The 57,671-nt window shown below is 45.0% G+C and carries 54 protein-coding genes (1 of these 54 only partly in view); 9 read left to right on the top strand and 45 right to left on the bottom strand.

All coding sequences use genetic code 11. The annotated features are described in order from the left end of the window. Both IGK14_RS01665 and IGK14_RS01660 read left to right on the top strand, forming a co-directional pair. Positions 1 to 8: the 3' portion of a helix-turn-helix domain-containing protein gene (locus tag IGK14_RS01665; RefSeq protein WP_005227194.1), read on the top strand. It extends 1,498 nt beyond the left edge of the window; 8 of the gene's 1,506 nt are visible here — the last part of the coding sequence; the start codon falls outside the window, past its left edge; its stop codon occupies positions 6 to 8. Between the two features lie 360 nt (positions 9 to 368). After that, positions 369 to 728, top strand: a complete 360-nt coding sequence (locus tag IGK14_RS01660) for an iron chaperone (RefSeq protein ID WP_010748669.1) — start codon at positions 369 to 371, stop codon at positions 726 to 728. Positions 729 to 791: 63 nt separating this feature from the next. Here the strand turns inward: IGK14_RS01660 and IGK14_RS01655 are convergent, their stop codons facing one another. The 34 genes from IGK14_RS01655 to IGK14_RS01490 form a co-directional block, all read right to left on the bottom strand. Continuing rightward, positions 792 to 1,145 (bottom strand): hypothetical protein, encoded by a 354-nt coding sequence (locus IGK14_RS01655; RefSeq protein ID WP_005227192.1) that lies wholly within the window; start codon positions 1,143 to 1,145, stop codon positions 792 to 794. A gap of 108 nt (positions 1,146 to 1,253) precedes the next feature. Next, positions 1,254 to 1,712 (bottom strand): low molecular weight protein-tyrosine-phosphatase, encoded by a 459-nt coding sequence (locus tag IGK14_RS01650; RefSeq protein WP_010748668.1) that lies wholly within the window; start codon positions 1,710 to 1,712, stop codon positions 1,254 to 1,256. Positions 1,713 to 1,715: 3 nt separating this feature from the next. Next, the gene (locus tag IGK14_RS01645) at positions 1,716 to 2,285 is read right to left on the bottom strand and encodes a TetR/AcrR family transcriptional regulator (RefSeq protein WP_005227190.1); all 570 of its coding nucleotides are present in this window, start codon (positions 2,283 to 2,285) and stop codon (positions 1,716 to 1,718) included. A gap of 208 nt (positions 2,286 to 2,493) precedes the next feature. After that, a complete protein-coding gene (locus tag IGK14_RS01640) occupies positions 2,494 to 3,954 on the bottom strand; it encodes a helix-turn-helix domain-containing protein (protein ID WP_010748665.1) in 1,461 nt (486 codons plus the stop codon). Next, positions 3,932 to 4,423: a hypothetical protein gene (locus IGK14_RS01635; protein ID WP_010748664.1), complete on the bottom strand. Its 492-nt coding sequence runs from the start codon at positions 4,421 to 4,423 to the stop codon at positions 3,932 to 3,934. The genes IGK14_RS01640 and IGK14_RS01635 overlap by 23 nt, the downstream gene beginning before the upstream one ends. A 44-nt stretch (positions 4,424 to 4,467) precedes the next feature. Then, entirely contained in the window at positions 4,468 to 5,265 is a 798-nt protein-coding gene (locus tag IGK14_RS01630) for a class A sortase (protein WP_034695660.1), read from the bottom strand. Beyond that, on the bottom strand, positions 5,255 to 6,334 hold the full coding sequence (locus IGK14_RS01625) for a DUF916 and DUF3324 domain-containing protein (protein ID WP_010748662.1): 1,080 nt from the start codon (positions 6,332 to 6,334) through the stop codon (positions 5,255 to 5,257). The genes IGK14_RS01630 and IGK14_RS01625 overlap by 11 nt, the downstream gene beginning before the upstream one ends. A 67-nt stretch (positions 6,335 to 6,401) precedes the next feature. After that, complete coding sequence (locus IGK14_RS01620; RefSeq protein WP_010748661.1) at positions 6,402 to 7,142, bottom strand: WxL domain-containing protein; 741 nt, start codon at positions 7,140 to 7,142, stop codon at positions 6,402 to 6,404. An 11-nt stretch (positions 7,143 to 7,153) separates the two neighbouring features. Next, the gene (locus IGK14_RS01615) at positions 7,154 to 7,954 is read right to left on the bottom strand and encodes a WxL domain-containing protein (RefSeq protein WP_010748660.1); all 801 of its coding nucleotides are present in this window, start codon (positions 7,952 to 7,954) and stop codon (positions 7,154 to 7,156) included. A gap of 45 nt (positions 7,955 to 7,999) precedes the next feature. Further along, positions 8,000 to 8,686, bottom strand: coding sequence for a WxL domain-containing protein (locus IGK14_RS01610; RefSeq protein WP_010748659.1), 687 nt, complete (start codon positions 8,684 to 8,686; stop codon positions 8,000 to 8,002). Continuing rightward, positions 8,655 to 9,023: an LPXTG cell wall anchor domain-containing protein gene (locus IGK14_RS01605; protein ID WP_010748658.1), complete on the bottom strand. Its 369-nt coding sequence runs from the start codon at positions 9,021 to 9,023 to the stop codon at positions 8,655 to 8,657. Before IGK14_RS01605 ends, IGK14_RS01610 begins: the two co-directional genes overlap by 32 nt. A 14-nt stretch (positions 9,024 to 9,037) precedes the next feature. Further along, positions 9,038 to 13,906, bottom strand: coding sequence for a hypothetical protein (locus IGK14_RS01600; protein ID WP_010748657.1), 4,869 nt, complete (start codon positions 13,904 to 13,906; stop codon positions 9,038 to 9,040). A gap of 633 nt (positions 13,907 to 14,539) precedes the next feature. Next, a complete protein-coding gene (locus IGK14_RS01595) occupies positions 14,540 to 15,499 on the bottom strand; it encodes a LacI family DNA-binding transcriptional regulator (RefSeq protein ID WP_010748656.1) in 960 nt (319 codons plus the stop codon). A 13-nt stretch (positions 15,500 to 15,512) separates the two neighbouring features. Further along, positions 15,513 to 18,803 carry a GH36-type glycosyl hydrolase domain-containing protein gene (locus IGK14_RS01590; protein ID WP_010748655.1) on the bottom strand — a complete coding sequence of 1,097 codons (3,291 nt, stop codon included), beginning with the start codon at positions 18,801 to 18,803 and terminating at the stop codon, positions 15,513 to 15,515. 15 nt (positions 18,804 to 18,818) lie between these two features. Beyond that, positions 18,819 to 20,969 carry a glycoside hydrolase family 3 N-terminal domain-containing protein gene (locus IGK14_RS01585; RefSeq protein ID WP_010748654.1) on the bottom strand — a complete coding sequence of 717 codons (2,151 nt, stop codon included), beginning with the start codon at positions 20,967 to 20,969 and terminating at the stop codon, positions 18,819 to 18,821. A gap of 6 nt (positions 20,970 to 20,975) precedes the next feature. Further along, entirely contained in the window at positions 20,976 to 21,755 is a 780-nt protein-coding gene (locus tag IGK14_RS01580) for an endonuclease/exonuclease/phosphatase family protein (RefSeq protein WP_010748653.1), read from the bottom strand. After that, positions 21,746 to 22,666 (bottom strand): acetylxylan esterase, encoded by a 921-nt coding sequence (locus IGK14_RS01575; protein ID WP_010748652.1) that lies wholly within the window; start codon positions 22,664 to 22,666, stop codon positions 21,746 to 21,748. The genes IGK14_RS01580 and IGK14_RS01575 overlap by 10 nt, the downstream gene beginning before the upstream one ends. Beyond that, complete coding sequence (locus IGK14_RS01570; RefSeq protein ID WP_010748651.1) at positions 22,659 to 23,261, bottom strand: DUF624 domain-containing protein; 603 nt, start codon at positions 23,259 to 23,261, stop codon at positions 22,659 to 22,661. Before IGK14_RS01570 ends, IGK14_RS01575 begins: the two co-directional genes overlap by 8 nt. A gap of 298 nt (positions 23,262 to 23,559) precedes the next feature. Continuing rightward, the gene (locus tag IGK14_RS01565) at positions 23,560 to 25,161 is read right to left on the bottom strand and encodes a sugar ABC transporter substrate-binding protein (protein ID WP_010748650.1); all 1,602 of its coding nucleotides are present in this window, start codon (positions 25,159 to 25,161) and stop codon (positions 23,560 to 23,562) included. A 14-nt stretch (positions 25,162 to 25,175) separates the two neighbouring features. Next, entirely contained in the window at positions 25,176 to 26,057 is an 882-nt protein-coding gene (locus IGK14_RS01560; protein WP_005227173.1) for a carbohydrate ABC transporter permease, read from the bottom strand. An 11-nt stretch (positions 26,058 to 26,068) separates the two neighbouring features. Then, positions 26,069 to 26,980, bottom strand: a complete 912-nt coding sequence (locus IGK14_RS01555; RefSeq protein WP_005232388.1) for an ABC transporter permease — start codon at positions 26,978 to 26,980, stop codon at positions 26,069 to 26,071. A gap of 351 nt (positions 26,981 to 27,331) precedes the next feature. Continuing rightward, complete coding sequence (ruvB, locus tag IGK14_RS01550) at positions 27,332 to 28,333, bottom strand: Holliday junction branch migration DNA helicase RuvB (protein WP_010748648.1); 1,002 nt, start codon at positions 28,331 to 28,333, stop codon at positions 27,332 to 27,334. A 14-nt stretch (positions 28,334 to 28,347) separates the two neighbouring features. Further along, on the bottom strand, positions 28,348 to 28,938 hold the full coding sequence (gene ruvA, locus IGK14_RS01545) for a Holliday junction branch migration protein RuvA (RefSeq protein ID WP_005232405.1): 591 nt from the start codon (positions 28,936 to 28,938) through the stop codon (positions 28,348 to 28,350). A 181-nt stretch (positions 28,939 to 29,119) separates the two neighbouring features. Further along, positions 29,120 to 29,551: a peptide-methionine (R)-S-oxide reductase MsrB gene (gene msrB / locus IGK14_RS01540; protein ID WP_008376288.1), complete on the bottom strand. Its 432-nt coding sequence runs from the start codon at positions 29,549 to 29,551 to the stop codon at positions 29,120 to 29,122. 88 nt (positions 29,552 to 29,639) lie between these two features. Next, positions 29,640 to 30,038 (bottom strand): GFA family protein, encoded by a 399-nt coding sequence (locus tag IGK14_RS01535; protein ID WP_010748647.1) that lies wholly within the window; start codon positions 30,036 to 30,038, stop codon positions 29,640 to 29,642. 2 nt (positions 30,039 to 30,040) lie between these two features. Next, positions 30,041 to 30,601 (bottom strand): Maf family protein, encoded by a 561-nt coding sequence (locus tag IGK14_RS01530; RefSeq protein WP_010748646.1) that lies wholly within the window; start codon positions 30,599 to 30,601, stop codon positions 30,041 to 30,043. Further along, on the bottom strand, positions 30,598 to 32,706 hold the full coding sequence (gene mutL, locus IGK14_RS01525) for a DNA mismatch repair endonuclease MutL (RefSeq protein ID WP_010748645.1): 2,109 nt from the start codon (positions 32,704 to 32,706) through the stop codon (positions 30,598 to 30,600). Before mutL ends, IGK14_RS01530 begins: the two co-directional genes overlap by 4 nt. A gap of 15 nt (positions 32,707 to 32,721) precedes the next feature. Beyond that, positions 32,722 to 35,274 (bottom strand): DNA mismatch repair protein MutS, encoded by a 2,553-nt coding sequence (gene mutS / locus IGK14_RS01520; RefSeq protein ID WP_010748644.1) that lies wholly within the window; start codon positions 35,272 to 35,274, stop codon positions 32,722 to 32,724. Next, positions 35,258 to 35,647: a YlbF family regulator gene (locus IGK14_RS01515; protein WP_010748643.1), complete on the bottom strand. Its 390-nt coding sequence runs from the start codon at positions 35,645 to 35,647 to the stop codon at positions 35,258 to 35,260. The genes mutS and IGK14_RS01515 overlap by 17 nt, the downstream gene beginning before the upstream one ends. A gap of 7 nt (positions 35,648 to 35,654) precedes the next feature. Beyond that, a complete protein-coding gene (locus IGK14_RS01510; protein ID WP_010748642.1) occupies positions 35,655 to 36,452 on the bottom strand; it encodes a TIGR00282 family metallophosphoesterase in 798 nt (265 codons plus the stop codon). A 150-nt stretch (positions 36,453 to 36,602) separates the two neighbouring features. Then, entirely contained in the window at positions 36,603 to 37,838 is a 1,236-nt protein-coding gene (gene pepT / locus IGK14_RS01505; RefSeq protein ID WP_005227162.1) for a peptidase T, read from the bottom strand. Between the two features lie 37 nt (positions 37,839 to 37,875). Then, positions 37,876 to 38,298 carry a methylglyoxal synthase gene (locus IGK14_RS01500; RefSeq protein WP_008376307.1) on the bottom strand — a complete coding sequence of 141 codons (423 nt, stop codon included), beginning with the start codon at positions 38,296 to 38,298 and terminating at the stop codon, positions 37,876 to 37,878. 118 nt (positions 38,299 to 38,416) lie between these two features. Continuing rightward, positions 38,417 to 39,193, bottom strand: coding sequence for a Cof-type HAD-IIB family hydrolase (locus IGK14_RS01495; protein WP_005227160.1), 777 nt, complete (start codon positions 39,191 to 39,193; stop codon positions 38,417 to 38,419). A gap of 217 nt (positions 39,194 to 39,410) precedes the next feature. Continuing rightward, complete coding sequence (locus IGK14_RS01490) at positions 39,411 to 40,208, bottom strand: formate/nitrite transporter family protein (RefSeq protein WP_005227159.1); 798 nt, start codon at positions 40,206 to 40,208, stop codon at positions 39,411 to 39,413. 367 nt (positions 40,209 to 40,575) lie between these two features. Here IGK14_RS01490 and rpsD point away from each other — a divergent pair, with 367 nt between their 5' ends. Beyond that, positions 40,576 to 41,187: a 30S ribosomal protein S4 gene (rpsD, locus tag IGK14_RS01485; protein ID WP_005227158.1), complete on the top strand. Its 612-nt coding sequence runs from the start codon at positions 40,576 to 40,578 to the stop codon at positions 41,185 to 41,187. Between the two features lie 147 nt (positions 41,188 to 41,334). Here rpsD and spx read toward each other — a convergent pair whose 3' ends face one another. From spx to IGK14_RS01465, 4 genes are all read right to left on the bottom strand, one after another. Further along, a complete protein-coding gene (gene spx, locus IGK14_RS01480; RefSeq protein ID WP_010748641.1) occupies positions 41,335 to 41,784 on the bottom strand; it encodes a transcriptional regulator Spx in 450 nt (149 codons plus the stop codon). 50 nt (positions 41,785 to 41,834) lie between these two features. Further along, positions 41,835 to 42,236 (bottom strand): Asp23/Gls24 family envelope stress response protein, encoded by a 402-nt coding sequence (locus IGK14_RS01475; protein ID WP_010748640.1) that lies wholly within the window; start codon positions 42,234 to 42,236, stop codon positions 41,835 to 41,837. Positions 42,237 to 42,522: 286 nt separating this feature from the next. Continuing rightward, positions 42,523 to 43,968, bottom strand: a complete 1,446-nt coding sequence (locus IGK14_RS01470; RefSeq protein WP_270286655.1) for a peptidoglycan DD-metalloendopeptidase family protein — start codon at positions 43,966 to 43,968, stop codon at positions 42,523 to 42,525. 234 nt (positions 43,969 to 44,202) lie between these two features. Further along, entirely contained in the window at positions 44,203 to 45,564 is a 1,362-nt protein-coding gene (locus IGK14_RS01465; protein ID WP_010748638.1) for a citrate/2-methylcitrate synthase, read from the bottom strand. A 235-nt stretch (positions 45,565 to 45,799) separates the two neighbouring features. On the opposite strand from IGK14_RS01465, the gene acnA reads away from it, so the two are divergent. From acnA to IGK14_RS01445, 4 genes are all read left to right on the top strand, one after another. Continuing rightward, a complete protein-coding gene (gene acnA / locus IGK14_RS01460; RefSeq protein ID WP_438711487.1) occupies positions 45,800 to 48,496 on the top strand; it encodes an aconitate hydratase AcnA in 2,697 nt (898 codons plus the stop codon). Then, the gene (gene icd, locus IGK14_RS01455; RefSeq protein WP_010748636.1) at positions 48,489 to 49,739 is read left to right on the top strand and encodes an NADP-dependent isocitrate dehydrogenase; all 1,251 of its coding nucleotides are present in this window, start codon (positions 48,489 to 48,491) and stop codon (positions 49,737 to 49,739) included. The genes acnA and icd overlap by 8 nt, the downstream gene beginning before the upstream one ends. 104 nt (positions 49,740 to 49,843) lie before the next feature. Beyond that, complete coding sequence (locus IGK14_RS01450) at positions 49,844 to 50,698, top strand: helix-turn-helix domain-containing protein (RefSeq protein WP_010748635.1); 855 nt, start codon at positions 49,844 to 49,846, stop codon at positions 50,696 to 50,698. A gap of 105 nt (positions 50,699 to 50,803) precedes the next feature. Beyond that, positions 50,804 to 51,343 (top strand): biotin transporter BioY, encoded by a 540-nt coding sequence (locus tag IGK14_RS01445; RefSeq protein ID WP_438711485.1) that lies wholly within the window; start codon positions 50,804 to 50,806, stop codon positions 51,341 to 51,343. 91 nt (positions 51,344 to 51,434) lie between these two features. On the opposite strand, the gene IGK14_RS01440 is transcribed toward IGK14_RS01445, so the two are convergent. The 6 genes from IGK14_RS01440 to IGK14_RS01415 all read right to left on the bottom strand — a co-directional run bounded on the left by IGK14_RS01440 (position 51,435) and on the right by IGK14_RS01415 (position 54,942). Beyond that, positions 51,435 to 52,001, bottom strand: a complete 567-nt coding sequence (locus IGK14_RS01440; RefSeq protein ID WP_010748634.1) for a nucleotidyltransferase family protein — start codon at positions 51,999 to 52,001, stop codon at positions 51,435 to 51,437. Between the two features lie 30 nt (positions 52,002 to 52,031). Then, positions 52,032 to 52,781 carry a 3-oxoacyl-ACP reductase gene (locus IGK14_RS01435; RefSeq protein WP_010748633.1) on the bottom strand — a complete coding sequence of 250 codons (750 nt, stop codon included), beginning with the start codon at positions 52,779 to 52,781 and terminating at the stop codon, positions 52,032 to 52,034. Continuing rightward, complete coding sequence (locus tag IGK14_RS01430; protein ID WP_005227147.1) at positions 52,778 to 52,999, bottom strand: DUF2829 domain-containing protein; 222 nt, start codon at positions 52,997 to 52,999, stop codon at positions 52,778 to 52,780. Before IGK14_RS01430 ends, IGK14_RS01435 begins: the two co-directional genes overlap by 4 nt. A gap of 85 nt (positions 53,000 to 53,084) precedes the next feature. Beyond that, positions 53,085 to 53,978, bottom strand: a complete 894-nt coding sequence (locus IGK14_RS01425) for a metallophosphoesterase (protein WP_010748632.1) — start codon at positions 53,976 to 53,978, stop codon at positions 53,085 to 53,087. A 1-nt stretch (position 53,979) separates the two neighbouring features. Further along, on the bottom strand, positions 53,980 to 54,357 hold the full coding sequence (locus tag IGK14_RS01420; RefSeq protein ID WP_005227145.1) for an iron-sulfur cluster biosynthesis family protein: 378 nt from the start codon (positions 54,355 to 54,357) through the stop codon (positions 53,980 to 53,982). 15 nt (positions 54,358 to 54,372) lie between these two features. Then, positions 54,373 to 54,942: a GNAT family N-acetyltransferase gene (locus IGK14_RS01415; RefSeq protein WP_010748631.1), complete on the bottom strand. Its 570-nt coding sequence runs from the start codon at positions 54,940 to 54,942 to the stop codon at positions 54,373 to 54,375. Positions 54,943 to 55,049: 107 nt separating this feature from the next. Here IGK14_RS01415 and IGK14_RS01410 point away from each other — a divergent pair, with 107 nt between their 5' ends. Beyond that, positions 55,050 to 55,502: a YueI family protein gene (locus IGK14_RS01410; protein WP_010748630.1), complete on the top strand. Its 453-nt coding sequence runs from the start codon at positions 55,050 to 55,052 to the stop codon at positions 55,500 to 55,502. A gap of 14 nt (positions 55,503 to 55,516) precedes the next feature. After that, the gene (locus IGK14_RS01405; RefSeq protein ID WP_010748629.1) at positions 55,517 to 55,936 is read left to right on the top strand and encodes a hypothetical protein; all 420 of its coding nucleotides are present in this window, start codon (positions 55,517 to 55,519) and stop codon (positions 55,934 to 55,936) included. A gap of 220 nt (positions 55,937 to 56,156) precedes the next feature. On the opposite strand, the gene IGK14_RS01400 is transcribed toward IGK14_RS01405, so the two are convergent. Beyond that, complete coding sequence (locus IGK14_RS01400) at positions 56,157 to 57,617, bottom strand: LysM peptidoglycan-binding domain-containing protein (RefSeq protein WP_010748628.1); 1,461 nt, start codon at positions 57,615 to 57,617, stop codon at positions 56,157 to 56,159. Positions 57,618 to 57,671 lie beyond the last annotated feature (54 nt).

The raw sequence follows: 57,671 nt of genomic DNA, 5'->3' as shown, positions 1-57,671 counted from the left end.
CTCTGTAATCAAACCGTTACGGTTTCTTAAGAACTTCCGAAAAGATTTGTCACAAAATATTCATATTTATCTCGTATACTCTATGTATACCAACAAACAACCCTAACTAACACTTTTTCATTTTTAACTCCTTCCCGTCGGCCACCCACCGACGGGTCTTTTTTTGCTTCTTTTCGCAGCCAGCAAACTTAAACACTTTCCAATCTTTTCTCCACAAAAAATTCATATTTGAACAGTATAGTATACATAACCCAACAAACAACCCTAACTAACACTTTTCATTTTTACTCCTTGCCTGTCAGCTACCCACTGACAGGCTCCTTTTTTTCTTACGGGGTTTGCCGTATACTAAAGGCAGGAGGTGTCCTATGACAAAAGCCATTACGACAGTTGACCAATACATTGCAACAGCTCCAGCAGAACGACAAGCGATTTTAAGAAAGGTCCGTCAAACCATCAAAGCCGTTTTACCTGAAGCGGTTGAAAAAATCAGTTATCAAATGCCTACCTATCATCAGGGAGAAAATATCGTGCATTTTGCCTGCGCCAAACAGCATCTTGGCTTTTATCCCACGCCTTCTGCGATCACGGCCTTCACAGAAGACCTACAACCCTACAAAACCAGTAAAGGGGCGGTTCAGTTTCCTTTTGCACAGCCGATCCCTTACGAACTGATCGCTGTGATGACCGCTTGGCGACTCGCAGAAGTCAAAAACAAGCACGCTTAACCAGCAATAAAAAAACCGCTGTGTCTAATGACGCAGCGGTTTTTTTGCTATGCACAGGCTTGTCTACAAGCCAGGTTTTGTATTCAAGGTGCTAACTTTCAGCACATGATGCAGGGGAATAATCCGCAGCTGCTGACGGTCGCTTTGTAATTTCAAGACAACTTGTTCTTTTGCTACCGTTTTGCCGACGATCCAGCCGGTAACGGTTTCAAAACCACCCAATTTCTCTGTTTTTACTTGCAGCACGACCAGGTGCTTGGCAGCGGCTGCCTCTTGCAGCGTTCGCTGGATTTCTTTGACTTTTTCAGACTGATTCTTCTTGTCAGCATCATCACTGAAAAAGGTATCCAGCAACGTTGTGGATGTCATCACAATGAGTTTGCCCAATTGTTTGATGGGCGATGGTTTCTTTTCCATTGGACATTCCTTTCTGCGCGTTGCAGCAGTTTATAAAAACCACACATACGTTCGCATTTACATGGTTCTATTTTAGCAAATTTTTGGTAAAATACAAGCGAACACGCCTTATTTTTCAGAAGAAATAACCTCTAGCCAAAAAGGAATTCCTTCTTGTAGCAGTTGATAGGTCTCTTCGAAATCTCCTGTATAATAAGGATCTGGTACTTCCGCGGTTTCTTTGCCAGGAACAACACTCAAATACGAACGAATCTTTGCGGTGGTATCGGCAGGTGCCAGCGCTTGAAGTGTTTCAACATTACTTTGATCCATACCGATGATCCAGTCAAATTTGGCAAAGTCTGCTTCTGTGATCTGCCGTGAAATGAGTCCCTCGCTGGATAAGCCTGCTTGACGCAATCTTTTTTTGGTTCCGGGATGAGCAGAATGTCCGACTTCCCATGAGCTGGTCGCTGCCGAATCGATCTGCCAATCCAATTTGCGTTTTGTTATTTCTGCTTTATAAATAGCTTCTGCCATGGGGGAACGGCAAATATTACCTAAACAAACAAATAAAACTTTCGTCATCGCTCACTGCTCCTCTTTTTCATAGATTTGGTGGCCAAAAAATTCCACATCCTTCGCCAAACGAAACAATTGCGTTGCAATCTCTAAGGGGGTCTCTGGAAAGTCGTTGTGAATCCAATTTTCCAAAATGCCTCCGCAGCCGTAGGAAAAGAACCGGCTATAAAATAGAATGTCTTGTTTCGTCAATTGCTGCTCTTGATCGACCTCCAAGAACAAGCGCTGAAAAAGCGGTTCTGTGATCTGTAGAAATCCGTTCATTAAGATTTCGCGGTCATAAGCCAGTGATTTGCGGTAAAAGGCCGGCGCTTGTTTCATTGCTTTCAGCATGCGCAAGGCGGCTTCTTCCCAGTTATCAAGGGAGACATCTTCTGTCGTCAAAAAAATCAGGGCATCTTGCCGATAGATCCATTGGATCAAAGCTTTTTTATCAGGAAAATGGTAGTAAAACGTCTGCCGATTGACTTGCGCCTTTTCGGCGATCTCCTGTACGCTGATTTTATTCACTTCTTTGGTCTCACAAAGGGTGATCAATGTCTGGCCAATCACAGCCTTCGTTTGTTTCCCATCCATCATAGGGCACCTCTTTTTCTTCTCTTTCTATCATACCAAATTTTCCTGCAAAAAAAAATCCTATCAAATGGTCCTTTTTCACAGACCTTCCCCGAAACCTTCATCAGAGCAATAGATTCCTGGGCGCTTTTTAAATAGGACAGGTTTCTACAAAAAACGCCTGCCTCCATTTGAGGCAGACGTTGCTTTCGATAGTTAAACGGCGGGTTGCTCATTGTGCCATTTTGGTTTGAAACTGTTCTCTTCGAATCACACTGACTTTTTCAGTGAAATTGGCCCAGTCGATGGGTCTAGGTGGTGCCAGCCATAAGATATGGTCGATCCCCAATGCACCATAAAAGGGTAAGTTTGAAAGAATCAGATGCGTATGATCATCTGGGTAACTTTGGAATTGGACATTTAAATCGAGGATTTTTTCGATATTCTTTTGGATCATCTGATTGTAGGAATCGCCAAATGAAAAGTCCACGCAGACATACAAGGGAACCAAAATCTCTTTTAGCGGAATCGTGGAAATCAACAGAATCAGGTACCTGAAAAACAAAAACTCTTTATTGTTCCATAAGATCGGCCGGTTGCGGCTTTCTTCCAGATAGTTACGGCAAAAGGCAGCATATTCTGGATAGGTTTCAAGAAAATACGTCACATCCATATATTGGTATTCATAGCGAGAACTAAAGGAAAACGACAAGAGCTGATAATGGATCGTTGTCGTTTCAGCATGAAGAAGTGCCAACGTGTCCGCGGTTAAGGAAAACTGCTGTTGGACGGCTTGAATAAAATGCTCGTTTAATTGTTGGATATAGGTTTGTTCTTGATCGATGTAGCTATTGTTGTCGATCAGCCAGCCCTCAACGATCAAAAAGCGCAAAATATCTCGAGCTTCACGCTCTAGCACTTCTTGATCGGTGATCGTCAAAATCTCCTGCAGCCAGCGTTTCAATTCCTCAATGATCACGAGATGTTTGGGCAAGACTAAATCATTTTCCACGCTGTTTTGCAGGTAATGACCATTCGTCATCCGTGCCAAAACGATTCCTAGATAATGTTTCTTGCGAATCCGCATGCGAGCAGACTGTTCTGGTTTAAGCCAGGTGCTTTCATTAAAACGATCAAAGGTCTTTTCTTTTTCTAGGATTTCTTTTGGAAAAGGCGAATGATTCAGATAGTATTCCTTCATAAAAAAGAGAAAAATAAATTCCCTGATCTCACTTTCCTCCCCAACCAGCTGAAATTCTTTCGTCACTTCAATATCATATTCTTTCAAGATCAGTTTGAACTGTTTAAATTCTTTATAGACGGGATTATGGCTTAAATAGTGATTGGTGGCAAATTCGTATAAAGAAGACAATTGCTCAAAAAAACATTCTTTCAACATGGAAAATTTCAACGCTTGATCCAAATAATAGGTCAGCAGTGTATCGGAAGTTGCCAGCCCCGAGGCATTCAGTTTAATGACCGTCCCATCGGTCACGATCTCAAATTCCTCGTTCAATCCGAGTTCATAAAAATCAAGATTCAATTCTTGAACGGTTTTGTTGATCAAAAATTCTGACATGGTCAATTGATCCATCAATGTTTCCTTCGTTTCCGAAAGAGCGACTGCGTTTTCCAAATATTGCAGCATCACCAATTTTCGTTTGTCCGCCTTATTCAAAAATGTCACAAACATGCGTTTTCAAGCCTCCATTGTTTTTTTGGCCATAAAGGACGTTTCCTGAAAATAAGTAGCACAAGCTGGCAAGATAAGAAGGCTTATCATCGCCATCACCATCTGTATTATTTCCTGGCAGTGCTAGATCGACGTTCAAACGATCCGGCGCAAAGACATCCTCCAGCATGACTCGTTGGGCAAAATGTTTTTTCTTTTCCAAAAAACTGCTTTCTGACAGTGAGGATCGCTCCGGCTCTTTTTTCGGAACGGTTTCTGGTTCAGGCGCGGGTTGTTCTTTGGATTCTTCCATTTCAGTTGGCGGTTCCTCCACTTTTTCTGGTATTTCTTCTGGTGGGTCCGTGGGGACGATTTCTTCTGAGGGGTCCAGCGGATTATAAATGGTCGCAAAAACGACTTGTTCTGTAACAAGATCGATCATTCCGATAATCATGCACGCACCAATGACAAAGCCAAATCTGCGTTTCATTTTATTCACCCTCCTTATCATCAGCGCATCTTCTGATGATGTTTCTACGACGCTGAACGGTCCAACAACTTATGGGCGCCCAGCAGACATCCACTAATTATAAATAAAATAACAAATAAAAGAAACCAATTTTTCATTGATTGTTGTTTCCATACCGTTTCTTGTTTTTCAACCATCACTTTTGCTGCTTTCGGCGTGCTGATTGTCGCCGCTGGTTTTTGTGGATGATCGGCAGTTGCCTGCTCAACAGGAATTGCTGTCAGCACGTACCGTTCTTCTGTTCGAGTAGGCGTAGGACAAGTGATCAAGGTCAATTTTGGTGTCTGTTCTTCCTCTAGCACCGACAAGTCCGACTCGTCTACGATTTTTTTATCCGTGATGATATACTGTTGACTCTCCTCGAGATAGGTCACTGATACTTCCATCCCCACCTGTGCTTCTAGCAATTGACCAAATAACAAACTTTGTCTCCCAAGATGATGCCCTAAAACGACAAAATTGCTATTTTTCAACGAACGTTCGGGAAACATCACGACGCCGCCTCTCAGCAGCTGTTGATTCGTTAGTCCCACCAACAGCGGCTGCTGGAAATCGATCGCCTCGATTGCGACAAAGCCGTACCCAGTGATCGTTGTCGGCTGAGGCGCCATTACATCTGACAGAGCTGGCATTTGGATCGTTTCTTCTGGGATCGTTGCCGGCAGCTGGGTGGCTATCGTCAATTGCGTGGTGCGTAATTGCCAACTGACGATGCTTTCTTTTAGAAAAGGCAGTGCCAGCAAAAGAATACCTACGATGATCAACCCATCGATCAAGCATTTCTCAAGGTGCTCACGCTTCATCCGTTTCATTTTTTTTCTTTCGTCGGTACCATAAAAGCAGCAAGGCGAGTAGTAGCAACAGTCCGCCGATCAAGAAGTAAAGCCATGTGTAATCTGTTTCGATCGTCACATCCTTCTTATTAAGATCACGTGCGACCTCTCCCGTCACTGTAAATTCTTTTTCGAAGGTCCATTTATAGAGATAGCTTTCTTCTTCGCCTTCTTCATTTTCAATTTTGTATTGCCCTTCATCGCTTTTTCCACCATAGGCAACGGAAGTCAACACGTAGGTCCCTGCTTCTAAACGTTGTCCTTCTAAAGAGATTGGGTACGAGAAGTTGGAATTAGGTGCCATTTGCATTCGTGAGGTATCCGAAGAATACAAGACGTCGCTATCACCTTTTTTCTTCACTTCATTGATCAGGCGTAATGAATTCAAGTAAGCTGCTTCAGGATTTTGAAGAGTGACATTGATAGTATTTCGGGCGTTGACTTGACCTGGTCCAACATCCAGCAGTTTTAGATCCGGTGAAACTTCTGTTGTGTTTTGACGCAGTAAAATCGCAACGACATAGGCATACTCATTCTTGATAGCTAACCCTTGCTCTTCTTCACTGTCAGCAGTATCGGTTTCCTCTGTCGTCTCTTTTAAGGTCAATCCGCCTGCGATAACCCCTTCAAAGGATTCTGAAGGCATGGTGATCTTTAAGGGCAAGGTGATTTGGGATTGTTTGGGGATCGTGATCTCTTCATCCACTTCAATCAAATCAGCCATATCATAAGGCAAGGTTTCGTCCGCTTCGATGTCGTTTTCGCCATATTCCACGACTCCGTTTAAGTTTGTGGTAGCTGAAGCGATCACTGGTGCGATGACGACCTCTTGATCGGTGTCATTACGCAATTGAACTTCAACGGTTTGTACCGTACCCGGCGCCATTTTCAAGTCAAAGTACGTTTTTTCTTTATCGATTTGATTTTCTGGAATTACGGGATTGACGGCAAAGTTAAATTCAGAAGCGGTTCCTATCGTTGGTACAAAAAAGAAAATACTTGCGAATAGGAGCGCCAAAAGCTGGTTGATTTTTTTCATGATGGATGTCCCTTCTTTCTATGTATTCTCCTTAAACCACGAAAGGGTTCAAGGAGAAAGCTGGTACTTATGGGTTTGTTGGTGTGTCTGTCAGTAACCAAGTAAACGTGGTGTTGTATTGGCTGGCATATTTTGTCGTTGAGCCTGGAACTTCCAACTCAATGCTATCCATAGCTGCAGCTAAACTATCGCCCCAGCTCATTAGATAGGTCCCTGCCCCTTCGCCATCTTGGGCACTCATCACTAAGGATTGAGCACCATTTGGATTCAATGTGATCGTTGAACTTACATTTGATGGTTTTGGTGACAAGGAAGGTGTTACTACAGTTCCCTTCGTCAAACGAATTTGCGCGGCGGTCAATTCTTGATCTTCTGCTGTTTTGAACTGACCATTTTGGCGAACATTCAATGTCCAACCGCTCTCTGTTCCCCGATTGTCTGTCACTTGGACAAAATTTGGTCCTTCTTGATTCACATTTGCTGAATCTACGTATTTTTGGGTTTCCGCATGGTAGATCTCTGTTTTTGAGGTGATTTTTTGCGTACCAAAGTAAAGGCTTGAAGCAAAATCAATCGATAACGGTCCGTTGGTTCCTGGATTTGGTCCATCTGGGTCCGTTGGGTCAACTGGTTTGATCGGATTTTCTGGATCTGGGTCTGTTGGACTGATTGGATTGGTTGGGTCTGTATTTGGTTCAAAAGTGATCTGTCCGTTTGAATTGTATTCTGCGCTGTCCGCTGCTTGTGCCAGCGCAGGAGCAGCGAAGCTTAGCCCTAATACTGAGAGAAATGCTAGTGTTTTTTTCATGTCTATACTCCTTATCCTTCCGTTCCTGGTGTATCTGATAATACCCAAGTTAGTGTAGTCGTGTAGCTAACGGCATCTTTTGGTGTGCTGCCGGGTACAGAAAGTGCGACCGCTTTGGTAACATCTGCTTGTACTTCTTGGCCATCCTTATCTATTTCAGTGACCGTCTCAACGCTTCCCCAAGCGTTGACCCATGTTCCAGCACCCGTTTGATTTGCTGCGGTCATCACCACTGATTCAGCACCTGCTGCATCCAATATGATCGTCGCTTCTGCCACTGGAGCAGTAACGCCGATCGCATTTGATTTAACGGCAGGACTTGTTAGGGTAATGACAGAACCAGTCAATTCTTGATTCAACGTCGATTCGTTTTTGAATTGACCATTTTGCTTCACAGACAACCGCCAACCAGCATTACTACCGCGATTATCCGTTACTTGAACATAATTGGCAGTTTTTAATGTAGAAACTGTGTCATCGTCATTCAAATACCCTTGTGCTCGTGCATAATAGACTTCGTTTTTATTGGAGATTTTATTGACACCAAAATCTAAGCTAGAGGCATAATCGATCGATAATGGTCCATTCGTTCCAGGGTTTGGTCCATCTGGATCGGTTGGATCCACAGGATTGACTGGGTTTTCTGGATCTGGATTTTCTGGATTGACTGGGTTCGTCGGATCGGTATTTGGAATAAAATCAACCGCCCCATTTGAGGTGTAAGAAGCCGCTTCAGCTGCTGAAACCTCAGTTGCTGCACTCGCTGCTGCCAATACGGCAAGACTTAAAAAGACCCATGCTGTTTTTTTCATTTCTATTTGACACTCCTTTATCTGTTTTACTGAAAATCAGTGATTTTAATTGCTTTCAGGGACATTCTTTAAATTCCAAGTCAATGTCGTCCGATACTCTTTGGCTAATTTTACGGAACTGCCTGGTACATTTAATTTTACTGCCGTTGACCCTTCCGTTGCATCGTTCCCAAACTTGTAGATCCAAGTGCCCATTCCTTTTCCGACAGGTGCGTTGACCAATGTGATTTCACTATCGGGTACAAAGGTATGACTTGCCGTAACCGTTGGTGCATACTGCATATCGGTGACCGAAGTTGCTGCACCTGAGGCGATCGATAATGAAGCCCCGACTAGTTCTTCGTCATCAGCCGTTTTGAATTGTCCGTTTTGCACAACGCTCAATGACCAGCCTTCTTGCGTTCCTCGTTTATCTGTTACTTGCACATAGTTTGGTCCAGCAGCGCCAGCTGTGAACTCTTGCAGCTGTGCGTAATAATCTTTTGTTTCGGAAGTGATCAGTTGGTTGCCAAATTGAAAACTTGAAGCAAAATCGATCGATAATGGTCCAGCTGTTCCAGGGTTTGGTCCATCTGGATCGGTTGGATCGGTTGGATCGACGGGATCCACTGGTTTTTCTGGATCGGTCGGATCAACTGGATTGGTTGGATTCGGGTCCGCTTCAAAAGTGATTGCTCCATTTGAGGTGTATTCAGCGGCATTAACGGTTGTTGGTAACAGAGCAGTGCTCATCAATAGAATGCCTGCCGTCAAGAAAAGTTTTTTCATTTTTTGTTCTCCTTTTGATTAAAATGATTCCTGCTGCCAACAAAACGACAAGACCACTGCTTTGATAGCTATTAAAGTGATCCGACCCTGTTGCCGGCAGAATGTTGTTGCCTTTTTGATTTACTTGTTTATTCCCTGGCTGTTCTTTTACGGGCTCTTCTGGCTCCTCAACTGGTTCTTCATAGACACCGAAAAAGGAAGTAATGCCATTGCTGTCATAGGCACCTGCTTCGGCTGCTGAAACGAGCTGAGGAAACATTAATAGACAGCCAGCAATAATACCGATCATGATTTTTTTCATTTATTTTCCTGCCTTTATGGGTTGCCAGGTGCCGAAACTAGCTGCCAGCTCAAGGTTCCTTGATAGTCCCCGACTTTTTGCTGTTCGACTGGAACGGTAAGCTTGATTCCTTCATTCTGACTTTCGCCCCAGTGCTGGTTCACGACGTATGTGCCATTTTCTGTCAATTCCGTTTCCTCGATGATCATTTCCCCACTGGTTATCATCTGTTCTTGACCGTTTGTCACAAAGCGGAAGACATCGGTTAATTGATCTGTCCCATCCGTTAATGGCTGTTGCTCTTTGACCGTCAAGCGCCATGGACTCCGTTCGGACCCTCTCGTATCTTTCACTGCTAGCTCGCCTGTGATCGTTGGCCAATAATCTTGTGTTTCTGTGGCAACTTTCTGCTGCCCAAAATCAAAGTCTGTTGGCACACTGCTTAAAATAAGCTCGCCGGCAACTGCGACATTGACGACTTTTTCTGCCCGTTGACTGCCTGCTTCATAATGGTAAGCCGTTGACACATTTTTCAACAGCTCAGCTTCCGTTGCTTGCTGGATCGCGGCAAAAGCTTGCGGATCGACAGTCGGTGGTACATTTGCCCGATTATCTGCAAAAATCGTGGTTGCTTGGGTATAGTCTGCCAAAGCGGCTTCATCTGTCAGTGCCGTTGCTTCTGGTAAGGTCAAACGGACATCTTTTGCATAGACGGCAAATTGCCGATCAGCAGAAATGACACTTTCATTTTTGACCACCACCAGATTCACGGTAGTTTCTGCCTGATTCTGATCGTTTTCCCCTACGGAAAAAGTGATCGCTTGTTTGCGATAGACCGCTGTTTCTAACGGTTCTTGAATCGCAGCTAAGACCTCATCTGTCAGTGTATCCTTAAAGAAAGGACGCCCACTAGCTTCGAGATAAGTCACAGCTTGTTCTTTGGTCAGCGATTGTGCCTCTTGCTCTGTAAGGATCACATTGCGTGCTTGGACTTCCGCCTTATTTGAGTAGCGGACGCTGATATCGTAACTATATTCCCCATCAGGACTCGTCCAATCAACTGGTTCTGAATCTGGTTGTTCCGTCAACTGCTGATCCGTGCTATCCAGCTTGCTGGATTTGATTTGACCCCCATAGACCCATGAACCGGACGTTTGGGTTTCTGGTGTGAACGTCAATGTTGGCAATTCCGTTACCGTGTAGGGAATCAATAAACGCCCTTTTTGCACCTGCGTCCCCGCCTGCTCAGTTCCCCATGCTTGCAAGGTCAGCGGCGTATTGTTCTCTTTGACTGCCGTTACATCGTGACTAATGGCACCGATCCCATTCGCGACTCCCGGTGTTTCGACTTCGTAGTTAATGATCGAACCTGGTATCGCAATACCGTACCCATTGGCTGCATTGGTGACATCGTTGTCCCCAATGAAGGTTTTCCCAGTCGCTTTTTCGATCCCACTGAAATTGATTGGCGTGATCGCTGCAGCATTAGCAGCAGTTGGATTTATGGTCAGTACTTGATAGGCACTAACCGCCCCAAACCACGTTCCTTGACTGTTGACTCGAGAACCTGCATCATTGGTCGTCGTTTTCAGCCACATTAAGTGATCTTTGTCCGTATCTGGTGTGGCGAAATCTGACAGATTGATTCGTCCCGTTCCCGGCGGCGACTCGATCGTCCCTTTGTCTTCTACCGTTAACTTCGCCCCTGAAATCAAATTCGTTGCGGAAGTAATCCCGATACCAGCATCTTTGGAAAGATGGATGTCACCGAACTGATGATAGGTCGTTGCGTGATTGGCAGCAGTCGCTGAACGGCCATTTTTGATGTCTCCCCCATTGGCCATCAGCTTGATACCGTTTGTCACATTCAATTCGGTAAAGTTGACGATCCCCAGACCCGTCACAGCGATTGGATCAGTTTGATAAGAAGCTGTCCCATCGACATTTTCACCAAAGTTCATCTTCACTTGATTACTGCTGTTGGCTACGATCGTGTTCGTAAAATTATCTGACGCGTTTCCGCCTGAGATCCCATTGATACTTTTGGCTCCTTGAAGTCGCATCTCGACATCTCTTAAAATTTGACTGGAAGAAATATTGGAATAATACGTGGTGTATAAATTCCCGATACTTGATCCTTCCGCCTGGATATTCATATAAATTTTGCCGCTTCTCGTATTGCTAGCAGTCCGTCCGCCATCACCATAGATCGTCGCCCCATTCAGTGCATCTGACCCCGGCTTTGTGTATATGTTCAATGTAATCGTATTGGAGCTGTCGGTCCCAACGATATTCGTACTGTTAAACGGATTTCCGCCTGAGATGTTCGTTCCAGAAGGAAGGGCAAACTCACCATCGTAATTTCTCAAATCCAATGTCAAACTGGCATTTCCTAATAACCGTCCATTGTTCGTAACACCGCCTGAAAAACCATTAGACCCTGTACGCGGAGTACCTGAGAAGTTTCCGCCAAACACTCGATTATCTGAGTTTCCGTTAATGGTGTGGGAAGAAGCGACACCATAAGAGGCACCGAGTGAGGCATTGATCACCCCATCATAAACCGTTACTGCGACATTGCCGGTCACTAATAAGTCATCCCAGCCGCCACCAGATAAAAACCAGTCTACTTGCCCATTATTTACGGTCGTTCGTCCATCTCCGTAAACACGGCGTCCAGTATAGCCTGTTCCTTCTAGCGTATCGACGATCCCAGAGTTCAAAGTATTGGAAGAATTTCCCTCAATGACACCTGAGAAGGAACCACCGTAGGTCCAGCGAGCAACCGTGTTATTCAAGATCGTTTTGGTATTCCCTTTAATATAGATATCCCAAGCTGTTCCTGGATAACCGCCGCCACCAACGATATCCCATCCAGATGAATAGCCTCTCGTTTTATTGCTCGTTGAGTAATCTAGATTTGTCGGTCTGGATCCTGTGTAAGCAATCCCATCTCCCCCAGGACTACCATCCGAAGTGATCGTACCAACTTCAATCGTCGTATTTCCCTCAACATAGCCGCCTCGACCAGCTGCCGTCGAATAAATCGCACCGTTTGAAAAGGAACCGCTGACTAGATGAGAAGTGATATCGCCATAAACTTTAAAACTTGCCGCTGCTTCTGCCAGTGCTGCTCGTTGTTCCGGAGTATAATTGTCATACGTCGTCGTATTCGAAGCCCCCATTGAACTTTGAGTCAAGGTACTAACGTTGTTTCCCCCACCGCCGTTAAAATCACCAATTCCGCCGACGCTGGCACTCGGTCCGGCTTTCACGGTGTTGACGATGTTTCCTGTGATGGTACCAGTATTCCGATTGCCACCTTCAAATTCACTCCGTCCAGTGGAATAGCTGCTGGCATCAAGGTTGGTCACGATGGCATCCTTAGAACGGTCAGAGCCGATGTTGCCATAAAATGAACCGCCTACAAACCGATTGGATATCCCTGACCAACCGCCTGCACCCGAGATCGTACTGCGGATCGTTCCATTGATGTTGCCATATTGAACGCCACCAGCAAAAGTACTTAAACGGAAGCTTGCATTGGTGGTTTGAATCGTCGTTTCAACATTGCCTGTCACATTGGCTGTATTGGAAGCGTTTGTTCCAAGACCACCGCCATAATAACTGCCTAATGTGCCATTTAAACGATTGATCGTGACACTGGTATTCCCATCAATCGTACCAATATTGGCACCTCCAGCGATCGTACTGATATTACCTACTGTATTATTTACGACAATTGCTGTATTCCCGGTCAATGTACCACCGTTTTGATTCCCCCCATAAATATTCCAAGTTCCTGAACCTGTCGCATTCAATGTGATTGTTGGGTTTCCCGAAAGGTCGCCATTGTTGCTTCCCCCATAAATCGCAAGACCGTTCCCGGTGGACCCACCGTTCAATGAAAGGCTATACCCATTCATGTACATCCTCGTACCACTATAGTTGAGGTTTCGAATCACTACATGAGAACCGAAGTAAATGTCCGTGCCAAGTGCAACCGTGCGACTCCCAGTGGTCAACGTTGTTGCATCTGTGATGGGATCATCACTATGCCCTGTGATGATCAAGCGGCTGACTTTTCCTTGCAGCGCATAAAAAGTCATGTTCGTATTATCGACTGTGGCTGGAATCGTCTTTGAAGTCAGATTCGTTGGCAGTGATAACGATCCACCCGAGCCAACATACAAAGCAAATTCTTGGCCATTGCCGTTTTGATACATATCAAACAACGCTTGACGAATGCCTTCAGCACTATTGGTGTATTCCGCATATGCTGATCCATCTCCAGCTGGGCTTGGTACAGCGATCACTTTCGTTTTATCGGCTTCTGCAATGATCTCTTTGATCGATTGCTCTGCCAACGAGATGTCCGCCGCTCTTGCCTTAACCGTCGGTTTAAAAACAGCAGTTAAGGTTTGGTTCTCCGTGAGAATCAATTCGGTCAACGCTTGACTTGTATAGACCGTGCCATCTAACGACCAGCCTTCAAAAGCAGTATCATCTTCGAAAACTGGCAACTCACTTTCTTTTAGTGCTTCCCCTTTGTTTTTGCTGATCTGAGTGCGGGTTTCCCCGGTAGCAAATAGATGCTCCGTGTCTGTCAGAAAGGTCACCTGTACTTCTTCTGCAGCTTCCGATGAAGCTTCTGTTTCAGATGAAGCTGTGTCAGTGGCTCCTGTAGACGAATCTGTCGAAGCAGGTTCACTAGATGCTTGCACTTCAGTTTCGTTCGTCTCTTCCAGACTGTCGATCGATGAAACGACAGGGTCAGAAGAAGACATACTTTGTTCTTCACTTGTTTTTGTAACACTTTCGGCTTGTGCCACTACCATTGCATATGAAAAACACGGACCTGATGTTAGTAGAAAAACAAGTAAAGTTGTTAAAAACCGTTTCACTTTATCCCTCCTATCTTAAAAAAATAAACGTATCGCGCAGTGCACGCCCTGTGTTACAACTCTTAGTTTAGCGAGTTGGCGAAAGAGAATTATAATTCTTTTTTTCTTCCATTCAAAATTATGATTATAATTGATTTTTCATAATTCCGATTTTTGTAACTTCCACATCTTAGAGCTATCTGTTACTCATCGATTGAAAAAAAGCGCAAATTATCAGGATGAATCATCGATTCTTTTCAAAAAACTGCTTTTCTCTTTCATAAATCATACAAAAAACGAGGGATAAATCAACACTCATAATTAAATTAAGATGAGAAAAATAAATAAAAAGTTAGAATATTTGACAAAATTCAGCGGCACAAAACTCTTTTCTAACGACCTAAAATAATAAGTTAAAAGAACGCTTCCTATCTTCTGACTGTAGATAATGATAATGTTATAATCAAAAATGAATAAAAAACGTTACTTAAAAATTCCATTGCATATAAAATAACAAAATAAAAATTATTATTTTTTTATAAATCACTGATTTTGATAAAATAAGTAAAGTTATTTTTGAAATAACGCAAAAAAAGCCTCAAACAGTGTTCTCTGTTTGAGGCTTTTTCAACTCTTTTTCCTTTAATGGATCAATTAAATAAATGATCCGCCATCCACAAAAGTGGTATAAATATGCTCGTCCGCCACTGGATCCCCTTGGATCGATTGTACGATTTTCTCAGCTGCCACCATGCCCCATCGATGTTTCGAATAGGAGATCGTCGCTAAGCGCGGCTGCACAAAAGCGCCTAATTCCGTGTTATCAAACCCGATGATGCGGATCTCTTTTCCGATGCGATAGTCGGTCTCGCGGACATATTTGTAGACCCCGATCGCCATCTCATCATTGAAGGCAAAGATATCAATGGGAAACTGGGGATCATTTGCTAAGAGCTGTTTTGCCGCTCGATAACCAGAAGGTTCCGTGAAGTCACCAGGAATGACTTCATAAGGAATACCAAAGCGCGTCAATTCTTTCGTACTGGCTTCCAAGCGCTCCCGACTGTCGTAGCCTTTTTCTGGCCCTGCTAAGAGGAAGACTTTTTGGCTTTGTCCAGCGATCAAGCGATCGATCGCCAGCACAGCCCCTCCTTTATTGTCTAACAAGACTTGATGGATGTTTTCATGAGACAAGACACGGTCTAACACGACGATTTGATGCCCTCGTTGGGCGTATTGCTCGATTTCCTTTGCTGGAAACGTCCAATCCAAAATGATGGCACCGTCCACCATCCGCTCAGGAATAAACAAGTGTGACTTCTTGCCGCTGCAGACGATCATTTCATAGCCGAAAAGTTCCAGCCCTTTCTTGATACCATCTAGCAATTCCCCATAAAAACTTCCGGCATAATCGGCGAGATAAACACCGATGATGTTGGTTTGTCTGCGTTTCAGTGTGCGAGCAGCCATGTTCGGAACATAGTTCAATTCGTTTGCGATCGCTTGAATCCGCGCGCGGGTTTCCTCGGTCACTTTTGGACTGCCATTCAATGCATACGAAACGGTGGATATGGAGACACCCGCTTTTTGGGCAATATCTTTGATTCCTACCATGGCTTCTCCTTTCTTAACGATAAATATCGATCGTATTGGTTTGGTTTTCGTTTAATTTGGCGCAAAGTGCTGCTTTCTTCAGGACAAGCGCACCTTGACGGTAGCGATTTTCCGCAAACTCAGTGGACATTTCTTCCCCGTTGATCAATACTTTCGGCGTACTTGCCGAATGATAGACGATTTCGACCGGCCGATCAAAGAGTCGATACGTCAGTGTCAACCCTGCTAGCTCCGCTGGCAAGACGGGATCAAGTTCAACGTGATCAACAAAGGTACGAATGCCTAACACATTGCTGATCAACTGATTCATATAGATCCCCGGTCCACTAGAATAGATGCGCCAGCCGCCTTTGACGCCGACTGCTGCCTCCTTAAGTTTACCAAAATTTTCTTGGGCTTCAACCCTTGTTTTGAAATCGCCATCAGAACTGCTGAAATACGCATTTGCTTGACGAATCTCCGCGTTTTCGACCCGTTGAGCGATCTGGATCGGATTGATGACCCCAAGCGCTTGCCAAGTCTCTTCTTCTCGACCTAATTTCGCCATCGCTTCGGTAAAGCGGATGTGGGCGTGAACGTACTGCAAACCGATTTCTCGTCCAAAGTTGGCTGCTTGTTCTGCACGCTTGAAATTGGTGCTGACACCACCCGCATAAGTCGCTGGACGATTCATCAAGCGCACCCCATCTGGAAATTGCAAATGCTCCTTGATGATCGCCACATGATGATCGGCTTGTTCGGGAGATAACAGCTCACCGATCATGCTTTGTTGCATCGGCAGCAAGCGGTATTGGATACCAGTTTTCTTGTCAGTCGGATGGACCATCAGTTCCACGTGCTCGCTATCTTCCATATAGACAAATCCTGGCAACGTGCCATCAGCTAACATGTATTTTTCAAAGTCGTGTTTGATGCCCTTAGACAGTTCTGTTAAATGTTTGGCATACTCTGGGTCAAATGCCTGCAACTGGCTGGCTAATTTTTTCAATACTTCATAGGTCAAGGCAACGGTCCAGCTGCTGGCCATTTGTTTCTTCAACTTACTGTTATTTGGCTGCAAGGTGTCATCCCAATCGCCATCGCCATAACAAGACAGGTACGTTCCTTCCAAGAAGTTCGCTTCGATATACGCCACTTCTTTTTTCAAATGATCAAACAATGAAGCTTTGGTCTTGGTTTTCAGGAAGGTCGCGCGATCCGTATAAGGCAGTTCTTTTTCCAAAATCGCGAAATCTTTGGTTTTTTCGAGATAGTCACTAACGACTTTCATCGGCCAGACGATCACATCTCCGTGGCTCTCATCGGCTTTTTGTTTCTCATAGCGATCAAACATAAACCATTGTGGCCAGTTGCCGTCATCTGCAAATTGATTTTCAAACAAATGCTCGATGATGGACGCCACCATTTCAGGACGATTAAGTGCTAAGAAATACTCAGTCGGTCCTTGGGAAACGTCTCGAGTCCCCCAAGCAGCACCACCGTACTGTTCAAGACCATGAGGAGACAGGTAATGAACAAGCATATTGTGGGTGTACCAACGTGCCAAGTGATTGAAGGATGTAACGTCCGCCTGCGAATGTTTCAATTCAAACTGATTCAACAAATCATCGACAAAGGCCGTATAGGCAGTGTCTTCTTGCTGGCGATCTAACGTTTCGGAAACAAAGGGTTCACCAGTCAGTGTGCCTTGGATCACGAAGGAAACCGTCGCCTGTTCTGCAAAGGTCAATACGGTCGTGCTATCAGCAGCGGCCACATTGAAGATTGCTTCATCGGTCAGTTCAAAAGGTTGAGCTGCATGGAGATAATACGTCAATTCTGGATAAGTTTCCGCAATCGGTGAATCCGCTGTTCCTTTGATGGTGAGCAATTGCTGGTCTTGCGTAACAGTAGCAGTCGGTGCGGCTTCATCGATCCCCATCACAAATTGATTGGTGATGGCCCAGGTGTAGGCACGTCCTGCTTCACTGGTGATGGTGGTTGCGATCGTGCGTCCGTTTGCTTTCGTGAAGGTCGTTACTTGGATGACATCATCCGCTGTTTTGTAGTACCACGTCGCCGAATTCAAGCCCATTTCAAAAGCAGATGGCATCGTTAAAATCCGCCATTGATCGCCGTCTTTCAGATAGATCCGCTGACCAGAACGTTTGAACAGATTCAATGAGTTGCGGCTATTACTCAACAATTTATTCATGTTCGTATTGCCTAATACGATTTGGGAGTTAAACATCCCCGTCATGTAAACAGTCGTGCTCAAAATGGGGTGATCGACGATCAACTCTTGTCCGCTCATCAAAATATGCCCATGGGAGCGTTCCATCTGTGCTTCTTTTTCCTTCAACACGACATGGTGATAGTCAGGGGTAAAAAAGGAATAAAGCTGCTTATCAACGATTTCCACTGCTTCTTGCTGCGGGAACCGCTCGTTGATTTCTTCTGTGGAAAATGTCAGCCCTGTGAGCGGTCGACCGAAGTTTTTTCGTGGCTGCGCCGTTGCTTGCAACGAGTCAAAGGACAAGGCTTGATAAGTTTCTTTCAGCGTTTCAAGCGCAAACTGCGGTTCATTGACTGCCGTCGCTTGATTGGCTTTGACCGCTGCGTAAAAAACGATTTCCGTAGGCGTCTCACTTACCGTCAACCATTGCGTTTGCAGTGCCGTATAGGCAAATTCGTATTGATACACTTCATTGGCTAACGTTTCTTGGCTAAGTGCAGCTGGTTGATTCTTTTCTTTGTAGCTGCGACCGAAAAATTGATAGCCATCCGTCGAGAAGCCTTTTAAGGCTTGGAAGCTGCCCTGTTCCACCAATGGAAATTGACCATTTTGTGGTTGATTTTGGCGCGAGGAAAGCACGATGCGATCCTTATCATGGCTAACATGATGGTCGATATATTGCGAAACATAGGCTTCATTGGATTGAACAGCACCTTTGGCGGCATTGCCAAGGTCTTGCCCGTAAACCAGTTCCGCTTCCCCAGAACCACTCAATTGAACCCGCCAGAACCAGCAATCTTGTGCCAATTGGAAATCAACTTGGTAATCGATGGACTGGTACGTCCCAGTCCAAGTCAGCTGTTTTTCTGAGTAGGCAAAGGCACTGTTAGCATTTGAACCGATCAAGGGAATAAAGGACAACTCCCCCGCCTCACGCAGACGTAGATAGATTTGATTCAAACTACCATCTAGCGCATTTCCGATCAACTGATTGATCATCACACCGTGACTTTGGATCTCATATAAATCACCGTTTGGTAAAAACGTCACGGTCGTATTTGCGTTATTCATCACTATTTTTTTCGTCATAGAAACCTTCCTATCTTACCTAACTAATTGCAGGGTTGTTTGTTGGGTGTCTCGGCTGTTCCCACCAATCATGATGTGGAATTTCCCTGGATCACTGCTTACTTGTTGGTTGCTGTGGACATAGCGCAGCAGTTCTTCCGTGATCTCAAATTGAACGGTTGCTGATTCGCCAGCCTCTAGCCAAATTTTCTTAAAGCCTTTCAGTTCTTTCACTGGGCGAACCACTTCACCGACTAAATCGCGAATGTAGCATTGGACCGTTTCCCAGACCGCTGCTGTTCCTTGGTTCGTAACAGTGATGGAAGCCGTGACCGTTTGATCTTTGGTCATAGTCGGCTGATCCAACGTCACCGCAGAATACGCAACTGGGCTATAACTCAAGCCAAACCCAAATGGATATTTGGCATAAATGGAGACATCCAAATATTTCGAGACATATTTTTCATCCGGTGCACTTTCATAAGGACGACCGGTATTGTCAACGTTGTAATACACAGGAACTTGTCCAACGGTTTCTGGGAATGACATGCTCAAGCGACCGCTTGGATTGTATTCTCCCCACAGGATCTGAGCAAGTGCGTTTCCGCCTTCGGTTCCAGGGAACCAAGCCTCGACGATCGCTTTGGCTGCATCCACACCTTGCAAATCAAGAGGACGACCGTTATAAAGTGTTACGATCAATTGCTCGTTGTATTCTTTTAAGGTTTCAACCAAGGATAATTGGGCTTGCGGCAAACGAATGTCGCTGCGGCTGGCAGCTTCACCGCTCATCCATTCCTGCTCTCCTAGTGCTAGGACCACTTTATCGGCTGCCTTCACTAATTCGATCGCTTCTTGGATCGCCGCTTCAGACGGTGCAAAATAATCAAAGGGCTCTTGACCGATCAACAGATCCGCACCCAAGGCTTGGGCACCCTCCACTAAAGTCACTACTTCTTCTTGTTTCCCTTGCCAAGACCAAGCCCCTAATAGATCACGGGAGTGAGCACCTGGGCCTACGATTGCGACTTTTTCGGTTTTCTGCAACGGCAGGACACCTTCATTTTTCAACAACACCATTGATTTCTTTGCGATATCGCTGGCGATCTCTCGGTGTTCTTGAGACAAAACAGTGGCTGCTTCAGCGGCTTCATCAGCGCCGCGGTATGGATTTTCAAATAGCCCCAGCTCATTTTTTAAGGTCAAGATTCTTAGCACCGCTTCATCGACTAAGGCTTCCTCAACGGTGCCTTCTGCGATCAACTCTTTCAAGTTATCGGTGTAGCAAGTCGTCATCATCTCGATATCGACCCCAGCTTTGATGGCTAGTTCAGCGGCATGTTTTTCATCCTCCGCTGCGCCATGAGCGATCACTTCTTTGATTGCTGCCCAGTCAGAGATCACAACGCCTTCAAACCCGAATTCTTCTCGCAAAACATCGCGGAAAAGCCAGCGATTGGCCGTTGCTGGAATGCCGTCTACCGTATTAAAGGAGGTCATCACCAGCTTGGCACCAGCATCAAGGGCTGCTTTATAGCCTGGCAAATAACTTTCTCGCAGTTGGCGTTCTGACATATTGACCGTGTTGTAATCGCGACCACCGATAGCCGCACCGTAAGCCGCAAAATGTTTGACGCAAGCAGCCACGCGGTTGAAATCCGTTCGCAGATCATCCCCTTGATAGCCTTTGACGAAGGCTTCAGCGAAGCGACTGTTCAAGTAAGGATCTTCCCCCGTCGATTCCATGACACGGCCCCAGCGTGGGTCTCTTACTAAGTCCACCATCGGTGAAAAGGTCACATGCAAGCCAGAAACAGCTGCTTCTTTGGCAGATACTTCCGCCATTTTCTCCGCTGCTGCCAAATCCCATGAACTACCTAATCCTAATGGAATCGGGAAAATCGTCCGAAAGCCGTGAATGATGTCCGCCATCAATATCGTCGGGATATTCAAGCGGTTATTGGCGATATACTCTTTTTGGACGCGGATCGCTTCTTTTGCACCAGAAACACCTAGCGTTGTTCCCGCATTGTTGATGTTTTCTTGTGTCAGTCCTAAGTCGCCCATCGGACCTGTTTTCTCTTCTGCTTTATCTGAATAAAAAGCCGCTGCCAGTTGCAGCAACTGATCGATTTTTTCATCTAAGGTCATTTCTGAAAGTAGTTCGGTTAATTTCTGCTGTTCCATTTTTATTCATCCTTTGCTTTCTTCAAATTGGACTTCTGCTTCTAAAGGAAAATGATCGGAGGGAAAACGACGATCACAAGAATCCGTTAGACAGGCGGTTTTGACCACCGTGAAGCCTTTCGTATATATATAATCAATTTCTTCTAGTTCTTGCCATGGTAACGTATAAATAAAATTTTGATAGGAGCCTTTTGGCCCATGATGCGGCTTTTGTCCATGTTCTTTGGCATTTTGAAAATGCTGCTCTAAGTACCGATGCACCCGCTCCGTTGGCTCCGCATTCAAGTCGCCCATCAGCAATACAGGATAGCGTTCGATCTGATCTGCCAGCTGCTCAAGGATCACTTTCATCCCTTCAAAACGAGCCATTTCTGAAATATTATCTAAATGAGTCGTGATAGCAAGAAACGGCGGATTCTTTTTTTCCTGCAAGACTGCCCAAACACATAAGCGTGAATACGCAGCTTCTGGATGAATACTTGGTTCAGTCGGTGTCAATGACAACCAAAACGAACCTGAATCTAATAACTCGAAAGCCTCTTTTTGATAATACAGTCCGATGCCTTCGCCTAAGCCATCACCGTCACGTTCAGCCGTGACGGAAGCATACTGCGCTAACTTTGCTAAATCCGCAAATTGGCTGGGACGAGCTTCTTGGATCGCCAGAACATCCCAGTCGTAGTAATCGATCAAGGAGCAGACCGCCTCCGATCGATAGTGCCATTGCCATTCTTGGTCATAGTCGGTATCGACTCGTAGATTGTAGGTTGCTGCTTTCATCTGCATTCATTTCCTTTGAGTAATTTTGTGATTTGCTGCATTTCACGACGGATTTGTTTCGCTTCGCCGCCACCATGCCCTTTATTTAAGTAAATACGCAATTCTTTCGGTCCAGGAATCTTTTTATAGGAAACGAAGAAATCTTCCATGGGACAGATGGGATCAGCACTGCCGACCGATGTATAAACAGGACCAGTTATCTGATGAGCAAAATACTTCAAATCAAAATAACTCATGACTTGATAGATCGTTTCCCGCGTTTCTGGAAATTGTTCAATATACTCTTGAATCACCTGGTAACTTCCTGTTTTTTGTTCGATCCGATGGACAAGATTGGAGTGGCTTGGGACATCGGCAAACGTCGCAAAAATCGGGACGTTCGTTAATGCGTTGACCAATAAGGCGATGCCGCCTCCTTGTGAGCCGCCTCTTAAAATAATGCGCTGCGGATCGATTTCCGGTATCTGTTGAAGGACTTCTAGTGTGCGCAAACTATCTGCGACCAATCGCTTCATATAAAAATCTTCTTTTTTCAAGATGCCGCGTCCAAAAGGTGCTTCATGCTGCGTGGTCTCATAGGGAACCTGATCTTGCGTGCGTCCCCCTTGTCCGCGATTGTCGATGACAAGACAGCCGCAGCCGATCAATAACCAATGAGCAAATTGGAACGGTTCTTGCACATGATTCATATAGCCTAAAAAATCAATCACGATTGGACAATCTGCCGCTTGTTCTGGCAGCAGCAGATGCCCATAGATCGTTTCATTACCAAGACTTTGAAAAGAAATCGTAAAACAATCGATCCCTTTCAGCAAAGGCGCTTGTTTGGTTCTTTCAAAGGCTAGCGGAAGGGTGTCAAGTTCTTGTTGGACCGAAGCCCAAAAACAGGATCGATCCGTCGCTGTGGATTCAGTCATTTGTCTCTTCCCCCTTCGCTAATACTTTATTGAAAAACAACACTTGGACAAAGGCTGAGCCTGAGATCCCTAAACAAACAAATAAGAATAGGTTCACTTTGCTGCACAATACAAAGACAATGATTGGGACCACCAATAAAATGATCGCATTCGCCGTACTGCTAAGAACCGCATAGGCCGTTTCTTTTGCTGTTTCTTGCAATGATTGGGCAAACAAGCTGTACAAGAGAACGAACACGACGAGATACAGCGCAGCCAAGCTAACGAGGATCACGGCTAAAACGCCAAAGTAAGGTGTAATCATCATCAAGGAATAGATCAACCCAGCAAAGACTGCGACATACGCAATAATAAGACCTTCTAAGAAGAGCCCACGTTTGAGATTGCTTAAGAATGCTTGCTTGTATCGCTGCCAAATCGGGACATCCCGTTCCTTGTACAATTGATCGATCGTCTGATACAGCGCGATCAATGCTGGTCCTGCGAGAATCAGCGTCATTGCTGGAATCATAAAGAGAAAACTAACAATGATCATATCTGCTAAAAAAGCAAAGACCCGATAGTACCATCCTTCATAAGAAAATAGTCGATTCATTATGATCCTCCAATCAAAACTTGCTGATTTGTGCTGCGGGTGCTACGTAAACTTGTTTCTTGCCTTCTTGTGAATTTGGGTCGTTTCTCAACGTACAGTTTTCTGGGTTGCAGGTTGCAGCTTGCATGTCTCACTACGTGAGCCAATTGCAGTGATTCTTTGTACGGTCACTACGCTCCCTGCAGTCGCCTAGTACTTTGAAACATCAGATTTTGCGCAAAGTACGCGCAAAACCTGTGTTTCAAAGCAAAGGAGAGGAAAGGTCTTTTTTTTGGCTTCCTTTCCTCTCCTATGGGGGTTATTTTAGTCGTTCGCGGTTTTCGGCCATTTTTTCAGTTTTAATGTCTTTGATTGCATCCCAGTTGTTTGAATCTAAGAAGCTTTCAAAGTCGGTTAGTGTGCTGTCAAATGTTCCTTCATCTTTTGAACGGATCAATGAGATGATCGTGCTGTTGATTTTGGTTTTGATGGCTGTGTTTGAACGTGCTTCAGCAGTTCCAGCATCTGGATCCGTATTTTCGATCACAAAGTGTGGATACAATTTGCCTTCGCCCCACTCTTGCATTTGAGTCAACGCATTTTCGGTTTTGACTTTCATTGCATTGACACGGTCATTATTAAAGTAGTTGAAACGGCTGATACCATATTTTTTGTTGTAGCCTTCGTTGTCGGTTTGTTCCATTTCTTTGATTTCTGGCAAGTAATCGATTTTGCCTTCATCGTTGTATTCATACGTCACGCCTTCAACACCGAATTTTGTCAAAATTTGTCCTGGTTCATCGATCAAGTACGTGAAGAGTTGGGTTACTTTTGCTGGATCCGCCGCATCTTTTGTGATGTAGTTGATCAACCAGCCAGAGATTCCTGTTTGGTTCAAGGTTGCTTCACGACCAGACGTGCTGGCAGGGCCATCGATTGCGATGTAGCGTGTGTCAGAGTTTTTCATGAATTCAGTGAAGTTCCCACCTTGTCCGCTCGTTCCTGCGACTAAGATCGTTGCATAGTCCCCTTGTTTTACTTTTTCATCATAGGTTGGACCGTCATCGGTAAAGCTGTCATCACTGATGTTGCCGTCACGATACACTTGATTGAAGGTTTTCAACCATGAGATATATTCTTCATCTAAATTACGGTCGTAGAACGCACCATCTTCATCTTCTAATGGAACACCTAAGAAATCTTGCAATTTATCTAAGAATGGTCCTGCTGTTTCGCCGATCGTTGTGAAGCCCATTGGTGTCAAATCAGGGAATTTCTCGCTGATTTCTTTCATGACTTTCACATAGTTTTCTGGAGTTGAAACATCTGGTTTGCCTAATGCTTCATAGACATCTTCACGGATCACAAAGTTGTCGTTGACGGGAATATTGCCGCTTTCGTAGTCTGCTGCTGTGTTGGAATAGTTTGGATAGCCATAAGTTTTGCCATCATCTAAAGCAAACCATTTGAAGGTATCTTCGGTCACGACATTCATCAAATACGGATCGTATTGTTCCGCTAAATCGTTCAATGAGTATGCCCAGCTATCAGCTTTTGTGGCTGCTTGACTGGTTTTATCCATCAACGTCACGATATCAGGCATATCACCACTTGAAATCAAAGCGTTTAATTTCGAATCATCCCCTGAAATAAATTCAATATCAATGTTCAAATCTTTTTTGATTTGGGCTGTCGTCACATCTTCACCAAATGGCAAAGCTGTCCAGTCTGAATTGATGTACCATGTGATCTTGGTTGGTTCTTCTTTGGTATCGAGTTTCCATGCTGGTGTCTTTTCATCTAACTCATACCGATCTTTGATAGAAAAATCCGAACTGCTGGCATTGTCTGAGCTGCCGCCACATGCTGCTAAGCTGAGTAATGCTGATGCTGCCAATAAACCGCCTACTACTTTTTTCATGTCTATCCCTCTTTCTATTCTTTTACTGCACCGGCCATCATACCGCCGATAAAGTGTTTTTGAAGCAATGGATATATAATTAAAATTGGCACTGTCGTGATGACGATCGTAGCCAACTGAACCCCACGGGTCGTTGCTTGGACGATAAAGTCGGTACTACCGCTTTCAGTCATCGTACTCAAGTTGGATTGGACGATGATTTCATAAATCTTCATTTGCAGCGGATAGAGATACTCTTTTGTGATATACAGTTTTGTCGTCATAAAATCGTTCCATTGGCCAACCCCGTTGAACAAGATGATGGTTGCCAAGGCCGGTTTCGTTAATGGTAAGAAGATTTTATAGAAGATTTGGAATTCACTTGCACCGTCGATCTTCGCAGATTCTTCGAGTGAAGGCGGAATCTCACGGAAAAAGTTCATTAAAATTACGACATCATAGTAGCTGAACAAGGCTGGAATAATGTAGACCCAGAAAGAATCCAGTAATCCTAGCGAGCGAATCAGCAAGTATGTTGGAATCATCCCACCACTGAAGTACATGGTGATGACCCCCATCGTTGTATAGATGTTGCGGCCGACCAAGCGTGATTTACTCAATCCGTAAGCCACGATCGCACAAAACAAGGTATGGGTCGCAGCCCCAAGAACCGTTTTTAACACTGAGATCAAGAAGGCACGGGGGATACTTGCGTCGGAAAAAACTTTCCGATAGTTTTCCCAGGTAAAGCCTTTGGGCCATAACACGAGGCCGTTGCCCGCTAATCCAGAACTAGAAGACACGGAGGAAACCAAGATATTCCAAATCGGTACGATGATCATCAATGAGAATAAAATCAAGATCACGGTATTGAAGAAGTAAAACCACGTGTTTTCTTTTGCTTTTCTTTTGATCATGTTTTTTCCTCCTATAAGATAACTGAATTGCCGTTGTTCAACTTGCGGGTCACTCGATCCGTGATCACCAATAAGATGACGGAAATGACCGCGATCCCCAAGCCGACAGCAGTTGCATAAGAGAAATCACCTTGCGTCAACCCCATTTTATAAACGAAGGAGTTGATGACTTCTGAACGGTTTTGGTTCTGTGAATTCATTAAAACTAATGTTTGATCTAGGTTTGACCCTAAGATACCGCTCACATTCAGAATCAAGTTTAAGGAGATGATCGGTGTCAGTAATGGCAATGTGATCGAACGAATCTGTCTTAGCTTGCTGGCACCATCGATTCGTGCGGCTTCATAAAACGTTGGATCGATCCGCGACATACCTGCCAAGTAAAGGATCGTTCCCCAGCCGACTTCTTTCCATAGATCAGAAAGGACCGCGATCCACCAATATTTGCTTGGATCCAACAGATGATTGACCCCTTTGTCCATCAATCCTACGGACATCAGCACTTGGTTGATAAAGCCGTTCGTTGACAGCCAAGAAATCATCATCCCACCTAGCACGATCCATGAGAAAAAATGGGGAATGTATGAAACCGTTTGAATAAATTTCTTCAAGCGGCCATCTTGCATTTCAAAAATCATAATGGCTAACACAATCGGGATCGCAAAACCTAAACCTAATTTCAATAAGCTGATGGCTAACGTATTTCTAACCGCTTCCCAGAAAAAACTGTCATTCATAATGATACGGAAATTCTCTAACCCGACCCATGGTGCTGATGAAATCGTGTCAATCACCGTATAGTTTTTGAAAGCGATTATAATTCCGTAGATCGGAATATAATTAAATACGATCATAAATGCCACGCCGGGAAAAACCATCCAGTGAAGCTGCCGTTGACTATAAAACTTTTGCAGTTTACTCATACACAAAATCTCCTTCTTTCTATCCTCGCAACACTACCTATATCTCCACATTTTGGTGAAACGTTTCTACAAAAAGATTATATCCGCTGCCAATCGAAAATGCAAGCCTTTCCAATTATTTTTTTCAGCTTTTCTTTTTTCACAAATTTTGTTGGGTTCCTCACAAATAAAAAGCTTTCATAACAGCTTTTTCAGAAGAAATCCTTTTTCAAAATATTTCCTTCTAATCAAATTTCACAAACGCTGTATTTTTTCAACATCGATTGATTCTCAGAAATCATTAAAAAATAAAAAGAAACGTTTCACCAAAAGCACAAAAAAGCAGCAATTATCGTTGATTGCTGCTTCGTTCTATTCACTTCTTTGCGGATAGCCAAAATGGTCATAGGCTAACGGCGTTGCGATCCGCCCACGCGAGGTGCGTTTCAAAAATCCTTTTTGGATCAAAAACGGTTCGTACATATCTTCCACTGTTTCGGTTTCTTCCCCGATATTGACAGCGATCGTACTTAATCCCACCGGGCCGCCTTGATACAATTCGATCATCGTGCGGATCAATTTCTGATCGATATAATCCAAGCCAGCATGATCGACTGCCAAAAGCGCCAATGCCTGATCAGCAACGGCGCGATCGATCAAGCCATCCGCTTGCACTTGCGCATAATCGCGAACTCGTTTAAGCAACCGGTTGGCGATCCGTGGAGTGCCTCGGGATCGGCGGGCGATTTCGATCGCCCCTTCTTCCACGATATCCGTTTCAAAAATCGACGCAGTCCGCTGCACGATCTCTTTTAAATCATGGTCTTCATAATATTGCATATGAGAAATGATCCCGAAGCGATCCCGTAGCGGCGCCGAGAGCATCCCCGCCCGCGTCGTTGCGCCGACTAAGGTAAATGGCGGGAGTGGAAAATGAACCGGGTGAGCCGTTGTCCCTTGCCCCACCATGATATCTACATAAAAATCTTCCATTGCCGAATAAAGCATTTCTTCGGCGACACGAGGCAAGCGATGGATCTCATCGATAAACAGAACATCCCCTGGCTGTAGCTCATTCAAGATCGCAATCAAATCCCCTGGTTTTTCGATCGCAGGACCGCTGGTCGTCTTGATTTGGACCTGCATCTCGTTGGCGATCACCATTGCCATCGTTGTTTTCCCTAAGCCTGGCGGACCATATAAGAGGACATGATCCAACGCTTCTTCTCGATTTTTCGCCGCTTGGATATAAATCGAAAGCTCCTGCTTGACTTTGTCTTGTCCGATATATTGGGCAAGGGTTTGCGGACGCAAGGATTTTTCGATGATCTCTTCTTGTTCAGTGCTTTCTGGCGAAACAATTCGTTCATCCATCGTCTACTTGCTCCTTACTTTTTCATCATCAATCGGAGAGCTTCCCGCAAGTACTCATCCGTCGATTTTGTGGTATTCGCCGCTAATTGTTTTTCGGCTTTCTTGACTTCTTTTTCGCTATAACCCAATGCTTTCAAGGCTTCCATTGCTTCATCTAAAGCAGTCGTTGCTACGCTTAGAGGAACGATCGCTTCTTCTCCAACCAGTTCAGCCACTTTGCCTTTCAAGTCTAGGATCATTTGCTGCGCCGTCTTTTTACCGACACCTGGGAACTTAGTCAAATAATTGACGTCCCCATTTTCGACTGCCGTGATCAACCCTGTATGGTCTTCATTGGCCATGATTGCTAACGCACTCTTTGGTCCAATACCTGAGACACTGATCAATTTTAAAAACAACTGCTTGCCTTCGATCGTGGCAAAGCCGTAGAGACTATGAGCATCTTCACGAATCACTTGGTGCAGATAGATTTTTACTTCTTGGTTCAACTTGCCGCTAAATGAATACGGATTGCCAAAAGCGATCTGATAGCCGATGCCATGGGTCTCAACGACGATATACGCCGGAAAGATATCCGTTACTTTTCCTATGATATATTCGTACATGTGCTTTCCTTTCTGTACATATGTTCCCTTTATTGTAGCACAGACGAGAGGGCAAAAAAAGGACTGTGAACGAAGGAAAAGGCTTAGCAGGAAACAAACGGAGGAAAAACCGTTGTTTCAGTCGCATTTTTTCAAACGAGACATGCTGCTGCGTCTTTTTTTCGCACACAGTTCCTAATACTTACTCAACGAGTGATTTGAATTCGCCATAGCCTTTTTCATCCATTTCTGCTAAAGGGATGAACTTCAATGCTGCCGAGTTGATACAATAGCGCAAACCGCCTTTGTCCTGAGGACCGTCTGAAAAAACATGTCCTAAATGAGAGTCAGCTTCTTTACTGCGGACTTCTACCCGATGCATGCCGTGAGAAAAATCGGCTTTTTCTTGAATATCTTGGCGACTGATCGGTTTCGAAAAGGACGGCCAGCCACAACCTGCGTCATATTTATCAGTAGAAGCAAACAATGGTTCTCCGTTGACGATATCAACATAGATCCCTTTTTCATAAAAATCATCATACTCGCCAGTAAAGGGGCGTTCGGTTGCATTTTCTTGGGTCACCGCATATTCGATTGGCGACAATTTTTCTTTTAATTCTTTTTTATCTGTCATTTTTTCACCTGCTTTTCCTCTAGACTCATCCTGTATGCTCTATCATGCCTTTTTTCTTAGCGAATGTAAAATGACTTGCTCAAATTGTTTAAGGGTTTTGTAGCTTTTGCCAACGAGTCGTTGGTTCCGCAAAATGGTAGAAATGCGGTTGATCTTTTGTATAGATTTCTTCGCTTAAGACAGCTTCTGGCATGTTGCCAAACAACCCAGCCGCAAAAAAATAGGTGTGTGCTTCTTTGAGGTAAAAGAACAGGCTCGAGCCGCATTGACTGCAAAATCCTCGCTGTGCCCACTCAGAAGAATCGTAACGTCGCAGCCACTTCGCTCCTTGAAGAGTCATCTGGTCCTCAGCGCATGGCGCAAGAGCAAACATCGGTCCGCCGTGAAATTTTTGACAGAGACTACAATGACAAACCGTGATTTCTTTCGCAACTCCCGTCAAGTTGATCGTGACTTTGCCGCAAAGACAACTACCAGAAACATCCATCCTTATTCCTCCTCCGTAAACTCTTGCAACAACTGATAGACCGTAGCGACAGGAAATCCTACGATCGTATAAAAATCGCCGTTTATCGATGAGACAAATATTTTGGCTGCCCCTTGGATCCCATAGGCGCCCGCTTTGTCTTGGTACTCATCTAAGGCAAGATACTTGTCGATCTCTTGATCCGTCAAAGGACGAAACACAACTTCCGTCGAAACCACTGCTTGGCGTTGCTGTTTGCCTTTTTGCAAAACGACGGCGGTATGCACCCAATGGGTACGTCCGCTCATTTTTCGCAACATCGACAGAGCATCTTTACGGTCGACTGGCTTTCCTAAGATTTCTTCACCCACCACGACCGTCGTGTCGCTCGCGATCACCAGATCTTCAGGATAGGTTTGCGCAATAGCCGCCGCTTTTTTTGCTGCCATCCGTTGGACATAAGGGATCGCAGCTTCGTTTGGTCGGACCGACTCGTCGATATCTGCTGGTATGACCGCAAATTCCGAGACTAACTCTGCTAGTAATTCTTTGCGCCGCGGCGACTGTGAAGCCAAAATAATCATTCCATGCCACTCCTTGCTCGATGAGGATCTTGAATCCGTTTGAACATCCGCTCCATGTCGCTGTTGGTGAAATGGATCAGCACCGGACGACCATGGGGACAGTTGAAGGGATTCTCGCATTTCGCTAAATCTTGCAACAAGATCCTAGCTTGTGCTTCATTCAAATAGTGATTGGCTTTGATGGATCGTTTGCAGCTCATCATGATCGCGGTTGCTTCACGAAACTTTTTGACACTGACACTTCCTGTCGTCAATAACATATCGATCATTTCGCGGATGATGGCTTCTTCTTCACCGCTAGGGTACCAAGTCGGGTGCGCTCGGACGATGAAACTATTGGTCCCAAAAGATTCCAGATGGATCCCGACTTCTGCCAGCTTGTCGCTTTGTTCTTGTAATTGCAGTGCATCGCTGTTGGGATAATCCAAAACGATCGGCACCAACAATTCTTGCAGGTCATTGGTCACTTCGCCGATTTTTTCGCGGTAATACTCGTATTTGATTCGTTCTTGCGCCGCATGCTGGTCGACGATATATAGCCCCGCCTCGCTTTGGGCAAACAAATAGGTCCCATGCATCTGCCCAAAATAATCCAATTGGGGAAAACGCTCCTTCGCTGGTTCTTCTTCCAGCAACCGTTCGACCGTTTTTAGGTAGTTGCGGTCATCCCCATGCATTTCAGGATGCAGAGTCGCTTGACTTTGCAGATCCTGCGCCGTAAGCTCTGGCGTCTCATCTGGGAGAAAGACTGGCGCTTCTGGCAGCGACGCTTTTGTTTCCGTCTGGCCTTCCACAAATGGTTTTCGGACAGGCTTATTTGGCAGCGTCTCTTCCAAACTGCGAAAGGTTTCCTCGGTTTCTTCCAACAGGTTGTCGCTAGATTCCTGTGGCATTTCTGGAAGTTTTCCACCTTCCTCCACAGGTTTTTCCACAGAGTTATCCACAGTCTGTTGATAAGTGTTGCCCTGCACCTCAAATTTCCCTGTTTCGCGATTATAAGACAACCCAGAAGTCGAATTTCCTGCTGACTCCAGTTCCAAGCCAAGCTGCTGGGCTTTTGGCTGATCGGCCACTTTTTTCTTGAAACGCAGATTGTCAGCGGCGTTAGGAATCAAATTGATTTCCCGCAGCGCCTCATTGATAGCTTTACTGATTAGCTTGGTCAGTTCTTCTTCTTTTGACAAACGAACTTCTTGCTTAGTCGGATGAACGTTGACATCGACTAATAAGGGGTCCATTTTGATTTCAAGGACAGCTAATGGAAAACGACCGACCATCAATTTTGATCCGTAACCAGCAACGATCGCTTTATTCAAAGCAAAATTGCGAATATAACGACCATTGATGATCGTGGATAAATAGTTGCGGCTGGCTCGGGTGACTTCTGGCAGTGACACAAAGCCAGTGACTTTAAAGTCGAGGTCCTCAGTATCGATCGCGATCATTTTTTTGGCGGTTTCCACCCCGTAGATCCCTGCGATGGTTTGTTTTAACTGCCCACTTCCAGTGGTGCTCAACATCTTATTGCCTTCATGAACGAGACGAAAAGCCACTTCTGGGTGGCTCAGGGCGATCCGATTGACGATATCGCCGATGTTCGCTAGTTCCGTTTGCAGCGTCTTGACATATTTCAAACGTGCCGGTGTATTGTAAAAGAGGTTTTCCACAGTGATCTTGGTTCCTTGCCGCAAGTTGGCAGGCAGATGCTCTTCAACAGCGCCGCCTTTTAAGCGCACAAAGGAGCCTTGTTGGGCGCCTTTGACTGCCGTTTCAATCGAGAGGATCGAAACCGAAGCGATACTAGGCAAAGCCTCCCCGCGAAACCCGAGGGTACGTATTCGAAACAAGTCATCCCGATTGTGGATTTTGCTGGTGGCGTGGCGTTTAAAGGCAGTCAAGACATCCTCTTCTGCAATTCCTTCGCCATTATCGATGACTTGGATTTTACGCAAGCCCGCTTCTTCAATAAAAATATCGATTTGGGTACTGCCGGCATCCACGGCGTTTTCAACTAATTCTTTGACGACAGAAGCCGGTCGCTCAACGACTTCTCCTGCCGCGATTTGGTTCGCCAGACGTTCGGATAACTCTTGGATCTTTCCCATCTGCTGACCTTCTTTCTAAATTCGTTTTTGCAGCTCGTACAATGTATTCAGAGCGTCCATCGGGGTCATTTCCAACAGATTCAATTTCTTCAACTGATCGATGACGCCGATTTCTTCCGTAGATACTTCACTAAACAACGACAACTGCTGACTTTCTTCGACGACGGGTTTTGGCTGTACCGTCGGTTCATGTTCTTCCAGCGCTTTTAAGATCGTGGCTGCGCGCTGTAAGAGTGCACTTGGCAGTCCAGCGATTTTGGCTACATGGATCCCATAGCTTTTATCTGCGGGCCCTTCCATCATCTTATGCAAGAAGACGACTTCGCCTTCTTTTTCAACGGCACCAACATGGACATTGCGCAAGTGCGCCAATTCCTCATCTAACACCGTCAGCTCATGATAATGGGTGGAGAAAAGTGTTTTGGCATGAACTTCTTTGTGGATATATTCAATGATAGCTTGTGCCAATGCCATGCCATCATAGGTCGCAGTCCCACGCCCTAACTCATCAAACAAAATCAAGCTGTTAGGCGTTGCATGACGCAGCGCTTGGTTGGCTTCCATCATCTCCACCATAAACGTGCTTTGACCGGCGATCAGGTCATCGCTGGCACCGATGCGAGTAAAGATCCGATCAAAAATCGGCATCTCTGCAGATTGTGCGGGTACGAAACAGCCGATCTGCGCCATAATGACTAGCAAGGCAAACTGCCGCATGTACGTACTTTTCCCAGACATATTTGGTCCTGTGATCAACAAGATCTCTGTTTCTTCATCCATCACGATACTATTCGGAATGTACTCTTGGTGACCAAGGACTTTTTCCACTACAGGATGACGGCCGTCGATGATCGATACCGCTCGTTTTTTCGCTACTGTCGGCCGCACGTATTGGTAGCGTTCCGAAACTGTGGCGAAACTTTGTAAGACATCGACCGCACTGACGGCTTTGGCTAACTTTTGCAGACGGGTGATACTCTTTTTCACTTCTTCACGGACGTCAAGAAACAGGCGGTATTCCAAATCCACCGATTTCTCTTCGGCTTCTAAAATCAAAGTCTCCAGTTTTTTCAACTCGGGGGAAATAAACCGTTCCGCATTGGCTAACGTTTGCTTGCGCTCGTAGCGAGAGGTATCTAAATTCACTAGATTGGCTTTCGTGATCTCAATGTAATAGCCAAAGACGCGGTTGAACCCAACTTTCAGGTTTTTGACTCCCGTCGCTTGGCGTTCGTTGGCTTCTAATTCCGCCAGCCATTGCTTGCCGTTACGCATCGCTGTACGGTATTCATCTAATTGTTGATGGAACCCGTCTTTGATGATGTTGCCTTCCGTGATCTGTAACGGGGCATCTTCATCGATCGCAGCTTCGATCAGTGCAACCAAATCATCTAAGGGCGTTAATTCCAGCAGCAAGTCATTCCACTCGCCACGGTTGATGCCTTGCAGCAATTGCGCGATCAGAGGCACTTGCTCCAAAGAAGATTTCAACTGCAGCAAATCGCGGCCATTGACATTTCCGAAGGCGACCCGTCCGACTAAGCGTTCCATGTCATAGACTTTCGTCAACGCTTCTTGCAGATCTGCTCGCTCAAAGAAACTGTCCAGTAACGATTGGACCATTTCTTGGCGGGCAGTGATTTTCTTTGGCTGGATCAAGGGACGGTCTAACCATTGCTTTAACAAACGGCCACCCATTGCGGTTTTTGTCTCGTCCAACAACCACAAAAGAGTCCCTTGTTTTTTGCCAGTTCGAATCGACTGCGTCAATTCTAAGTTGAATTTGGAATAATGATCCATTTTCAAGGCATGATCGGGCTGATATTCCACGGCTTGTTGAATATGCGCTAAACTGCGTTTTTGGGTGATCGCCAAATAACTTAGCAACTTCCCTGTGACTACTTTTTCTAACTCTTGGGAGAGAGGTTCTGTTAAAAATTGAAATTCGGCATTTTCTTCCAACGTTTCTTGCTTAGAAAACACGACATTCAAGCGATTGGTCAGTGTTGTTTGCAATGACTCAGGGATCTCGCTGCACAAAACGACTTCTTTCGTTTGCAGAGCGGCGGCCTCATTGACGACAGCTTCTTCATCTTCCAATTGCGCTGCTTTTAATTCACCGGTACTTAGATCGACATAGGCAAAGCCAAAACGCTCCCCTTGCTGCAAAACAGCTGTCAAAAAGTTGTTTTCTTTGGCGGATAGGCCTTTGCTGTCCATCACCGTTCCCGGCGTGATCAGTTGAACGACTTCGCGTTTGACCATTCCTTTGGTGGTTTTTGGATCTTCCACTTGCTCACAAATCGCTACTTTGTAGCCTTGCTCGATCAAGGTGTCGATGTAATTGCTGGCAGCGTGGTAAGGCACCCCACACATAGGGATCGGTTCCTCCGCATTTTTGTTGCGGCTGGTTAACGTCAGTTCTAAAATTTGTGCTGCCTTGACAGCATCCTCATTAAATAATTCATAGAAATCCCCTAAACGATAGAATAAAAAAGCATCTTGGTACTGAGCCTTGATGCTTAAATACTGTTCCATCATCGGGGTATTTTTAGTTTTTTGAGGCATTGGTTTCATCCTCCTCGATGGCTTTATTCATTTTCTTTTGGATCTCCGTCGTGACATATTGCAGCAATTCATCTGCTTGCAGTAACGCTTGGCGATAAGCAACCACTAAAGGATGCTGCTCGTATTCGTTTGTCAATGACGCATAACGCTGCTCGGCAGCTTTTTTTGCTTCGGGTTTCTCATAATGCTCAAATTGAACGATTTCTTTTTGCGCTTGCTTCAACGCTTCTTCCAGCTCCAATAGCCCTTGGTTTTGCAAGGCTCGTGCTTGAATTTCTTGAAATTCTTGAACGATCGGATGATCAGACAAGAGCCTTTGCAAAGCAGCCAGCTCTTGGGCAACGTGTGGTTCCTTGGCTAATTGCTCTTCCATGCTTCTCCTATTCTGTAAACGGGCGATCTTCACTGATTTGGATCGGACGGATCGATTTTGCTTTACCAGTGGCTTCATCAATCTCAAGCAAGCAAGCCGACAAAATACTGCGGCCTTTTTCAATCACTTCAAACCGTTGCGGCAACGCCGTCAAAAATTTTTCAATGACTGGTTCGCGTTTCATCCCCAAGATCCCATCATAAGGACCAGTCATGCCGACATCTGACAAATAAGCCGTTCCTTGGGGCAAAATCCGCGCATCATTGGTCTGGACGTGGGTATGCGTGCCGACGACTGCCGAAACACGGCCATCCAAATACCAGCCCATCGCTTGTTTTTCGCTGGTGGTCTCCCCATGAAAATCCACAAAGATAAACGGTGTGCGTTTGCGGGCAATCGCAACCAGTTCATCCATTTTGCGAAACGGATCATCAAGGTCTACCATGAACGAGCGAGCTTGCATGTTGATTACCGCTAATTCAATGGTGTTGACTTTCACAAATACCATGCCGACGCCCGGTGTTCCCTCTGGAAAATTGGCTGGACGAATCATTTTCTTCGCATCGCCAATAAATTCAAAAATGTCACGGTTGTCCCATGTATGATTGCCTAGTGTCACGACATCGACACCATCTTGCAAAAATTTCTTATAGATTTTACCAGTGATCCCACGACCCGCCGCCGCATTCTCGCCGTTTGCGATCGTCACCTGTGGCCGATACGCCTTTTTTAATTTTGGAAGGTACTCCGTGATCGTTTCTCTTCCTAATGAACCAACTACATCTCCAATGAATAATACCCGCACACATTTTTCCTCTTCTCTTTTAGCTTCTTTTCTATTATAAGGGTTTTGGTCCAGAAAAAAAAGGTTCTTTCACTTGCGGTTCTTCCCTGCAGCAGAACAAAAAAACACGCTAGACTCTTTCGCATCAGTCTAGCGTGTCGCTTAATTCTCTTAGGAAACAGTGGTGTCCTCTTGTCCTACATGTTCTACGATCGCCACGATCAAATCACGGGCTTTTTCCATCGCTTCCACGGTAATAAATTCATACTGGCCATGGAAGTTTTCACCGCCGACAAATAAGTTCGGTGTTGGGATCCCTTTATAGGTGATTTTCGAGCCATCGGTCCCGCCACGAAACGGTGCTTCGATCGGCGTCACGCCAATCGCTTGCATCCCTGCTCGGGCAGCTTCGATACTGCGGGGATCTTTCTTGATCAAATCCCCCATATTGTAATATTGATCATACAGCGTATAGGTGATACGTTCTTGCCCATAGGCTGTGTTCAGTTCATCAATGATCCCCACGATGTTGGCTTTTCGCTGTTCAAAAAGCGTATGATCGTGATCACGAATGATATAAGAAACTTCTGCTCGACCAATATGTCCCGTCAAATTGTGCAGCAGGTAGAAGCCTTCATACCCGCGGGTGCGTTCAGGAACTTCCTCTGCTGGTAAGGCATCATCGATTTGATGCGCGATTTTCAAGGCGTTGACCAAACGACCATAGGCAGTCCCAGGATGCACACTCGTACCGTCGATCGTTATATCGATACGAGCCGCATTAAAAGTTTCATACTCCATATGGCCCACGCGACCACTGTCCATCGTGTAAGCAAATGCTACTGGAAAATCCGCCGCATCAAAGCGATCAGCGCCAGTCCCGATCTCTTCGTCCGGACCAAAAGCGACCCAGACATCGCCACGCTTATGCGCATCCATCGTTTGTAAGATCCGCAGCGCATCAATGATCTCTGCGATACCAGCTTTATCATCTGCACCCAGCAGGGTCGTTCCATCCGTTGTGATCAACGTTTCGCCGACATAGTCTTTGAGATTAGGAAATTCAGCAGTTGTCATATAAATGGCTTTTTCTTTATTTAAACAAACATCCTTGCCATCGTAATTTTCATGGATCTGCGGTTGAATATTTTCAGCTTCGAAATCTGCCGTATCTACATGGGCAATAAAGCCGATCGCCGTTTTTTCAGGATTACCAGGTAGACGTCCGATCACAAAACTATTCTTTTCATAGTAAGCAACATCCGCTAATCCCATCTCGATCAACTGATCTTTCAATAAAAGAGCCAACTCAACTTGTCCCTGCGTCGTTGGGATGGTCTGACTCGTGGCATCCGAGCGAGTATTCATTTTTGCATAGGTCAAAAAATCCTTTAAGATTGCTTTCAATTCTGCACGTCCTTTTTCTTCAATTCTTCTACTATCTTTATAACGACAGGGGACGATTGTCCGTTTCGTGGATCACTTGTCGAAAATCAGCAAAGCCAGCTGCTAAGCCGCGCAGCAAGATCTCTGCCGTTCCCATATTGGTGGCTAAAGGAATCTCGTACACGTCTGACAAGCGAATCAATGCCGTTACATCTGGTTCATGGGGTTGTGCGGCTAAAGGATCGCGCAAAAAGATCACCATGTCCAAGTCATCTTGCGAAATCATGGCGCCAATTTGCTGGTCTCCTCCCAGCGGCCCTGATTTGTAGCGGTGGACAGGCAACTGGGTTGCTTCTTCGATCCTCTTCCCCGTAGTTCCTGTTGCGAAAAGTTCATGCTGCGCTAAAATTTCTCGATAGGCAGTCACTAATTTTACCATTACATCCTTTTTTCGATCATGAGCAATCAATGCGATTTTCATTTGCTGCATTCCCCCTTTTTTCTATTGTACCAATTTATTTTCTTTGCGACCGAGAAAAAACAAAAAAACATAGCACAGATGCCGCAAATCGACTGTGCTATGTCTAAAGGATTCCTTTTTAAATCAGTTGTAATTCTTTCAAGGCTAACCAGATGCCATCTTCATCATTGCTAGCGGTCACCATATCTGCGACTTGTTGGATCTCAGGGACCGCATTGCCCATTGCCACACCGACACCTGCGGCAGTCAGCATTTCACGATCGTTTTGGCCATCACCAAAACAGATCACATCTTCTTGTGCTATCCCTAATTGTTCTGCGACACACAAGATCGTTGCTGCTTTGGAGCCTTCTTTTGGAACGACATCCACACTGTTTTCATGCCAACGTACAAAACGCAGTTTGCTGTATTTCTCGTCAAAAAAATGCTCATACTCTTTTCCGTAAAAAGCCAATGCTTGATAGACTTCTTTTTCTTCAGGAAAGTCCATGTCCAGCTCAGGAAGTTGGGCACCAAAGGAATGCATCGCTGCTTCCATTTTAGCAATATCCAACGAAGACGCTCGTTTCGCTGTATCCATCCCGACAAAGGCCGTATCGATCCCAAGCTCTTGGGCTTCTGCCACGAAAGCAGCCAATTGCGTTTCATCGAGCAAATTTTTATACACCTGCTGATGCGAAAGAAAGGCGGCTGCCCCATTACATAAAATGTAATTATCAAAGGACAATGAACGAATAATGTCTTGGGCGTGAAAACGACTGCGCCCAGTGGCAACGGTCACGAAATGGCCAGCATCTCGCAGAAGGTCAAGGGCTTTTAGCGTACTGTCTAGTGGCTGTTTGTTCGAGTCAAGCAAGGTTCCATCAATATCAAAGGCAAAGAATTTCCGATTCATAAAAGGTTAAGGCTCGCTTTCTATTAAGAAGTAACTAAGATTTTGGTCTTGGTTGCGGTCATTTTTACAAAAAACAGCAAGAAAAACCGTACATACTTATTCTTAACACAAATGACCGCTGATTTCAACGCTCCGTTAAGGGATGATAGCTTCTTCCTAGAGAAATGTTAGAGAAAAGAAAAAAAGAAGCATCGCTGCTTCTTTTTGTAGGTTCTGATTAGTCGACATAGGTCGATTTTGAGTTGTTCAACCATGCATAGCCAAGTCCCATGACCAAGCCACCGCCGATATAGTTACCAATAAAGGCAAAAACTAAATTATGGATCACACTGCCGACAGTCATGCCTGCCAAGTGTCCCCCTGAAGCCCAGAAAGCTAAGGTAAACGCTGGGAAGTTAGCGATGACGTGTTCGAAGCCTAAGAAAGCAAAGATGAAGATGATGAAAATGATTGCTGCGACTTTTCCAGCATCGTCTTTCATCCGCATGCTTACCAACACGGCTGTGTTTACCACGATATTAGCGAACATCGCTTCCACTAAAATTTGGATAGTGGATTTTTCTAATTTTGCAGTGATCGAGGTCAGCATAAAGTTGTCTGCGGTCAGCCCTTGAAAAGGTCCGGTTAGCGCAACGATCGAGCCGAAGATCACCCCGCCGATCAAGTTGAATAAGACACACGTAAGCAAAATTTTCAATGCCAAAGGAATACTTAGACGTTTACGGTAAACCCCAACAGTCATATACAACATATTCGATGTTCCTAATTCTGCGTTCATATAAAGAATCATGACTAAAGACCAGCTAAACATAAATGCATACAAAATTTTTCCTAACCCGTGAACCATTGATTCACCTTTCATAGCGATCGCAAAAGCAATAGCTGTTCCGAGGGTCAAGAATAAACAAGCCATCATCGCACGTACAGCGTAACGCAAATAACTACTCTTGATCAAATCGATTTTCTTTTCTATGGATGAATCGATCTTCTCAAATAATGGGGATACTGGATTCATTTTTCTACTCCTTTTATGAAAAATTTTACTTCGTTATAATTTGCACAATACTTCCATATTCTAATGACGAAATGCTGATTTGTAAAGAGATATTTGAAAATATAAGTAATTAATGAAAAATTTCAAGCTTTGTTTTCATCAAATCCAAAGCCAGCTCCATCTTGACTTTTGCCCCTAGTTTGTCGTATACTATTCCTTGTGTAAAATAATGCAGCAGGAAAATAACAGCTCGTCACCAGTTCGTTGCCCCTCGGGTGCAATTGCGTAACCGCGGCTGCAAAGGTGAAGATTGAAGAACGAACTGCACGAATGTGAATTTTTCAACGGATTATTTTACTCCAAACTATTTTATTGGAGGAACTAAATTATGTCTCGTTATACAGGACCATCATGGAAAATTTCTCGTCGTTTAGGAATTTCTTTATCAGAAACTGGAAAAGAATTGGCACGTCGCCCTTACGCTCCAGGTCAACACGGACCAAACAGCCGTGGCAAAAAATCAGAATACGGCATGCAATTAACTGAAAAACAAAAATTGCGTCATATGTATGGCATGAACGAACGTCAATTCCGTACATTGTTTATCAAAGCAAGCAAAATCAAAGAAGGTAAACACGGTGTTAACTTCATGATCTTGCTAGAACAACGCTTAGATAACGTTGTTTACCGTCTAGGTTTAGCAACTACTCGTCGTCAAGCACGTCAATTAGTAAACCACGGTCACGTTTTAGTTGATGGCAAACGCGTTGATATCCCTTCATACCACGTTGAAGTTGGACAAGTCATCAGCGTTCGTGAAAAATCACAAAACATCTCAACAATCAAAGAAGCAGTTGAAGCAACAGCTGGCCGCGCGTCATTTGTAAGCTTTGATAGCGAAAAATTAGAAGGTTCATTAACTCGTTTACCTGAGCGTGATGAATTGTCTGCAGAAGTTGACGAAGCACTAGTCGTTGAATTCTACAACCAAAAACTTTAAGATTTCAACCGACACGATTCCTTTTGGGAATCGTGTTTTTTTGTGGACTCAACGGATTTACGGATCCCTTTAAGAAGACCCTTAAAAAATACCAAAAAAACCGACAATGATACATCGCTGTATTCATTTGCCGGTTTTGTTCCTATTTTAGATAAAGTTCGCAACAGATTCGCCTTCTTCTTGCTTTTGGCGATAATTAAACATGAGCAGCTCTGTTTGACGTCGTTTGAAAATGATCTTTCGTAAGTTTCGTGGCACGAATTTACGAATGTCTTCTTCATTGTATCCCACTTGGAGCTTGTTCTCATCTAAGATAATTGGTCGTTTCAATAAGTTCGGGTATTTTTCGATCAATGAAAGCAGCTCCTCTAGCTTCAACTCTTCTAAATCAATGTCTAGCTTTTGGTACACTTTCGAACGAGTAGATATAATGTCTTCCGTTCCATTTTTCGTTAAAGAAAGAATCTCCATTAGTTCATCACTATTTAATGGATCGCTAAAAATGTTTCTCTCTTTAAATGGTAGTTCATTTTCGGTCAACCATGCACGGGCTTTACGACATGACGTACAGCTGGGTGTTGTATATAGTGATATCATTTGTTCATTCTTCCTTTCTCTTTGATGTACTTCGATTTTTTGTTTGGTGCTCAACCTTCGATTTGATCGATCGTTTCCTGTTTGACGATATCGGCGATTCGAATATTGATCTCTTTGACTTTCAAAGAAGTCAAGCGGCTAATTTCTTCTAAGACCACTTCTTGGACTTGCGCTAAGAGTTTGGGGATATCTTTGCCGTAAGCCACGATTACTTCCAAGTCAACTGCAACCTCTTCTTTGCCAACTTCCACATCAATGCCAGAAGCGACTTGCGGCTGTTCTTCAAGGTTTTCGGTCATATCTGAAAGAAATCTGCCATTTACACTAATCAAGCCATCAATTGACTGCAAAGCGACACCAACAATTGTTTCAATGACTTTCTCTTCAAAGGACAGTGGACTTGCTTGCGCTGCTTCATTAGACACATTCGTTGTTTGCTGATCGTCAGTCATTTTTCACACTCCTTGGTTAAATAAGAAAGGATACTAGAGACATCGCAAAGTCGCATACACGACCTTGTCTAAAGTGGACATTCCTCTTGGGAATTTTTTTCCCTACCTTTTTAGCATAAATTCTTTTTGTTTTTTTTACAAAGAAAAACACTTGTTTTCGGAATAAATTTATCGTGCAAGATAAAATGAATGCGCTAAAAAAATCTCAAAGCATAATTTTCCTGAAATGATTCGTTTTTCTTGACAAAAAAAAAGAAAGCATCTACAACGCTCTCTTTTTCTCGTGTTATTTTGACAAAACTTCCAACGGATCAATCAGTTGGTGTCGCGCTAAACTTGGTGAAAGACTGACTTCAAAATGCAAGTGCGGGCCTGTACTGTTCCCCGTACTTCCCATAGAAGCAATCACCTCGCCTTGTTCGACCGTTTGACCGACTTCCACTAAATTGCGATGATTGTGGGCATACAATGTCGTCAGCCCATCTTTGTGCTCAATGGCAACATAATTTCCCCATGAAGAATGATATTCTGAGCGGATCACCGTTCCTGAAAGACTAGCCATGATTGGCGTTCCTTGTGGTGCGGCGAAGTCCACTCCACGATGAAACCCATTGCCTCGCGGACCAAAGACAGAGGAGACAACTGGATTGCTGACAGGATAGATCATCTTTTCGCTGCCTGTCGGTAATTCTGGTTTCTCTTTGTCATAACTCGTCAGTGCATACGCTTCGATCAGCGCATTCAGCTTCTCATTGTATTGTGTATCTGATGCATAACGTCCGGTCAGATATTCCGTGGCGTCTTCATAAGATTCCGTTTCTGATTTCCAAACACCTTTATAAAAATTCGGATTGTGGTCCAATCCTTCTTTCAACAATTTCGCATAATCTTTCAAAGAAGATTCGATGCTGTCATATTGGCGAAAAGTGGCATGAACTGTGTATAAATTACCAGAACCATCGTCTTCTTGCGTTTGGAAGGAAATCCCATTCCCTTCATAAAGTCCCTTAATACCAAATAAGTTATAAAAAGGCTCCTGGCTCAGACGGCTTCTTCCGCTGCCAGACTCTAAAATCGCTTGGGCAATCATGACCGATGCGTAAAGATCTTCTTCTTGTCCAACTTTACGAGCATCTTCTCCAATCTCCATAATAAAGTCCCACGTTTCTTTGACTGGCGTGACTTCAAATTTTGCTGGCTCATCTTCTTGCGGCGGCGTTACCGTCAACTCTGGTACATTCGGTACTTCTTTGATGTCAGGCGAAGGCTGGCTTGGTGTTGATTCTGGCTCAGGATTTGGTGTTGTCTCTGGTTCTGGTTCTGGATTTGGTGCTGGATTTGGTGCTGGTTCTTCTGGTTCTGGCGCCGGCTCAGGTGTTGGTTCTGGTTCTGGATTCGGCTCAGGATCAGGATTTGGTGTCGGCTCTTCTGGTTCCGGTGTTGGTTCTGGTGTCGGGGTTGGTTCTGGTTCTGGCAAAGGTTCTGGTGTTGGCTGTTCAGGAGCAGGTGTTGACTCTCCTGGAACTACTTCGCCGTTTTCTCCTGGTACCGTTGCGGCATCTTCAGGAACCAAGCCCATGGTTGGCCCGTTCACTCCCGGAACCGTTGACTCAGCTGTATTTTGACCTGCAGTAGACTCGTTCGTCAAAACAGATGCCGCAGCCGATACTGGCAGCATTGTTGAAAATTGACTGGTAATAATGGCAATCGCCATCCATTTTTTTATTTTCATTCGTGAACTTTCCTCCTTTATTCCTCCCTCTATCATACAAAAAATGCAAGAAACTTTGTAATCAATTTTTGCATTCCTATATGAAAAACGAGAAAAACTTGAATTTTCTAATGAACGAATGATCCAAGCCATTCATTTTCTCTCTAGTAAAAATACGCAAAAAAAGGCTCAATCCTTCTCTTTTCGAGTGTCCAAAACAAAAACAGCAGCGAGCTTCCTCCCTGCTGTTTTGATCTATCTTGACTCTATATCGATATATTCCCGATCGTTTGACACTTCTTTGTAGGCGGGACGCATGATTTTTTGTGCGTTGACCAGCTCTTCGATCCGATGGGCGGACCAGCCGACGATCCGCGCGATAGCAAACATTGGTGTATACAGTTCTTCTGGCAGATCCAACATGTTATAAACAAACCCGCTGAAAAAGTCGATATTGGCACTGACTCCTTTGTAGATTTTGCGCTTTTCATTGATGACTTGAGGAGCAATACGTTCGACCATCGTATACAATTGATATTCTTGCCAAGCTTCTGATCCTTTTTCTTGGGCCAGTTTTGCCACATAATTTTTAAAAATCGCCGCACGGGGATCGTTGTCGCTGTATACCGCGTGGCCCATGCCATAAATCAATCCTTTACGGTCAAACGCTTCTTTATCTAAAACTGCTTCCAAATAGCTGCGGATCGCCTGTTCATCGGTAAGGTCAGCAACGTTACGCTTCAAATCTCCCATCATTTCTGTCACTTTGATATTAGCACCACCGTGTTTAGGCCCTTTCAAAGAACCTAGCGCTGCAGCAATCGTTGAATAGGTATCCGTCCCACTGGAGGTAACGACTCGTGTCGTAAAGGTCGAATTATTCCCGCCGCCATGTTCCATATGCAAAACCAGTGCCATATCCAATGTTTGGGCTTCTTGGAAGCTATATTCTTTCGTTGGACGTAGCATAGTCAAAATCGTTTCAGCTGTACTCAACTCTTCGGTCGGTCGGTGGATATACATACTCTCCCCTTGATTGTAATGATTGTAGGCATGATAGCCGTAGATTGCCAAGAGCGGAAAGACACTGATCAGCATCAGACTTTGTTCCAATACATTTTCAATGCTGATGTCATCTGCTTGTGGATCGTAACTTGCCAGTGTCAAGATACTGCGAGATAAGCTATTCATGATATCAGAAGAAGGTGCTTTCATAATGACGTCACGAACAAAATTGGTCGGCAATGTACGTTTTTCTGCTAATAGGCAATGAAAGGCCGCAAGTTCTGTTTTGTTTGGCAGTTCGCCGAAAAGTAATAAATATGCAACCTCTTCAAAGCCAAAGCGTTTTTCATTGACGAACCCTGCAACTAACTCGTTGATGTCAATTCCGCGATAACGCAGCTCGCCACAAGCTTCAATTGGCTTACCAGCAATGATTTTTTCTGGATAAATGGTGGAGATCGTCGTAAGCCCTGCTAAGACCCCCGTGCCATTTAAATCCCTCAGTCCACGTTTCACATCATATTCTGAATAAAGATTCACATCTATCAAATTGTATTTCTGACATTGCGATGCAAGATAGGACATCTTCTCTTTCTTTTCTAATCTTTCCACGGTGATGTTACCTCCAATCTTTCTACAAACTATCGATTACAATGTTATTTAACCGTATACAAACATCGTTAAAATAGTCATCCTATAAAATCGTTGCTTTTTAACAAACTTTCACACATTATAGCACGATGTTTATAAAATGAAATATTTTTCATAAATTTAATTGATTTTTTAAATTATCAACGTATAATTATTCCTAATAAGTACGTTTATCTTCGTAAAAAGGAGGATTCTTATGAAGTGGCAATCTCAACTCACCGTCAAGGATACGCAATACACGTATATTGACTTAGCGAAAATCACCCAAGACTTAGGGGCTGATTTATCTCGCTTGCCCTACTCCATTCGAGTTTTATTGGAAAGTGTTGCTCGTCATCAAGACGAGGAAATTACAGAGGATTATTTACCATTTTTAGCGAACTGGCAGGCAGAAACCCCTACTGGTGTCGTGCCATTCAAACCAGAGCGGGTCGTTTTGCAAGACTTTACTGGGGTACCCGCAGTCGTTGATTTGGCTGCCATGCGGGATGCGATGGTCGCTTTAGGCGGTGCCGCAGAAGACATCAATCCTGAGATCCCCGTCACACTCGTCGTCGACCACTCTGTGCAAGTCGATCAAGCCGGTACTCCTGGGGCGATCGCTTTTAATACGGAGCGGGAATTTGAACGCAATGCAGAACGCTATCAATTCTTGAAATGGGCGCAAGGTTCTTTCGACAATTTCGAAGTCGTTCCACCTGAAACAGGGATCATTCATCAAGTCAACATCGAATCGTTGTCTGATGTGATCTTGCAAAAAACACACGAAGATCAACGACTGCTGTTTCCTGATACATTGCAAGGAACCGATTCTCACACCACGATGATCAACGGCTTGGGGGTTCTCGGTTGGGGGGTTGGCGGTATTGAAGCGGAAGCTGCGATTCTTGGCGAACCTTCTTTCTCCCCTACGCCTGAAGTCATCGGGGTGAAATTTATCAACGAGATGCCTGCAGGTACCACCGCCACCGATTTAGCACTAAAAGTAACTGAAGTGCTGCGGATCGAAAAAGTGGTCGGAAAATTTGTCGAATACTTCGGTCCTGGCTATCGCCATTTAAGTTTAGCTGATCGAGCAACGTTAGCAAACATGGCTCCCGAATATGGTGCGACTTGCGGTTTTTGTCCGATTGATCAAGAGACCTTGAACTACTTAGCAACGACCGGTCGCTCCAGCGAGCTGATCGAACTCGTTGCCGCTTACGCCAAAGCCAACCATTTCTTTTATGATGAAGCGATCGTGCCAACCTATACTAAGACGATCACCATCGATCTAGCAGAAGTTCAGCCAGCATTAGCAGGGCCCAAGCGCCCGCAAGATCGGATTTTGCTTCCAGCAGTCCGTCAGGATTTTGAACAATCGGTCACGGCTGCCGTCGGTCCCAAGGGCTTTGGTCTTTCAGAGGACGAATGGCAAAAAGAAGCCAGCGTTACCTGGTCAGATGCTGCACCTGACAAATTAGTGACCGGCGATATCGTCTTGGCGGCGATCACTAGCTGTACGAATACGAGCAATCCCTTCGTCATGCTCTCGGCAGGCTTATTGGCTAAAAAAGCCATTGAAAAAGGTCTGACCGTCTCTCGTACGGTCAAAACCTCCCTTGCACCTGGCTCCCAGATCGTGACCACCTATTTGCAAAACAGTGGTTTGCTGCCGTATTTAGAGCAACTCGGCTTTTATTTGGTGGGCTACGGTTGTACCACCTGTATCGGAAATTCAGGTCCTTTAGAAGCGCAGGTCGCTGAAGCAATTGAGGCAGACAATCTACTGGCGGCATCGGTTCTGTCAGGCAATCGAAATTTTGAAGGAAGAATCCATCCACAGATTAAAGCCAATTATTTGGCTTCACCGCCATTAGTTGTTGCCTATGCCATCGCTGGCAGCATTCGCAAAGATCTCACAAAAGAACCGTTAGCTATCGTCAATGACGAGCCGGTGTATTTGTCTGATATTTGGCCTAGCAATGAAGAAGTCAATGCTTACGTTCAAGAGTACGTCGGACCAGAAGCATTTCGCGCTGCCTATGAGCATCTTTTTGATGCCAATGAACGCTGGAATGCGATCGAAACCACCACGAGCGCATGTTATGAATGGGAGGAGCAATCCACTTACATCGCTCATCCGCCCTACTTTGAAACATTGACCAAAGAGTTGCCTAAACCAGATGTCTTAGCTGATCTGAAAGTCTTGGCAAAATTGGGTGATTCCGTCACCACTGACCATATTTCTCCTGCTGGCAGCATCAGTATGGATTCTGCAGCTGGAAAATTTTTACAAGAAAAAGAAGTTCCGTATCGTGAATTCAACTCCTTTGGTTCGCGACGCGGCAATCATCAGATTATGATGCGGGGGACTTTCGGCAACATCCGTCTGCAAAACCAGCTAGTGCCTGGCAGTACTGGCAGTGTCACGCATTATTTTCCAACAGGGGAAACCCTGTCGATATTTGACGCAGCTATGAATTACCAAAAAGCTGGTCAAAGCTGTATCATTTTAGCTGGTAAAGATTATGGCATGGGTTCTTCTCGCGACTGGGCCGCCAAAGGAACACAATTGTTAGGCGTTAAAGTCGTCTTAGCAGAAAGCTTCGAACGAATCCATCGCAGCAACTTGGTCATGATGGGGATCATTCCGCTTGAATATCTTGCTGGTGAAAGTGCTGCATCATTTGATTTGGACGGCAGCGAAACATTCTCGATCGCTTTGCCAGAAGAGCCAGTGGTCAAGCAGCTGATCGAAGTCACTGCGCAACGGATCGACGGAGGGACTGCCTCCTTTATGACCCGCCTGCGCTTTGATGCCCCTGCAGATATTCGCTATTGGAAGCATCAAGGAATTTTACCGATGGTCATTCGAAAAAAAGCTGAATTAGGAGGAACTGCCCATGCCTAACCAAACAACCCATGAAGTAACGACGATCACCATTCCTTACATTGCAGGAGACGGCATCGGTGCCGAGATTTGGCAGGCTGCGCAACCTGTGATTGATGCCGCTGTAAATAAAGCCTATGACAATCAACGCCGTATCGAATGGCTGGAAGTTTTAGCTGGAGAAGCCGCCTTTGAACAGACGGGGGAATGGCTGCCGCAAGCAACCATCGATACGATCAAGGCTCAACAATACGCCTTAAAAGGACCGTTGACTACCCCAATTGGCGAGGGCTTTCGCTCCTTGAATGTCACCTTGCGGCAAACGCTGGATCTTTATGCCTGTGTCAGACCTGTTCGCTATTTTACAGGGGTCCCTTCGCCTTTAAAGCAGCCAGAAAAAACCGATATGGTGATCTTTCGAGAAAATACTGAAGATGTTTATGCTGGCATCGAATTTGCCAAAGACGACGACGCAACGCAGCGTCTGATCCAGACATTGCAAGCAGACTTTGCTGTCAAGGCGATTCGTTTTCCTAAAACTGCCGCTATCGGCATCAAGCCGATCTCTTTAGAAGGCAGTCAGCGCTTGATCGCTGCTGCCATTGAGTATGCGATCGCTCAAAAGCGGCCCACGGTGACACTGGTGCATAAAGGCAATATCATGAAATTTACAGAAGGCGGCTTTAAAAACTGGGGCTATCAGCTTGCAGAGACCACATACACCGACCAGTGTTTTACAATGAATCAATACAACAAAATCAAAGCAGAAAGCGGCTCAAAGGCAGCCGAAGCCGCTCTTGCCTCGGCAAAAGCGGCTGGGAAAATCGTTGTTAACGACGTGATCGCAGACAACTTTTTACAACAGATCCTTTTGTATCCAGAAAAATTCGACGTCATTGCCACTTGTAATTTGAACGGCGACTACATTTCTGATGCACTTGCTGCACAAGTCGGCGGCATCGGGATCGCCCCCGGTGCCAATATCAACTACGCTACTGGGGCAGCCATCTTTGAAGCTACCCACGGAACAGCACCGGATATCGCAGGACTTGGCAAAGCCAATCCCTGTTCGCTGCTGCTGTCAGCGTGCATGCTATTAGAACATTTGAACTGGCCAGAAGCAGCCCAAATCCTAACACAAGCCATTGAACAAGCCTTGCAAAGTCAACACGTCACTGCCGACTTCGCGCAGTTGATGCCAGAAGCGGTCTGTTTAACGACACAAGCGTTTGGTGAACACCTCCTTCAGTTGATCCATTCGTAAACTCAAGCTGTGATTGAGTCGGCATTTGCCTGCTCAATCACAGCTTGATTGCGTTTTCACCTTTTGAGAAACTATACTTAGAGCATGAAAGGGGGAATTCATTTATGAGTGAATTCAACATGAGAAAAATCGGTCAGCAGATCGCTGCCAAACGCAAAGAAAAAAATCTGACCCAAAGCAACTTGGCCGACCAGTTACTTGTCAGCTATCAGGCGGTCAGTAATTGGGAGCGGGGCAACTCACTGCCGGACATTGAAAAATTGCCGCAGCTAGCAGCGATTTTAGACCTATCCATCGATGAGCTGTTAGGGAAGCCAGCAGCTGCGGTGCAACATTATCAAGCAGGAACCGCACAGCCAGAAGAAATCGCCGAACTAGCTCCGCTGATCAAACCGCAAGAATTGTCAGCGTTGATTCAAGAAGAACCGTTTCAAGAAACTTCTTTAGATTTAGACTTATTGCCTAGGCTAGCACCTCATTTGACCAGCGCAGACTTGCAGCACCTGCTAAATGGTGCCGAGAATATCCCAGAAGAGGTACTGGAAGAACTCCTGCCTTTTTTGAAAAAGCCCCAAGTAGAAGAGCTCCTGAAAGGTAAGCACTATTCCATGGCTTTTTGGGAAGAGGCGGCGCCCTTTTTACCCCCCAACTTTTTGGCGGGAGAAATCAAAGGCTGGCTTGAAAATCCTGACTTCCGCTTTTCTGAGATTGAAGAACTGCTGCCCTTTTTACCTGCGCCTTATCTGGATGAACTCCTGCTGACTGCCCTGGAACAGCCAAACGTTGCCGCATCAGAACGCTTGGCTTATGATGAAATCGAAGAACTGCTGCCGTTTCTAACAGAAGCAACGATCTGCCGGCTCGTTCAAGCACTGCCCTTCTCAACAGATGAGCTGGAAGAGATCGCCCCTTTCCTCTCCTCAAAGAACTTGATTGTCCTTTTAAAAAAAGAACACTAAAAAAACAAGATTCTTCTTTACTTTTGGTAAACTACCGTTTATAATTTCGTTAACCAAATAATTTATTTTTAGGTTAACGAAATTATTATTAGAGAGAAGGATTCGATGAAATTATCATTACGTGAACAAATCCATGCCGCTTTATTTGCGATCATTATTGCTGGTCTTTCCCAACTGACGATTCCATTAGGTTTGATCCCATTGACAGGACAAACCTTTGCGATCGGGCTGGCGGTGACTTTCCTCGGCACGCGAACTGGAACGATGGCGATCATCATCTACTTGCTGTTAGGATTGATTGGTTTGCCCGTTTTCGCTGGTTTTTCCAGCGGTGTCGGTGTTTTGTTAGGACCAACTGGTGGCTATTTAGTCGGCTTCCTCTTTAATGGATTGCTTACTGGATTGATCGTAGAAAAAACAGCGTTTCGCTACACAGGAGCAGTGATCGGCAATATTGTCGGTGCGCTGGCAACTTTGTTGTTTGGTACATTGTGGCTGAAATGGAGCACGGGCATGGCATGGCCGGCTGCCTTTAACGGTGTCTTTGTTCTGTTTATTATCCCTGGGATCATCAAAGCCGTTGCCGCAGCTTATCTAGGTATCTTTTTAAGAAACCGCTTGGCGCAACCATTGGCTTTACGTTAATAAAAAACACTCGCGTCATATGCAGCGATTCCCATCAGTTAGCTTTCTCGTCTAACTTTTGAAAATCGCCGCATCACGCGAGTGTTCTTTTTTATTTCTTCCCCTCTTCAATCGAGAGCTGCGGCCAAATTTTCTGCCACTGCTTCATCGCTTGGCGTTGTCGATAAACCGCAAGATACTGTTCATTTTGGGCAAAATGCGGTGTTGGACGCACCCGAAAACTGCAAATATCCTGCCAGCCAAAAGGCGCCATCAATTCAAGCTTGCCTTGATTCATTCGTGCCGCTACCGCTGTACAACGCTCTGGAAACTTCGTTAAAGCATCGAAGGTACTTGTATAAGGCGGCTCCTCGGCAAAATTATGTTGGTGCATCAACGCTTGGTTTCGAACCTCCCAAGGAAATTCGGGAAACGAGCGGCGCAGTTGCGCTTCGATCGCTGCTGTTTCTTCTATGCTTACAGTCGGATCATAAAACACGACATCAATATCGGTCAGCGGCACCTCCGCTATTTTCCCACTGAGAAACCCCCATAAATAATTCCGCAGGTACCCAGCACACAGCCAGCAATCCGACAGCTGCAACGCTTCAATGATCGTAAGCAGTTGTCGACATTCACGATTTTTTGCAAACAAGTTCTGGATCGCTTGTTCCTTCATTGGCGTCCTCCTCTAATGGGTTCAGGCTAGTTATTTCAAGGTCCAACCACCGTCGATGGGCACGATCGCCCCCTGCAAGTAACTAGCTTGCGGGCTGGCAAGAAAAAGGGTCAGCGCTGCAACTTCTTCTGGTTGCGCCCAACGCTTGACTGGCGTCTCTTCTGCCACCCATTGCGCCATTTTCCCGTCACCCGCAAAATCAGCCGCATTCATCGGCGTTTGAATCGCACCGGGCGCGATGCCCTTTACCGAGATCCCTTGATCTGCAACATCCAATGCCAACTGTTTGGTAAACCCGACGATCGCGTGTTTTGCGGTTGTATAGGCGATCCCGCCCCCACCTGCGACCATTCCAGCGATGGACGCCATATTGATGATCGTTCCGCCGCCATTGGCTTGCATCAGCGGCAAAATTTCTTTCGTTAAATAAAACATGCTGGAGACATTGGTTTGAAATATCTCCTCCCACTCCATTGACGTCGTCTCAGCGATCGTATGATAGCCGTCAAGCTTTCCTGCTGTATTTAACAAGACCGTGATACCGCCAAAGTGCGTCACACAAGCTTGGACCGCTGCAAGACAATTTTCTTTCACCGCTAAGTCACAACATGTGCCGAAAAAGCGGGGCTGGGCTAAAAGCGTATCAGGAAACGATTGGCAGTCAACACCAAATACTTGAGCGCCTTCTGCAAGAAACACCTCTGCTTGCGCTTTACCGATACCTGAAGCAGCCCCTGTGACAAACACAATCGTTTTGTCATCGATCCACGCTGCCGTCATTCCACGATTTTCCAATCTTCCGCAAGAATGTCGCAAACAGTCGGTGCGAAACTCGAGAATCCCTCGTCTGCTGTTTTGATCAAAAAGTAAGGGGTGACTGGGGCATTGTCGTACACTTCGCCTTCAACGAATGTCACATAAAGTTCAAAGCCGCCCCAACCTTCACGAATGATTTTTTTGCCAGCTTTTAATTCTGGTAAGATTTCTTCAAATGTCATGATTTTTCTCCTTTGTGTGTTTCTTCTAATGGTTTAAATTGCTTGGAAATTCAATCACGAAAACAAGCAGGACTCGTTTGCTGCGCTAATACGGCAGCAGCGTGATCGCTTGCGCCAATTCCTCTACAAGATGCGCCGTTTTATAGTCCTCAAATGCCTCATGATGGTTTCGCAGCAGCGTCCGAACTTTCGTTGGAGAATATGCTTCTGCTAAGTGATTTTCCAAAACGAAGCGTCGGGTCAACTGCCATTCATAATAGTAGCCGAAGGGACGGCAATAGTAGCTGGTTCCCGCAAGCTCCTTTTTCTCAAAGCGTCGATGGGTATGCCCAAAGACGACTGCCCGCACATTGGCGTACTGGTCGATCACTGCGCCAAAATCGGGCGACCCCAAAAACGCATTTAGGTGGTTCCAGCGGGCGTACTTGCCGGTCTGCCGCACAATAAACGCTTCTTGGGGCACAAAATGCGTAGAAAGAAAAATTTCTTGGTCTTGCGGCAAATGGGCCAATGTTTCCGCTAAACGCTCATTGATGGCTTGGCTGATCTCCTTATCCGATCCCTTTCGTTGAATCATGCGGTCATACCAAAACAAATTTTTCAGCCGCAAGATCTCAGCTTCACTGGTCAGATCAGAATATTGGTAGTCATACCAGCCATTGATTCCCAACAGCTGTGTTTTTTCTGATAAGCGATACGTCTGAAAATTAAGAAAGGCGGGATCATCGAAAGCCTCGATCTCTTGTTCCGTCAAGTCCACCATTTCATGATTGCCCCAGTGAAAGGTCGTTGGCACCTGTCGACTTTGAAAAAATGCGACCACGTCTAATAGCCGTTGTTTTTTATTCGCCACATCTCCTGCCAGATGCAGATGGGTCACCTGATTTTGCTGCAAATAATCAGCGATCAGCTGCAGATGGGGATCAAATAATTGGTTGATATCGACGTGCAAGTCGCTAATAACCGCCAACGTGCCCATCTCAGCGGCCCGCCGTCTGCTTTTCGATCCGTAACAATTGGACATCGTTAGCTAAGATCCCGCTATTTCCCACCAATTGCAACCGTTGATAGGTCGGTTCCACCTGCATCCGAGTCTGTTCTTCTAAATACACCTGAGCCCCTTGCTTCAACCAAATCGTGCCTAAGGGTGTCGTTAAAGGGGTGTCGTAGATCGCCAATCCTTCTTCTGGATAGCTTTGCGGCACGATGATCAGGCGAAAATGGATGTCCAAACGGCAGGTGATCTCCGTTGCAGGAAACGGACCAACGCCGTCTTCAAAATCCAAGTAGAGACGATCATCTGGCTGCACATAAGGGGTTATTTTTTCAATTGCTGCTGGCTCAATGTTCAGTTCCATGACGAGAGCCCTCCTTTACATGATAGGTTTTTTCCATTCCTCAAGGGTGATGCCACGCGTGACTTCATCGATGATTTCTTCACCCGATTTGCGGGCAGCTGGGATCGTTGCTTCCAATTTCATCCCAATTTTCTCCATGACCCGTCCAGACTTGGGATTTCGGGCATCATGTCGAGCAAAAATTCGAATCAATTCGAGTGTTTCAAAACCGAAATGCAGCAGTGCCATTGCCGCTTCTGGCATGATCCCTTGCCCCCAATAATCGCGACTCAATGTATAACCGAGCTCAGCGATCTCTTTTTCTGATTCTACCCGCAAATCGATGGTCCCGATCATTTTTCCTGAGTCTTTTTCTTCGATCGCAAATTTTCCTAAGGGTGCAGCAACAAAATACTCGGCGATGCGTAGTTTTGTTTCTTCAACCGACCCATGTCTAGCAAAGACGAAGGTCGTCGTTTCTTCATCATTTGCATAGGCAAACATGTCCGCTGCATCCGCCAAGGAAACAGGACGCAAGAGCAGCCTCGGTGTCTCCAACCGTTGATTTTCTGCTAACAATAGCAAATGTCGTTCTTTTGTTGTCATAGGATCCCTACTTTCTGTCAATACTCTCTCACGATCGCACCCCTCTTTTGCTATTTGCTGGATATGCTATAATAAGCATAAGTAAACGCTTTGAGGAGGATACTTCAATGTCAGACGAATTAGAAAAACGCCTTGATACAGGAATGTATGGGACGCCTCGCGTCAACCCAGATGAACAGCGCAAGTATTTAGGCACGTTTCGTGAACGGTGTTATCTTAGTATGACAGTAACAGAAATGAAGAAGAAGGACAACCAGAAAACGCTCTTGAACGCCTTACCAGATTATCAAGGAGCGCTCGTGCTGCTTAATGGAAAATTGCCAGAATCGATCCAGACCGATTACATCACTTTACTGACCAAACAACAGATGGAATTTCGGATCGTCTCCGATGCCCAAGATGCTGGTCCAGACAGTATCGGCTTGCTGATTGCTGGGAAAGAAGCCGTCAATGAAGACGTCATCGATATCGAAAAAAAATTCCCTGCAGCTGCCGCTCCATCGGATAAAGAGCAGGAACAACCAGAGAAAACGTCATTTTGGAAACGTCTTTTCCATTAAAAGGAGGAACTATCATGGAACAATCAACACCGCCCTACCTTTCATTAAAGAAAGAACTGCTTGATGCTTTGGATCTGCATATCGATTTGTTAAAAACGGCACCCACGATCGAATCCAGCCATCTAGATGGCGTATTGTTCATGATGCGCAGCTTGGGTTTTATGCTGGATCGCGCTCCGAAAGTACTCCTGCTGGAGGATAAGAATGAAATGAACTTTATGATGTTTCAATATTATAGCCTCCTGTCGGAACTGAAGTACAATCTGGTTTTAAACTTTCCCTACGCCTCGATTCAAGGCGTACCGTTATTAACCTTGATCCAACGTTTTCCTACCACTTATGAAAAAGAAATGAAACAATGGTGGGAAGCCCGAACGGGTCTCAAGGTGGAAGAAACAAAACAAACGATTGAAATCGCTGCTTTTGAAGGATAAGAACATCCAAAAAAGGCTCGCGATACTTCCTGCAGATAGAAAGTACTGGATATAATAGTTTGCTAGTAAAGCGAACCATAAAGCAGGACGTTAACGTATTTCTCATGATTTCTTCAAAGAAAAACCAGTCAGAGGCAGTTTCTGACTGGTTTTTATTAGTTTTAAGTTGTATTCTTCTTAATTTATTTGATACATCAAAGAATCAACTTATCTTTTTTATTTAGTAAAAATCAACTGTAAAACCAATTGGATCTCCATTTGCATTTAGCGCTGGCCGAATAACAAAGCGTGTAAACTCTAAAAACTTCCCTTCAGCCCATAAAGAATATGCACTTGCACTCGCTTCTGCACTAGTAGCTGCAAAAATGCCGCTATTGCCCAGATTGACTGGAATATTCACATCTGTTTCGCCATCGCCAGAGCCATCTTCTCCGCCATCTACATCTGTATCTCCGCCACCAGAACCATCTTCTCCACCATCGGTATCTGTGTCACCGCCACCAGAGCCGTCTTCGCCACCGTCTACATCTGTATCTCCGCCACCAGAGCCATTCTCTCCACCATCGGTATCTGTATCTCCGCCACCAGAGCCATTTTCGCCGCCATCTACATCTGTATCTCCGCCACCGGAACCGTTATCTCCGCCGTCTACATCTTTATCATCTTCGTCTTTATTAAATACACCAAATTCAATATAGATATAATCGCCTACAAAATGAACTTCATGCCCCTTAACTACTTCTGGATAATTTTCATGCTTCCAAGCAGTAGCTTCCTCGTTACTTAGGAATGGTCCGACACGTAGACGAGTATAATATGAATTCTCATAGACAACTTCAACTACAATTTCACGGTCAGTCGCGCCTCCATTATCAGGTGTCGGAATATTGAACTCAATATAGATATAGTTTCCTTCTAGATAGATTTGTAGGTCTGAAACTAATCCAACATAGTTTTCAAGCAGCCATGCCGCCACTTCATCGGTAGTTAAGAATGGTCCGACACGGAGGCGTGTAATTTCTTCATTTTCTGCAACGACTGTCACTTCAAACTCTCGATCAGCTGGTGGATTAGTGGAACCATTATCTCCACCTGAACCATTATCCGTTGCTGGTGGTGTTGGGTTTGTGGAGTCCTCTCCTGATCCATTATCTGTTGCAGGCGGCGTTGGTTTTGTTGATCCGTCTCCTGATCCGTTATCTGTTGCTGGAGGTGTCGGTTTTGTAGAGACATTTGATCCATTATTACTGTTTCCAGGATTTGTATTGCTTCCTCCCCCAATTGGTTTGGTCGGATCAATTTTGTCAGTATCTTGAATCACTGCTTGACTAATCGTATTACCCTCTGCATCCTTTAGAGAAACCACATTTCCATCAAACACTAATTTGTTGCCAGCATAAATCAAGTCAATATTGTAAATATTATTCCATTGTGCTAGACGTTCGATCGTAATATTTGTCGCTTTACTGATGGCGCTAAGTGTATCACCCCAAACAATCGTATATTCATTCCCAGTAATATCAGCTTTGATTTGTTCGGGTGTTCTGGCAACCCATACGCTTGCGGAAATAGGGGATGCTGTTTCTTCTGATGCCGAAACTTGATTTGATAATGCACCAGCCGTAAAAATTGTTGCTAGTAATGCCAACGTTTTAACAATCTTACCATTAAATTTTTTCATTCCGTACTCTCCTTTTTATAATGCTATTATATTCAACTTATTACACACCATAAC

Source organism: Enterococcus sp. DIV0970a (assembly GCF_051711265.1).
Lineage (GTDB): Bacteria > Bacillota > Bacilli > Lactobacillales > Enterococcaceae > Enterococcus_D > Enterococcus_D casseliflavus.
The sequence above is the reverse complement of the archived record's forward strand: the minus strand, read 5'-3'. Positions and strand labels throughout refer to the sequence as shown.

Bases quoted from the DNA above. Each gene is read 5' to 3' on its own strand.
- IGK14_RS01660 (WP_010748669.1), top strand. From the start codon at position 369: ATGACAAAAGCCATTACGACAGTTGACCAATACATTGCAACAGCTCCA.
- IGK14_RS01655 (WP_005227192.1), bottom strand. From the start codon at position 1,145: ATGGAAAAGAAACCATCGCCCATCAAACAATTGGGCAAACTCATTGTG.
- IGK14_RS01650 (WP_010748668.1), bottom strand. From the start codon at position 1,712: ATGACGAAAGTTTTATTTGTTTGTTTAGGTAATATTTGCCGTTCCCCC.
- IGK14_RS01645 (WP_005227190.1), bottom strand. From the start codon at position 2,285: ATGATGGATGGGAAACAAACGAAGGCTGTGATTGGCCAGACATTGATC.
- IGK14_RS01640 (WP_010748665.1), bottom strand. From the start codon at position 3,954: ATGTTTGTGACATTTTTGAATAAGGCGGACAAACGAAAATTGGTGATG.
- IGK14_RS01635 (WP_010748664.1), bottom strand. From the start codon at position 4,423: ATGAAACGCAGATTTGGCTTTGTCATTGGTGCGTGCATGATTATCGGA.
- IGK14_RS01630 (WP_034695660.1), bottom strand. From the start codon at position 5,265: ATGAAGCGTGAGCACCTTGAGAAATGCTTGATCGATGGGTTGATCATC.
- IGK14_RS01625 (WP_010748662.1), bottom strand. From the start codon at position 6,334: ATGAAAAAAATCAACCAGCTTTTGGCGCTCCTATTCGCAAGTATTTTC.
- IGK14_RS01620 (WP_010748661.1), bottom strand. From the start codon at position 7,142: ATGAAAAAAACACTAGCATTTCTCTCAGTATTAGGGCTAAGCTTCGCT.
- IGK14_RS01615 (WP_010748660.1), bottom strand. From the start codon at position 7,954: ATGAAAAAAACAGCATGGGTCTTTTTAAGTCTTGCCGTATTGGCAGCA.
- IGK14_RS01610 (WP_010748659.1), bottom strand. From the start codon at position 8,686: ATGAGCACTGCTCTGTTACCAACAACCGTTAATGCCGCTGAATACACC.
- IGK14_RS01605 (WP_010748658.1), bottom strand. From the start codon at position 9,023: ATGAAAAAAATCATGATCGGTATTATTGCTGGCTGTCTATTAATGTTT.
- IGK14_RS01595 (WP_010748656.1), bottom strand. From the start codon at position 15,499: ATGGTAGGAATCAAAGATATTGCCCAAAAAGCGGGTGTCTCCATATCC.
- IGK14_RS01590 (WP_010748655.1), bottom strand. From the start codon at position 18,803: ATGACGAAAAAAATAGTGATGAATAACGCAAATACGACCGTGACGTTT.
- IGK14_RS01585 (WP_010748654.1), bottom strand. From the start codon at position 20,969: ATGGAACAGCAGAAATTAACCGAACTACTTTCAGAAATGACCTTAGAT.
- IGK14_RS01580 (WP_010748653.1), bottom strand. From the start codon at position 21,755: ATGCAGATGAAAGCAGCAACCTACAATCTACGAGTCGATACCGACTAT.
- IGK14_RS01575 (WP_010748652.1), bottom strand. From the start codon at position 22,666: ATGACTGAATCCACAGCGACGGATCGATCCTGTTTTTGGGCTTCGGTC.
- IGK14_RS01570 (WP_010748651.1), bottom strand. From the start codon at position 23,261: ATGAATCGACTATTTTCTTATGAAGGATGGTACTATCGGGTCTTTGCT.
- IGK14_RS01565 (WP_010748650.1), bottom strand. From the start codon at position 25,161: ATGAAAAAAGTAGTAGGCGGTTTATTGGCAGCATCAGCATTACTCAGC.
- IGK14_RS01560 (WP_005227173.1), bottom strand. From the start codon at position 26,057: ATGATCAAAAGAAAAGCAAAAGAAAACACGTGGTTTTACTTCTTCAAT.
- IGK14_RS01555 (WP_005232388.1), bottom strand. From the start codon at position 26,980: ATGAGTAAACTGCAAAAGTTTTATAGTCAACGGCAGCTTCACTGGATG.
- ruvB (WP_010748648.1), bottom strand. From the start codon at position 28,333: ATGGATGAACGAATTGTTTCGCCAGAAAGCACTGAACAAGAAGAGATC.
- ruvA (WP_005232405.1), bottom strand. From the start codon at position 28,938: ATGTACGAATATATCATAGGAAAAGTAACGGATATCTTTCCGGCGTAT.
- msrB (WP_008376288.1), bottom strand. From the start codon at position 29,551: ATGACAGATAAAAAAGAATTAAAAGAAAAATTGTCGCCAATCGAATAT.
- IGK14_RS01535 (WP_010748647.1), bottom strand. From the start codon at position 30,038: ATGGATGTTTCTGGTAGTTGTCTTTGCGGCAAAGTCACGATCAACTTG.
- IGK14_RS01530 (WP_010748646.1), bottom strand. From the start codon at position 30,601: ATGATTATTTTGGCTTCACAGTCGCCGCGGCGCAAAGAATTACTAGCA.
- mutL (WP_010748645.1), bottom strand. From the start codon at position 32,706: ATGGGAAAGATCCAAGAGTTATCCGAACGTCTGGCGAACCAAATCGCG.
- mutS (WP_010748644.1), bottom strand. From the start codon at position 35,274: ATGCCTCAAAAAACTAAAAATACCCCGATGATGGAACAGTATTTAAGC.
- IGK14_RS01515 (WP_010748643.1), bottom strand. From the start codon at position 35,647: ATGGAAGAGCAATTAGCCAAGGAACCACACGTTGCCCAAGAGCTGGCT.
- IGK14_RS01500 (WP_008376307.1), bottom strand. From the start codon at position 38,298: ATGAAAATCGCATTGATTGCTCATGATCGAAAAAAGGATGTAATGGTA.
- IGK14_RS01495 (WP_005227160.1), bottom strand. From the start codon at position 39,193: ATGAATCGGAAATTCTTTGCCTTTGATATTGATGGAACCTTGCTTGAC.
- IGK14_RS01490 (WP_005227159.1), bottom strand. From the start codon at position 40,208: ATGAATCCAGTATCCCCATTATTTGAGAAGATCGATTCATCCATAGAA.
- rpsD (WP_005227158.1), top strand. From the start codon at position 40,576: ATGTCTCGTTATACAGGACCATCATGGAAAATTTCTCGTCGTTTAGGA.
- spx (WP_010748641.1), bottom strand. From the start codon at position 41,784: ATGATATCACTATATACAACACCCAGCTGTACGTCATGTCGTAAAGCC.
- IGK14_RS01475 (WP_010748640.1), bottom strand. From the start codon at position 42,236: ATGACTGACGATCAGCAAACAACGAATGTGTCTAATGAAGCAGCGCAA.
- IGK14_RS01470 (WP_270286655.1), bottom strand. From the start codon at position 43,968: ATGAAAATAAAAAAATGGATGGCGATTGCCATTATTACCAGTCAATTT.
- acnA (WP_438711487.1), top strand. From the start codon at position 45,800: ATGAAGTGGCAATCTCAACTCACCGTCAAGGATACGCAATACACGTAT.
- icd (WP_010748636.1), top strand. From the start codon at position 48,489: ATGCCTAACCAAACAACCCATGAAGTAACGACGATCACCATTCCTTAC.
- IGK14_RS01450 (WP_010748635.1), top strand. From the start codon at position 49,844: ATGAGTGAATTCAACATGAGAAAAATCGGTCAGCAGATCGCTGCCAAA.
- IGK14_RS01445 (WP_438711485.1), top strand. From the start codon at position 50,804: ATGAAATTATCATTACGTGAACAAATCCATGCCGCTTTATTTGCGATC.
- IGK14_RS01440 (WP_010748634.1), bottom strand. From the start codon at position 52,001: ATGAAGGAACAAGCGATCCAGAACTTGTTTGCAAAAAATCGTGAATGT.
- IGK14_RS01435 (WP_010748633.1), bottom strand. From the start codon at position 52,781: ATGACGGCAGCGTGGATCGATGACAAAACGATTGTGTTTGTCACAGGG.
- IGK14_RS01430 (WP_005227147.1), bottom strand. From the start codon at position 52,999: ATGACATTTGAAGAAATCTTACCAGAATTAAAAGCTGGCAAAAAAATC.
- IGK14_RS01425 (WP_010748632.1), bottom strand. From the start codon at position 53,978: ATGGGCACGTTGGCGGTTATTAGCGACTTGCACGTCGATATCAACCAA.
- IGK14_RS01420 (WP_005227145.1), bottom strand. From the start codon at position 54,357: ATGGAACTGAACATTGAGCCAGCAGCAATTGAAAAAATAACCCCTTAT.
- IGK14_RS01415 (WP_010748631.1), bottom strand. From the start codon at position 54,942: ATGACAACAAAAGAACGACATTTGCTATTGTTAGCAGAAAATCAACGG.
- IGK14_RS01410 (WP_010748630.1), top strand. From the start codon at position 55,050: ATGTCAGACGAATTAGAAAAACGCCTTGATACAGGAATGTATGGGACG.
- IGK14_RS01405 (WP_010748629.1), top strand. From the start codon at position 55,517: ATGGAACAATCAACACCGCCCTACCTTTCATTAAAGAAAGAACTGCTT.
- IGK14_RS01400 (WP_010748628.1), bottom strand. From the start codon at position 57,617: ATGAAAAAATTTAATGGTAAGATTGTTAAAACGTTGGCATTACTAGCA.